At 60.9% G+C, this 56220-nt stretch carries 54 protein-coding genes, 2 pseudogenes and 1 riboswitch (2 of these 57 cut by a window edge); of the genes and pseudogenes, 33 read left to right on the top strand and 23 right to left on the bottom strand.

The features are described 5' to 3' along the window. The 11 genes from YH62_RS16495 to YH62_RS16445 form a co-directional block, all read left to right on the top strand. A protein-coding gene (locus tag YH62_RS16495) for a DNA polymerase Y family protein (protein ID WP_046795330.1) crosses the window boundary here: on the top strand, positions 1-1025 show its 3' portion. 490 nt of this gene lie to the left of the window's left edge; the window shows 1025 of its 1515 coding nt (coding positions 491-1515); its start codon lies beyond the left edge, outside the window; its stop codon occupies positions 1023-1025. Next, a complete protein-coding gene (locus YH62_RS16490) occupies positions 1022-4282 on the top strand; it encodes an error-prone DNA polymerase (RefSeq protein ID WP_046795329.1) in 3261 nt (1086 codons plus the stop codon). Before YH62_RS16495 ends, YH62_RS16490 begins: the two co-directional genes overlap by 4 nt. A gap of 365 nt (positions 4283-4647) precedes the next feature. After that, positions 4648-6420 (top strand): AIPR family protein, encoded by a 1773-nt coding sequence (locus tag YH62_RS16485; protein ID WP_046795328.1) that lies wholly within the window; start codon positions 4648-4650, stop codon positions 6418-6420. Positions 6421-6698: 278 nt separating this feature from the next. Further along, positions 6699-7736, top strand: coding sequence for a PstS family phosphate ABC transporter substrate-binding protein (locus YH62_RS16480; protein ID WP_046795327.1), 1038 nt, complete (start codon positions 6699-6701; stop codon positions 7734-7736). 60 nt (positions 7737-7796) lie between these two features. Next, complete coding sequence (pstC, locus tag YH62_RS16475; RefSeq protein WP_046795563.1) at positions 7797-9176, top strand: phosphate ABC transporter permease subunit PstC; 1380 nt, start codon at positions 7797-7799, stop codon at positions 9174-9176. Next, a complete protein-coding gene (pstA, locus tag YH62_RS16470) occupies positions 9176-10471 on the top strand; it encodes a phosphate ABC transporter permease PstA (protein WP_046795326.1) in 1296 nt (431 codons plus the stop codon). Before pstC ends, pstA begins: the two co-directional genes overlap by 1 nt. Before the next feature lie 13 nt (positions 10472-10484). Beyond that, entirely contained in the window at positions 10485-11300 is an 816-nt protein-coding gene (pstB, locus tag YH62_RS16465) for a phosphate ABC transporter ATP-binding protein PstB (RefSeq protein ID WP_046795325.1), read from the top strand. A 46-nt stretch (positions 11301-11346) separates the two neighbouring features. After that, the gene (phoU, locus tag YH62_RS16460; protein ID WP_046795324.1) at positions 11347-12060 is read left to right on the top strand and encodes a phosphate signaling complex protein PhoU; all 714 of its coding nucleotides are present in this window, start codon (positions 11347-11349) and stop codon (positions 12058-12060) included. Between the two features lie 21 nt (positions 12061-12081). Continuing rightward, the gene (phoB, locus tag YH62_RS16455; protein ID WP_046795323.1) at positions 12082-12768 is read left to right on the top strand and encodes a phosphate regulon transcriptional regulator PhoB; all 687 of its coding nucleotides are present in this window, start codon (positions 12082-12084) and stop codon (positions 12766-12768) included. A 10-nt stretch (positions 12769-12778) separates the two neighbouring features. Further along, on the top strand, positions 12779-13465 hold the full coding sequence (locus tag YH62_RS16450) for a winged helix-turn-helix domain-containing protein (protein ID WP_046795322.1): 687 nt from the start codon (positions 12779-12781) through the stop codon (positions 13463-13465). 215 nt (positions 13466-13680) lie between these two features. Next, positions 13681-14592 (top strand): DMT family transporter, encoded by a 912-nt coding sequence (locus YH62_RS16445; protein ID WP_046795321.1) that lies wholly within the window; start codon positions 13681-13683, stop codon positions 14590-14592. 38 nt (positions 14593-14630) lie between these two features. On the opposite strand, the gene arsK is transcribed toward YH62_RS16445, so the two are convergent. From arsK to YH62_RS16430, 3 genes are read right to left on the bottom strand one after another with little or no spacing between them, the layout of a single operon-like run. Continuing rightward, a complete protein-coding gene (arsK, locus tag YH62_RS16440; protein WP_046795320.1) occupies positions 14631-15869 on the bottom strand; it encodes an arsenite efflux MFS transporter ArsK in 1239 nt (412 codons plus the stop codon). Further along, positions 15866-17287, bottom strand: a complete 1422-nt coding sequence (locus YH62_RS16435; protein ID WP_046795319.1) for an FAD-dependent oxidoreductase — start codon at positions 17285-17287, stop codon at positions 15866-15868. The genes arsK and YH62_RS16435 overlap by 4 nt, the downstream gene beginning before the upstream one ends. Positions 17288-17338: 51 nt before the next feature. Continuing rightward, a complete protein-coding gene (locus YH62_RS16430; protein WP_046795318.1) occupies positions 17339-17659 on the bottom strand; it encodes a metalloregulator ArsR/SmtB family transcription factor in 321 nt (106 codons plus the stop codon). Positions 17660-17811: 152 nt separating this feature from the next. On the opposite strand from YH62_RS16430, the gene phnD (YH62_RS16425) reads away from it, so the two are divergent. The 4 genes from phnD (YH62_RS16425) to phnE (YH62_RS16410) all read left to right on the top strand — a co-directional run bounded on the left by phnD (YH62_RS16425) (position 17812) and on the right by phnE (YH62_RS16410) (position 21306). After that, positions 17812-18768 carry a phosphate/phosphite/phosphonate ABC transporter substrate-binding protein gene (gene phnD, locus YH62_RS16425; protein ID WP_046795317.1) on the top strand — a complete coding sequence of 319 codons (957 nt, stop codon included), beginning with the start codon at positions 17812-17814 and terminating at the stop codon, positions 18766-18768. Between the two features lie 65 nt (positions 18769-18833). Then, complete coding sequence (gene phnC, locus YH62_RS16420) at positions 18834-19673, top strand: phosphonate ABC transporter ATP-binding protein (RefSeq protein ID WP_046795562.1); 840 nt, start codon at positions 18834-18836, stop codon at positions 19671-19673. Beyond that, positions 19670-20488, top strand: coding sequence for a phosphonate ABC transporter, permease protein PhnE (gene phnE, locus YH62_RS16415; RefSeq protein ID WP_046795316.1), 819 nt, complete (start codon positions 19670-19672; stop codon positions 20486-20488). Before phnC (YH62_RS16420) ends, phnE (YH62_RS16415) begins: the two co-directional genes overlap by 4 nt. Then, the gene (gene phnE, locus YH62_RS16410; RefSeq protein ID WP_046795315.1) at positions 20488-21306 is read left to right on the top strand and encodes a phosphonate ABC transporter, permease protein PhnE; all 819 of its coding nucleotides are present in this window, start codon (positions 20488-20490) and stop codon (positions 21304-21306) included. The genes phnE (YH62_RS16415) and phnE (YH62_RS16410) overlap by 1 nt, the downstream gene beginning before the upstream one ends. A gap of 41 nt (positions 21307-21347) precedes the next feature. On the opposite strand, the gene glp is transcribed toward phnE (YH62_RS16410), so the two are convergent. The 8 genes from glp to YH62_RS30145 all read right to left on the bottom strand — a co-directional run bounded on the left by glp (position 21348) and on the right by YH62_RS30145 (position 30488). Next, complete coding sequence (gene glp, locus YH62_RS16405; RefSeq protein WP_245282110.1) at positions 21348-22637, bottom strand: gephyrin-like molybdotransferase Glp; 1290 nt, start codon at positions 22635-22637, stop codon at positions 21348-21350. A 50-nt stretch (positions 22638-22687) separates the two neighbouring features. Beyond that, entirely contained in the window at positions 22688-23074 is a 387-nt protein-coding gene (locus YH62_RS16400) for a cytochrome c family protein (RefSeq protein WP_046795314.1), read from the bottom strand. A 55-nt stretch (positions 23075-23129) separates the two neighbouring features. Then, positions 23130-25754: an arsenate reductase (azurin) large subunit gene (locus tag YH62_RS16395; protein WP_046795313.1), complete on the bottom strand. Its 2625-nt coding sequence runs from the start codon at positions 25752-25754 to the stop codon at positions 23130-23132. 13 nt (positions 25755-25767) lie between these two features. After that, positions 25768-26298 carry an arsenate reductase (azurin) small subunit gene (locus YH62_RS16390; protein ID WP_170986267.1) on the bottom strand — a complete coding sequence of 177 codons (531 nt, stop codon included), beginning with the start codon at positions 26296-26298 and terminating at the stop codon, positions 25768-25770. 289 nt (positions 26299-26587) lie between these two features. Beyond that, complete coding sequence (gene aioR / locus YH62_RS16385) at positions 26588-27901, bottom strand: arsenic response regulator transcription factor AioR (protein WP_046795560.1); 1314 nt, start codon at positions 27899-27901, stop codon at positions 26588-26590. Next, entirely contained in the window at positions 27891-29357 is a 1467-nt protein-coding gene (locus YH62_RS16380; RefSeq protein WP_046795311.1) for a HAMP domain-containing sensor histidine kinase, read from the bottom strand. Before YH62_RS16380 ends, aioR begins: the two co-directional genes overlap by 11 nt. After that, on the bottom strand, positions 29354-30277 hold the full coding sequence (locus tag YH62_RS16375; protein ID WP_082118402.1) for a PhnD/SsuA/transferrin family substrate-binding protein: 924 nt from the start codon (positions 30275-30277) through the stop codon (positions 29354-29356). The genes YH62_RS16380 and YH62_RS16375 overlap by 4 nt, the downstream gene beginning before the upstream one ends. A gap of 40 nt (positions 30278-30317) precedes the next feature. Beyond that, positions 30318-30488: a hypothetical protein gene (locus YH62_RS30145; RefSeq protein WP_156176964.1), complete on the bottom strand. Its 171-nt coding sequence runs from the start codon at positions 30486-30488 to the stop codon at positions 30318-30320. 74 nt (positions 30489-30562) lie between these two features. Here YH62_RS30145 and YH62_RS16370 point away from each other — a divergent pair, with 74 nt between their 5' ends. The 4 genes from YH62_RS16370 (at position 30563) to arsB (ending at position 33016) form a co-directional block, all read left to right on the top strand. Continuing rightward, positions 30563-30916 carry a metalloregulator ArsR/SmtB family transcription factor gene (locus YH62_RS16370; protein ID WP_046795310.1) on the top strand — a complete coding sequence of 118 codons (354 nt, stop codon included), beginning with the start codon at positions 30563-30565 and terminating at the stop codon, positions 30914-30916. Beyond that, a complete protein-coding gene (locus tag YH62_RS16365; RefSeq protein WP_046795309.1) occupies positions 30913-31440 on the top strand; it encodes an arsenate reductase ArsC in 528 nt (175 codons plus the stop codon). The genes YH62_RS16370 and YH62_RS16365 overlap by 4 nt, the downstream gene beginning before the upstream one ends. Next, positions 31437-31871 carry an arsenate reductase (glutaredoxin) gene (gene arsC / locus YH62_RS16360; protein ID WP_046795308.1) on the top strand — a complete coding sequence of 145 codons (435 nt, stop codon included), beginning with the start codon at positions 31437-31439 and terminating at the stop codon, positions 31869-31871. The genes YH62_RS16365 and arsC overlap by 4 nt, the downstream gene beginning before the upstream one ends. A gap of 71 nt (positions 31872-31942) precedes the next feature. Then, positions 31943-33016: an ACR3 family arsenite efflux transporter gene (gene arsB, locus YH62_RS16355; protein WP_046795307.1), complete on the top strand. Its 1074-nt coding sequence runs from the start codon at positions 31943-31945 to the stop codon at positions 33014-33016. An 80-nt stretch (positions 33017-33096) separates the two neighbouring features. Next, a riboswitch (Fluoride riboswitch) is annotated at positions 33097-33170 on the bottom strand. A 305-nt stretch (positions 33171-33475) separates the two neighbouring features. Here the strand turns inward: arsB and YH62_RS30140 are convergent. The 5 genes from YH62_RS30140 to phnC (YH62_RS16330) form a co-directional block, all read right to left on the bottom strand. Continuing rightward, positions 33476-33625 (bottom strand): hypothetical protein, encoded by a 150-nt coding sequence (locus YH62_RS30140; protein WP_156176962.1) that lies wholly within the window; start codon positions 33623-33625, stop codon positions 33476-33478. 66 nt (positions 33626-33691) lie between these two features. Next, positions 33692-35209 (bottom strand): phosphonate ABC transporter, permease protein PhnE, encoded by a 1518-nt coding sequence (gene phnE / locus YH62_RS16345; RefSeq protein ID WP_046795305.1) that lies wholly within the window; start codon positions 35207-35209, stop codon positions 33692-33694. An 11-nt stretch (positions 35210-35220) separates the two neighbouring features. After that, entirely contained in the window at positions 35221-36183 is a 963-nt protein-coding gene (gene phnE / locus YH62_RS16340) for a phosphonate ABC transporter, permease protein PhnE (protein ID WP_046795304.1), read from the bottom strand. A gap of 78 nt (positions 36184-36261) precedes the next feature. After that, positions 36262-37167, bottom strand: coding sequence for a phosphonate ABC transporter substrate-binding protein (gene phnD / locus YH62_RS16335; protein WP_046795303.1), 906 nt, complete (start codon positions 37165-37167; stop codon positions 36262-36264). An 83-nt stretch (positions 37168-37250) separates the two neighbouring features. Then, positions 37251-38102: a phosphonate ABC transporter ATP-binding protein gene (gene phnC, locus YH62_RS16330; protein ID WP_046795302.1), complete on the bottom strand. Its 852-nt coding sequence runs from the start codon at positions 38100-38102 to the stop codon at positions 37251-37253. A gap of 271 nt (positions 38103-38373) precedes the next feature. On the opposite strand from phnC (YH62_RS16330), the gene YH62_RS16325 reads away from it, so the two are divergent. Continuing rightward, positions 38374-39015 carry a winged helix-turn-helix domain-containing protein gene (locus YH62_RS16325; protein WP_046795301.1) on the top strand — a complete coding sequence of 214 codons (642 nt, stop codon included), beginning with the start codon at positions 38374-38376 and terminating at the stop codon, positions 39013-39015. 74 nt (positions 39016-39089) lie between these two features. Here YH62_RS16325 and arsH read toward each other — a convergent pair whose 3' ends face one another. The 5 genes from arsH to YH62_RS16305 all read right to left on the bottom strand — a co-directional run bounded on the left by arsH (position 39090) and on the right by YH62_RS16305 (position 46313). Continuing rightward, on the bottom strand, positions 39090-39806 hold the full coding sequence (gene arsH, locus YH62_RS16320; RefSeq protein WP_082118379.1) for an arsenical resistance protein ArsH: 717 nt from the start codon (positions 39804-39806) through the stop codon (positions 39090-39092). Between the two features lie 39 nt (positions 39807-39845). After that, complete coding sequence (locus YH62_RS16315; RefSeq protein ID WP_046795299.1) at positions 39846-40178, bottom strand: metalloregulator ArsR/SmtB family transcription factor; 333 nt, start codon at positions 40176-40178, stop codon at positions 39846-39848. Positions 40179-40555: 377 nt separating this feature from the next. Next, positions 40556-45007, bottom strand: coding sequence for a hypothetical protein (locus tag YH62_RS16310; protein ID WP_052760436.1), 4452 nt, complete (start codon positions 45005-45007; stop codon positions 40556-40558). A 216-nt stretch (positions 45008-45223) separates the two neighbouring features. Continuing rightward, positions 45224-45751, bottom strand: a complete 528-nt coding sequence (locus YH62_RS30135; RefSeq protein WP_137326508.1) for a hypothetical protein — start codon at positions 45749-45751, stop codon at positions 45224-45226. Further along, complete coding sequence (locus YH62_RS16305) at positions 45744-46313, bottom strand: hypothetical protein (protein WP_046795298.1); 570 nt, start codon at positions 46311-46313, stop codon at positions 45744-45746. The genes YH62_RS30135 and YH62_RS16305 overlap by 8 nt, the downstream gene beginning before the upstream one ends. A gap of 271 nt (positions 46314-46584) precedes the next feature. On the opposite strand from YH62_RS16305, the gene YH62_RS16300 reads away from it, so the two are divergent. The 5 genes and pseudogenes from YH62_RS16300 (at position 46585) to YH62_RS16285 (ending at position 48207) form a co-directional block, all read left to right on the top strand. Continuing rightward, positions 46585-46788, top strand: a complete 204-nt coding sequence (locus YH62_RS16300) for a hypothetical protein (protein ID WP_046795297.1) — start codon at positions 46585-46587, stop codon at positions 46786-46788. Positions 46789-46805: 17 nt separating this feature from the next. Further along, entirely contained in the window at positions 46806-47081 is a 276-nt protein-coding gene (locus tag YH62_RS16295) for a hypothetical protein (protein ID WP_046795296.1), read from the top strand. 293 nt (positions 47082-47374) lie between these two features. After that, positions 47375-47494, top strand: a pseudogene (locus YH62_RS29505) (helix-turn-helix domain-containing protein); the annotation flags it as partial. Positions 47495-47683: 189 nt separating this feature from the next. Further along, a pseudogene (locus tag YH62_RS30775) lies at positions 47684-47827 on the top strand (ATP-dependent carboligase); the annotation flags it as partial. Between the two features lie 80 nt (positions 47828-47907). Next, a complete protein-coding gene (locus tag YH62_RS16285) occupies positions 47908-48207 on the top strand; it encodes a hypothetical protein (protein WP_046795295.1) in 300 nt (99 codons plus the stop codon). A 6-nt stretch (positions 48208-48213) separates the two neighbouring features. Here YH62_RS16285 and YH62_RS31020 read toward each other — a convergent pair whose 3' ends face one another. Then, on the bottom strand, positions 48214-48345 hold the full coding sequence (locus YH62_RS31020; protein ID WP_280950059.1) for a hypothetical protein: 132 nt from the start codon (positions 48343-48345) through the stop codon (positions 48214-48216). Between the two features lie 268 nt (positions 48346-48613). On the opposite strand from YH62_RS31020, the gene YH62_RS16280 reads away from it, so the two are divergent. After that, positions 48614-49096, top strand: a complete 483-nt coding sequence (locus YH62_RS16280) for a GNAT family N-acetyltransferase (protein ID WP_046795556.1) — start codon at positions 48614-48616, stop codon at positions 49094-49096. A gap of 62 nt (positions 49097-49158) precedes the next feature. Here the strand turns inward: YH62_RS16280 and YH62_RS16275 are convergent, their stop codons facing one another. Further along, positions 49159-49464, bottom strand: a complete 306-nt coding sequence (locus YH62_RS16275; RefSeq protein ID WP_046795294.1) for a helix-turn-helix domain-containing protein — start codon at positions 49462-49464, stop codon at positions 49159-49161. A gap of 85 nt (positions 49465-49549) precedes the next feature. Between YH62_RS16275 and YH62_RS16270 the strand changes: the two genes are divergently transcribed. The 7 genes from YH62_RS16270 to YH62_RS16240 form a co-directional block, all read left to right on the top strand. Then, positions 49550-52468: a monovalent cation/H+ antiporter subunit A gene (locus YH62_RS16270; RefSeq protein WP_046795293.1), complete on the top strand. Its 2919-nt coding sequence runs from the start codon at positions 49550-49552 to the stop codon at positions 52466-52468. Continuing rightward, the gene (locus YH62_RS16265) at positions 52468-52806 is read left to right on the top strand and encodes a Na+/H+ antiporter subunit C (protein WP_046795292.1); all 339 of its coding nucleotides are present in this window, start codon (positions 52468-52470) and stop codon (positions 52804-52806) included. The genes YH62_RS16270 and YH62_RS16265 overlap by 1 nt, the downstream gene beginning before the upstream one ends. Beyond that, on the top strand, positions 52803-54431 hold the full coding sequence (locus YH62_RS16260; RefSeq protein ID WP_046795291.1) for a monovalent cation/H+ antiporter subunit D: 1629 nt from the start codon (positions 52803-52805) through the stop codon (positions 54429-54431). Before YH62_RS16265 ends, YH62_RS16260 begins: the two co-directional genes overlap by 4 nt. A 1-nt stretch (position 54432) precedes the next feature. After that, entirely contained in the window at positions 54433-54909 is a 477-nt protein-coding gene (locus YH62_RS16255) for a Na+/H+ antiporter subunit E (protein ID WP_046795290.1), read from the top strand. Further along, the gene (locus tag YH62_RS16250) at positions 54906-55187 is read left to right on the top strand and encodes a K+/H+ antiporter subunit F (protein ID WP_046795289.1); all 282 of its coding nucleotides are present in this window, start codon (positions 54906-54908) and stop codon (positions 55185-55187) included. The genes YH62_RS16255 and YH62_RS16250 overlap by 4 nt, the downstream gene beginning before the upstream one ends. After that, on the top strand, positions 55184-55582 hold the full coding sequence (gene mnhG / locus YH62_RS16245; RefSeq protein ID WP_046795288.1) for a monovalent cation/H(+) antiporter subunit G: 399 nt from the start codon (positions 55184-55186) through the stop codon (positions 55580-55582). The genes YH62_RS16250 and mnhG overlap by 4 nt, the downstream gene beginning before the upstream one ends. 155 nt (positions 55583-55737) lie before the next feature. Then, on the top strand, positions 55738-56220 hold the start of the coding sequence (locus tag YH62_RS16240) for an LTA synthase family protein (RefSeq protein ID WP_245282109.1). The gene runs 1488 nt beyond the window's last position; 483 of the gene's 1971 nt are visible here — the first part of the coding sequence; the start codon lies at positions 55738-55740; the stop codon falls past the right edge of the window.

Here is a 56220-nt window from a genome sequence, read left to right as displayed (position 1 = left end):
TGCCGCCCGGAAAGATTGCCCAGGCCGTGGAGTGCTTGCCGATTTCATCCTTGCGCCTGCCGGCGGAAACCGTCGCCAACCTTCGCATCCTGGGCTTCGCCACCGTCGGGGAATTGGCTGCTACACCGCGCGCGCCGTTGGTGCTGCGCTTTGGCCCGGAAATCACCCGCCGCCTCGATCAGATGTATGGCCGCCTGGCCGAGCCGATCGACCCGATCCGGCCTGCCGAACTCGTGGAGGTGCATCGCTCCTTCGCCGAACCGATCGGGGCTGCGGAAACCATCGAAAAATACATCACCCGCCTTGTCCGGCAGCTTTGCCTGGAGCTTCAGAAGCATGGGCTCGGCGTCCGGCGTGCCGATCTCGTCGCCCATCGCGTCGACAACACGATTCAGGCGCTTCGAGCCGGGACGGCCAAGCCGGTCCGTGATGCCGCCTGGCTGACAAAGCTGTTCAAGGACCGCATCGAGAAGATCGAACCCGGTTTCGGCATCGAGAAGCTGACGCTCGCCGCCATCATGGTCGAACCGCTGGCGGAAAAGCAGAATGCCTCCTCGCTCATCGAGGAGGAAGCCAAGGACGTCACGCCGCTGATCGACATCCTCGGCAATCGCGGCGGCCAGAGGATCTATCGTGTCGCGCCGGTGGCGAGTGACGTGCCGGAACGCAGCATCCGGCTGATTGCGCCAACGGCCGAAGAAAAGGGAGAAACGTGGCCGTCGCAATGGCAGCGGCCGCCGCGGCTACTTGCCAGGCCCGAGCTGATCGACGTGATTGCATTGCTGCCGGACCATCCGCCGGTCTCAATCACCTGGCGGAGCAGACGCTATCGGGTTGTTCGCGCCGACGGGCCGGAGCGCATCTTCGGCGAATGGTGGCTGAGGCGGTCGGAGTTTCTGGCGGTCAGGGACTATTTTATCGTCGAAAGCGAGAGCGGCGAACGCTTCTGGATCTTTCGTTCGGGCGATGGCGTCGATGCCGGAACCGGGTCGCACAAGTGGTACCTTCACGGGCTTTTTGCATGAAATACGCCGAGCTCCAGGTCACGACGCATTTTTCGTTTCTGAGGGGCGCCTCCTCGGCCGAGGAACTGTTCGCCACCGCCAAGCTGATGGGCATCCAGGCCCTAGGCATCGTCGATCGCAACAGTTTGGCCGGGGTCGTGCGCGCATTGGAAGCCTCATGGGCGACTGGCCTTCGCCTCGTCGTGGGCTGCCGGCTGGATCTGGCCGATGGCATGTCGATCCTCGTCTATCCGACCGATCGTGCCGCCTATTCGCGTTTGACGCGGTTGCTGACGCTTGGAAAGGGCAGGGGCGGCAAGGCGAACTGCATCCTGCATCTCGACGATGTCGCACATTATGCCGAAGGCCTGATCGGCATCCTTGTGCCGGACTTGGCCAACGAGACCTGCGCCATGCAGCTCAGGAAGATGGCCGAAATCTTCGGCGATCGCGCCTACATGTCGCTGTGTCTGCGGCGGCGTCCGAACGACCAGCTGCGGCTGCACACGCTTTCCAACATGGCAGCCCGCTACCGGGTCAGGACCGTCGTCACCAACGATGTATTGTTCCACGAGCCGTCGCGCCGGCAGCTTCAGGATATCGTGACCTGTGTTCGCGAGAAGACGACCATCGATTCCGTCGGCTTCGATCGCGAACGTTTCGCCGATCGACATCTGAAGCCGCCGGAGGAGATGGCCCGCCTGTTCCCCCGCTATCCCGAGGCCTTGGCCCGCACGATGGAGATCGTAAGGCGCTGCACGTTTTCGCTCGAGGAACTGGTCTACCAGTATCCCGAGGAGGCTCTCGTCCCCGGCATGACCGCCCAGCAGTCCTTGGAGCATTATACCTGGGAGGGCGGGAAGACCCGCTACCCGGAAGGCCTGCCGGCGCATGTCGAACAGACGATCCGCCATGAACTCTCCCTGATCGAGACGATGAAATACGCCCCCTATTTTCTCACGGTCTTTTCGATCGTCCGTTTTGCCCGCTCGCAAGGCATTCTCTGCCAGGGCCGCGGATCGGCGGCGAACAGTGCCGTCTGTTATGTCCTCGGCATCACCTCGATCAATCCCGAAACCAATGATCTGCTCTTCGAACGGTTTGTCAGCCAGGAACGCGACGAGCCTCCCGACATCGACGTCGATTTTGAGCACGAAAGGCGCGAAGAGGTCATCCAGTGGATCTATAAGACCTATGGCCGCGATAAGGCGGCGCTCTGCACTACGGTGACGCGCTATCGTGCAAAAGGCGCCATCCGCGATGTCGGCAAGGCCTTTGGTCTGTCGGAGGACCTGATCAAAGCGCTGTCTTCGGGCATCTGGTCCTGGTCGGAAGAGGTCGGCGAGAAGCAGGTCCGCGACCTCGGGCTCAATCCGGAGGATTACCGGCTGGCGCTGACCCTGCAGCTGGCGCAGCAGCTGATGGGCGCGCCACGGCATCTGGGGCAGCATCCGGGCGGTTTTGTCCTGACCCACGATCGACTGGATCACCTGGTGCCGATCGAACCGGCGAGCATGCCGGACAGATATGTCATTGAATGGGACAAGGATGACGTGGAGGCTCTGAAAATGATGAAGGTCGACGTGCTGGCTCTCGGCATGCTCACCTGCATGGCCAAGGCATTTGCGCTGCTGGAGCAGGAGAAGAATATCCCACTCGACCTGGCGTCCATCCCGCAGGAGGATGCCGCCACCTACGCGATGATCCGCAAGGCCGATACGCTCGGAACGTTCCAGATCGAGAGCCGGGCGCAGATGGCAATGCTGCCGCGCATGAAGCCGCAGACATTTTATGATCTCGTCATCCAGGTGGCGATCGTCCGTCCGGGGCCGATCCAAGGCGACATGGTTCATCCATACCTCCGTCGCCGCGAGGGCAAAGAGCCCATCGACTATCCGACGCCGGAACTGGAGGCGGTGCTAAGAAAGACCCTTGGTGTGCCCTTGTTCCAGGAGAGCGCCATGAAGGTGGCGATGGTCTGCGCCGGATTCTCCGCCGGCGAGGCGGATCAACTGCGCCGCGCCATGGCGACGTTCAAGTTCACCGGCGGCGTCAGCAACTTCAAGGACAAGCTCGTGTCCGGCATGATCCTGAACGGCTATTCGCCGGAATTCGCCGAGAGGACGTTTGGGCAGTTGGAGGGATTCGGGTCCTACGGGTTCCCGGAGAGCCACGCCGCCTCCTTCGCGCTGATAGCCTATGCCAGCAACTATGTGAAATGCCACTATCCCGACGTCTTCTGCGCGGCGCTATTGAATGCGCAGCCGATGGGTTTCTACATGCCGGCGCAGATCGTCGCCGATGCGAAAAAGCATGGCGTCGAGGTCCGCCCTGTCTGCATCAACAGGTCCCGATGGGACTGCACGCTGGAGCCGATCGAAGGTTCGGATCGGCATGCCGTGCGGCTGGGCATGCGGTTGGTGAAAGGTCTGCCGGTCGCCGATGCTGCCCGGATCGCCGCTGCCCGGACCGATGAGCCGTTCCCTTCCATCGACGACATGTGGCGCCGCTGCGGTGTTCCGACCGCCTCGCTCGTGAAGCTGGCCGAGGCGGATGCCTTCCGCTTTTCCCTCGGCCTTGAACGGCGCGATGCGCTCTGGGCGATCGAAGCGCTGCGCGACGAGCCGCTTCCCCTGTTTGCCGCGGCTGCCGAGCGGGAAGCGCGCGCGATCGCCGAGCAGCAGGAGCCGGAGGTGATACTTCGGCAGATGACCGAAGGGCACAATGTCGTGGAGGACTACAGCCACACCGGACTGACGCTCAGGCATCACCCGCTAAGCTTCCTGCGCCAGGATCTGGTCCGCAGGAGGATCGTGACCTGCACGGAAGCGATGACGGCCCGCGACGGCCAATGGCTGATGGCCGCCGGCTTGGTGCTGGTCCGTCAGATGCCCGGCTCCGCCAAGGGCGTCGTGTTCGTGACAATCGAGGACGAAACTGGGGTGGCGAATGTCGTCGTCTGGCCAAAACTGTTCGAGCGGTCGCGCCGGGTTCTGCTCGGATCCAGCATGCTGGCGATCAATGGCAGAATTCAGCGGGAAGGGGAGGTGGTTCACCTCATAGCCCAGCAGCTGTTCGATCTATCCAGCGATCTGGCGCGTCTCGCAGATCACGACAGCCTCTTTGCTCCGCCGACTGGACGGGGCGACGAGTTCTCGCATGGTGCCCCAGACCGGCCGGATCCAAGAGGAGCGTCAATCGCCATCAAGGCCCGAGACATGTTCGAGCCTGATCGCCATATCGACACGTTGAAGGTGAAGAGCCGGAATTTTCAGTGAGTTATAACGACTGCACCCACCACTCCGGTCATAAGGTAAGCTGTACCGACCCCACCACGAAAGCTGACATTTTGGTGGGTTGGAAAGGCTGCATGTTTACGGCAACCGCGATCATCGAGCAAGCGCACGTTGTAACCGCAAACTGGAGCGGGATTCTGACACGCATCAATTTCCTTCCGCCCTATCTGTCATGGTTAGTCGAAGGCGTTTGAAACTGCTGCGGCGCATCCTCGATAGGATATTATTGTGCTTCGCAACGCAACTTCCTGTGCGTTACGTGTGATTATACACTTCGCCGTCTTCCAGAGGCTGCGGCGTCAGCTACCTTGCTCGACTACACGCGAACTCATTTCCCAAGAGGTCAGATGTCAAAAGATACCTACAGAATCCTTGTCCAGCAGATGACCGAGGATCGGGCAAAAGACGCAGGATTGAAGGATGTCACCAAAGCTTGGGAACTGGTGGTCAACGCTCTAATCATGGCGCCCTACGATTTGAGCGTGGATGAAATTGAAGCCGGCATCACCGATGGTGGAGCGGACGGCCAGATAGATGCCATGTACGTCATCGTGAATGGCATGGTTTTGAGCGAGGAATCGCTCGAAAGCAAGACCGTGCCTGAAAAAGGTCCGCTTGAAATTGATATCGTTATTATCCAGTCCAAATACACCGAGAGCTTTGAGGAAAATCCGCTGAAATCCGTACGAGCGACGGTGCGAGACCTTTTCAGCCTGTCAAAGGACTACTCGGCGATAGAGTTCAAAGAGTACAACTCAAGCGTCCAGTCGAAGTTTGCGCTGGCTAGGTTTGCAGTCCTGTCGTCTTCAGGTCGTGCGGCGACGATCAAATGCCGTGTCTACTACGCGACCAAGGGCAGCAACGCGAGCGTTCACAGCTCCGTCCTCGCGACCGGCACGACCTTGATACAGGAGCTTGGAACATCCGCTGCTACCAAGGACGCGGAGATCATTTATCTTGGAGCAGAGCAGGTTATAGATCTGTCCAGGATGCCTCAAATCCATGTCCGACAGCTTGCCTTTCAAGAGCAGCTATCCCACGACGAGAACTCCTTTGCCTGCCTAGTACCCATCGATGGGATAATGAGCTTCCTGAGTGATAGCTCCGGCAACCTCATCAGGTCCCTCTTTGACGCAAACGTCCGCGACTTCCTCGGCACGACGACCGACGTCAATGAGGGCATATTTCAGACGCTCGAAACTCTCGGTGACGAGGACTTCTGGTGGTACAATAACGGCGTCACTCTTGTTGCCGATGCGGTCGATCCTAAAGGTAAGCACCTTGCGCTGACCGACCCCCTTTTGGTCAACGGTCTTCAGACTTGCAACGTCATCCACGCGTTCATGTCGTCGCCGGAGGTTTCCAGTGAGGCGAAGAAGCACATAGGCGAGAAGCGGATTCTCGTTCGCATCATCAAGCCGACGTCCGATGCCGTGAGAGACGGGATCATTCGAGCTACTAACAGCCAAACACACATTCCTAAGCCCTATCTTCGGGGCATGGACCGTGTTCACCGCAATATTGAGGACTTCTTCCGCAAACATGGTCTTTTCTACGAGCGCCGCAAGAACCAATATCGAAACGAAGAGAAGCCGCGCTCTTCCATCGTCACACTTACAGAGATGTCGCAGTCCCTCGTAGCTGCTCTTCTGTTCAGAGGTGGCGATGCGCGTGGTCGGCCGACAACTCTAATCAATGACGACAAGGACTACCAGACGCTCTTTTCTGAAAGCTATCCCCTCGACACGTTCCTCGCAGTCATTCGGGCGAAGCGGGAAATCATGAACATCCTCACGTCCATCGAGCCGCCGCGAGGTGCGGGCTTCCGGAACAATGTCGTGTGGCATGCCTTAGCGTTCGTGTCCGGCGTGTATTTTCATAATACCAAGCATGCTGCATCGGGTTGGGCTACTCTAAAGATCGATGCGGAATGGCTGCCGAAGGCTGTTGCTTATGTTGTCGAGCAATTTGACAACGAAGGCGGAACAGACGGGGTTGCAAAATCACCGGGATTTCAGGAAACAATCGCAGCCGCAGCGGCCAGCCTTCGCTCCCCGCCAATCCCCGAACCCCATCAACCAGATATTTCGGCGAGCGAAACGTTGTTTAAGGCACCCTAGCCCGGGCCGCACATTCAGGCTCCTACTCGGCATTAAGCAGTCAGAGAGCGCACCATCCTCCTGAGGTTCGCGTACGCGCATGACGCAATAGTAAGCCAAGTCAGAAGCATCGAGTAACGATCGACAAAGATAGTATTTGCGGGTGTGAACAGCCGTGCAAAAAGCTTGGCTCACAAGCATCTCACAAATGAAATAAAACTGTCACAAAACTGTTATGTAGTCCCTATAGAGGGGAGCCGACGCCAAAGCGTCAAACCGAATTCCAAGGGAGAAATTCCATGAAGAAGTATCTAGGAAGCTGCGCAGTCGTCGCAATCCTCCTGAGCACCGCAGGCGTCGCATCTGCCCGCGATCAGATCAAGATCGTCGGCTCCTCCACCGTATTCCCCTATACCCAGGCTGTTGCCGAAGAATTCGCGAACAAGACCGGCAAGCCTGCTCCGGTCGTTGAATCCACCGGCACGGGCGGCGGCTTCAAGGCGTTCTGCGGCGGCGTCGGCGAAGACTTTGCGGACATCACCGGTGCTTCGCGCGCGATCAAGGATTCCGAGGTGAAGCTCTGCGCCGACAACGGCGTGACCGACATCACCGAAGCCCTGATCGGCTACGACGGGCTCTCGATCGCCGTCTCCCGTAAGAACGAGACGGACTGGAATCTTACCAAGGCACAGATCTTCCAGGCTCTCGCTGCCGAGCTTCCGGACGGCAAGGGCGGACTCGTCGCGAACAAGAACAAGAAGTGGTCCGACATCGATGCGTCCCTTCCGGACGTGAACATCGTCGCCTTCGGCCCCCCGCCGACCTCCGGCACCCGCGATGCCTTTGTCGAGCTCGTCATGCATGAAGGCTGCGCCGACACAGCCGGCATGGATGCCGTGAAGGCCGCCGACGAGAAGAAGTACACGGAAGCCTGCTCGCGCATGCGCCAGGACGGCCCGTTCATCGAAGCCGGCGAGAACGACAACCTGATCGTCCAGCGTCTTGAATCCGACCCGAATGCCGTCGGCATCTTCGGCTACTCGTTCCTCTACGAGAACGAAGACAAGCTCAAGGACATCAAGGTCGAAGGCGTGGAAGCAAGCTTCGAGACCATCAAGGACGGTTCCTATCCGGTTTCGCGCCCGCTGTTCGTCTACATCAAGAACGCCCACCGCGACGTCATCCCGGGCATGAAGGAATTCCTCGAGGAATACACCTCGGAAGCCTCCATGGGCGATGACGGCTATCTCGCAGAGCGCGGCCTGACCCCGCTCGACGCTGACAAGCGCGCGGAAGTCGAGAAGGCTGTCCTGGAAGCCAAGAAGCTCGGTTCCTAATCCGAGCAGCCATCGGCCGTCCGCACTGTGTGGGCGGCCTTTTCCGTCTCCGGGGGCAACATGTCGGGATATCTAATTCTCTTTCTGGCCGCCATGGCCTTGATTGTGAGCTACTTCGGCGTGTTTCGCGCCAGTAGAGCGGCGACACCTGCGGGCGCGGTCCGCCTGAAGCAGCATTCGCGTCCGATCTACCACGGCCTGAACGCTGCGATCTGGACGGCAGTGCCTGCCTTCATCTTCCTGCTTCTCTGGCTGATGTTCCAGAACAGCGTGATGAACCAGCTCGTCATCGCTTCCTTTCCAGGCGCGGAGGCAATGGACGCCGCCGCCAAGAGCCTGCAGATGAGTGAGATAAGGCAGGTCGCGGCGGGCAATCTCTTCCGCCAGCCCACCCCGGAAGTGGCCGCAGCCGCCGAGCATCTCCGATCTCTGCAGTCGACATCGATGTATCTGATGGCCGCGCTCACCTGCTGCATTGCGGCCGTCGGTGCATTTCTCGGGTTCAAGGTCATCAGCCCCCGATACCGCGCCCGCCATAGCGTCGAAACCGCGGTCACCGTCTTCATGATGTTCTCGTCTCTGGTCGCGATCATCATCACCGTCGGCATCGTTGGCTCGCTTGTCTTCGAGGCGCTGCATTTCTTCGCGCGGGTGCCTGTCACGGAATTCCTGTTCGGCCTGCGCTGGGAACCTCAGATCGCTATCCGTGCCGACCAGGTTGCAGGGCAGGGCGCTTTCGGTGTTCTTCCGGTCCTATACGGAACTTTCCTCATCTCCGCCATCGCGATGCTGGTCGCTGTTCCGACGGGCATCCTTTCCGCCGTGTACCTGACTGAGTACGCGCATCCTGGCTTCCGGGCAGTCGTGAAGCCGATGCTCGAGATCCTCGCCGGCGTCCCGACCGTGGTCTACGGCTTCTTCGCTGTCCTGACTGTCGCTCCGGCCATTAGGGATCTCGGTAATGCCGTCGGCATCCCCTCGTCGCCGAACAGCGCGCTGGCGACGGGTTTGGTCATGGGCGTCATGATCATCCCGTTCATATCTTCGCTCTCAGACGACGCGTTCGCGGCTGTGCCACGTGCGATGCGTGACGGTTCGCTAGCCCTTGGCGCGACGAAGGGCGAGACCATCCGCAAAGTGCTCCTCCCGGCGGCGCTTCCGGGCATCATCGGCGGGGTGCTCCTCGCGCTCAGCCGCGCAGTCGGAGAGACGATGATCGTGGTGATGGCCGCCGGCCTCATCGCCAAGATCACGGCCAACCCGTTCGATGCCGTCACCACCGTGACGGTGCAGATCGTCACCCTTCTGATCGGCGACTCCGAGTTTGACAACCCGAAGACGCTCGCGGCCTTCGCACTCGGCCTGGTACTGTTCGTCATCACGCTCTGCCTGAACCTGATTGCATTGCGCACGGTCCGCAAGTACCGGGAGAAATACTGATGTCCACGATCGAAATCGAAGCAGTCGACAGCCAGCGCGTCAACTGGCACTCGGACGAGATGAAGGCGCGGCGGAAATCCCGCTACGCGGCCGAGCGCCGCCTCAAGGCCTACGGGATGACCGCGATCATCTTCGCTCTCGGGTTCCTCGCCTTCCTGATCAGTTCGCTCGTCTACACTGGCCACAAGGCTTTCACTCAGACGGTGGCGACCGTCTCCATCGATCTCAGCGCCGCCGAGATCGACCGCAGCAATCTGATGGATGCCAACTGGCGCGACATTGTCCGTGATGCGCTTCGCGCCCAGGTCCCCGATCTCACGCGCCGACAGGAGCGCGCCTATTTCGACCTCTTCACGTCGTCCGCACCATTCCTGGTCCGCGACACCGTGATCAAGGAACCGTCACGGCTCGACGGCACAAGCTCCTTCACCATCCCGATGTCCGACCGGGCGGATCAGCTCGCGAAGGGCGAGATCAGCCGCGACACGCCGGAAGATCAGCGCAGGATCAGCGACGAGCAGATCGGCATGTACGACCAGCTCGTTTCGAAGGGTCTGATCTCCAGTCCTTTCAACTGGGGCCTGTTCCTCAACGCCGACAGCCGCTTCCCGGAATTGGCTGGCCTCGCAGGCGCTATCTCGGGATCGTTCTGGTCGCTGCTGGTCTGCTTCGCGATCAGCTTCCCGATCGGGATCGCGGCCGCGATCTATCTCGAGGAATTCGCGCCGAAGAACCGTCTTACCGACCTCATCGAGATCAACATCAACAACCTAGCGGCCGTCCCCTCCGTGGTATTCGGTCTGCTCGGGCTGGCGGTGTTCCTGAACGGCTTCGGCCTTCCCCGATCGGCTCCGCTGGTTGGCGGTCTGGTGTTGTCCCTGATGACGCTGCCGACGCTTATCATCGTCACACGCGTCTCGCTCAAGGCCGTGCCGTCGTCTATTCGCGAGGCCGCGCTCGGGGTCGGGGCTTCCAAGCACGAGATGATCTTCCATCACGTGCTTGCGCTGGCCATGCCCACTATCATGACGGGGGCGATCATCTCGCTTGCGCGTGCACTCGGCGAGACGGCGCCGCTGCTGCTGATAGGCATGAACGCGTTCATCACCAGCCCGCCGGACGGAATCTTCGCGGCGTCGACGGCTCTTCCGAGCCAGATCTATATCTGGGCGGACAGCCCGGAGCGTGGCTTCGTTTCCAGGACGTCCGCCGCGATCCTCGTACTCCTGGGATTCCTGATCGTAATGAACGCAATCGCCATTTTCCTCAGGCAGCGCTTCGAGCGCCGTTGGTAAAGGAGCCGGGGTCATGAACATGATGTCAGAAGCAGCAGTTGAGAAGGCGCTGGACCAGAAGATGAACGAAACCGCTTACAAGATGGTCGGCAGGGACGTGTCGGTCTATTACGGCGAGAAGCGCGCGCTTTTCGACGTGAACCTGAACGTCCGGGAAAATACGGTGACGGCGCTGATCGGTCCTTCCGGTTGCGGCAAGTCCACCTTCCTGCGCTGCCTCAACCGCATGAACGATACGATCGAGAGCTGCCGGGTGACTGGCAAGATCACCCTCGACGAAGACGACATCTACGATCCGCAGATTGATGTCGTCGAGTTGCGCGCCCGCGTCGGCATGGTCTTCCAGAAGCCCAACCCGTTCCCGAAGTCGATCTACGACAATATCGCTTACGGCCCGAAGATCCATGGCCTTGCCAGAAACAAGGCTGATCTCGACCAGATCGTCGAAAGCAGCCTGCAGAAGGCGGGCCTCTGGTCGGAGGTGAAGGACCGCCTGCACGAATCCGGCACGGGTCTTTCGGGCGGCCAGCAGCAGCGCCTCTGCATCGCTCGCGCGGTTGCGGTTTCGCCGGAAGTCATCCTCATGGACGAGCCCTGTTCGGCGCTCGACCCGATCGCGACCGCCAAGGTCGAGGAGTTGATCCACGAGCTGAGGTCCAACTTCAGCATCGTCATTGTGACGCACTCCATGCAGCAGGCCGCCCGCGTTTCTCAGCGCACGGCCATGTTCCACCTTGGCCATCTGGTCGAGGAGAACGATACCGACAAGATGTTCACCAATCCGGACGACCAGCGTACCCAGGATTACATCATGGGCCGCTTCGGCTGATCCTTGCGCATCGACAGGACGTTTGGAAACAGGAAGGAACGATACGATGGCATCGACACACATAATGTCGGCCTATGACGAAGAGCTGAAATATCTGGGCCGCCGCATCTCCGAAATGGGCGGTCTTGCCGAGCAGATGTGCGCGGATGCCGTCCGGGCGCTCGTCAATTCCGATACCGCGCTCGCTCAGAAGGTCATCTCGGACGACGTGATCCTGGATCACGCCGAGCGGGAGATCCAGGACAAGGCGATCGTCACGATCGCCAAGCGCCAGCCGATGGCGTCCGACCTGCGCGAGATCGTTGGTACCCTGCGCATCGCCGCCGACCTGGAGCGCGTCGGCGACCTCGGCAAGAACACGGCCAAGCGGGTCATCGCAGTGCAGGGCACCGGCGTGCCGCGCAAGCTTGCCCGCGGCATCGAGCACCTTTCCGATCTCGCGCTCGTCCAGTTGAAGGAAGTGCTCGACGTCTTCTCCAACCGATCGGCTCAGAAGGCCGAGGCCATCCGCCAGCGCGACGAGGAGATCGATGCGATGTACACGTCGCTGTTCCGCGAACTCCTTACCTACATGATGGAAGACCCGCGCAACATCACCACCTGCACGCATCTGCTGTTCTGCGCCAAGAACATCGAGCGCATCGGTGACCACGCGACCAACATCGCCGAGACGATCTACTACATGACGACGGGTGCTCAGCCGGAAGGCGAACGTCCGAAGGACGACACGTCGAACACGCTCGGCGCGATCACCCAGTAGTCGTGTGATGGAGCGATCCGTATGCAGCCAAAAATAACGGTAGTGGAAGACGAAGAAGCTCTGAGCGTGCTTCTTCGCTACAATCTCGAAGCCGAGGGTTACGAGGTCGAGACCATCCTGCGCGGCGACGAGGCCGAGATAAGGCTTCAGGAGCGCACGCCGGACCTCCTGGTCCTCGATTGGATGCTGCCGGGCGTCTCCGGCATCGAGCTTTGCCGCCGGCTGCGCATGCGGCCGGAAACGGAGCGGCTTCCGATCATCATGCTGACGGCGCGCGGCGAGGAAAGCGAGCGGGTGCGCGGCCTCGCGACCGGTGCGGACGATTATGTCGTGAAGCCCTTCTCGACGCCGGAGCTGATGGCCCGCGTCAAGGCCATGCTGCGCCGCGCGCGCCCGGAAGTGCTCTCCAGCGTCCTGCGCTGCGGCGATATCGAACTCGACCGGGAGACCCATCGCGTCCACCGCAAGAGCCGCGAGGTCCGCCTCGGCCCGACGGAATTCCGCCTCCTGGAATTCCTGATGGCATCGCCCGGCCGCGTCTTTTCCCGCTCCCAGCTTCTCGACGGCGTCTGGGGGCACGATATCTACGTGGACGAGCGCACCGTCGACGTGCATGTCGGCCGTCTGCGCAAGGCGCTCAATTTCTCCAACATGCAGGATGTCATCCGCACCGTCCGTGGCGCGGGCTATTCCATGGAAACGCAGTAGGGCCGGACCGATGAGCGCGCGAGTCCTATTGGTCGATGACGATGAATCTCTTCGCGTAGTGTTGCAGAAGGCGTTCGAGACGGAGGGGTTCAGAGTCTCCCATCTGATGAATGGAGCGGCTATCGAAGAAAGGCTGAGAACTGCCGGCGCGGATGTCCTGGTCCTCAGCTCAGACCTTCCGGGATTGTCCGGGCTGGATGTTTGTCGGACCGTCAGGCTCGATCCTGTCCTGTCCAGGCTGCCGATCGTTCTCCTCGTGCCCTCGGGCGAGGGGCAGCTACGCCTCACGGGATTGGCGGCCGGAGCCGACGACTGCCTCGTGAAGCCGTTCTCTCCCATCGAGGTCGTGGTCCGGGTCAAGAACCTTCTTCGGAGGATGAACCCTGCGCTGCTCGACCACATGCTCAAGGTTGGAGATCTGACGCTTGACCGCGAGGCACACCGGGTCCACCGCCAAAAGCGCGAGGTCAAGCTCGGGCCCAAGGAGTTCAAGCTGCTCGAGTTCCTGATGAGGTCGCCTGGAAAGGTGTATTCCCGGTCGGAGCTGAAGGCATCGCTCTGGGGCGACGATGCCACAGTCGACGAGCGGGCGATCGACGTCCATATCGGACGCCTGCGCAAAGGCATCAGCCTGGGCAAGGCCGACAAGGTCATCCGCACCGTACGGGGCGCCGGGTACTCGCTCGGCGACTTCTAACATTTAGTTCATCACTATCGCGCCGTCGAGCTTCGATTCCCGCGATTGCGGCCTAGGCAACGAAGTGATAGCTTCGAGCAGTCGATAGTCACTGATCGAAGCACCCATGACGCGGCCATCCAGAAGACCTGGTTACGACCATTGCGATGCAGACTGCGCGCGCAGCTAGCGACGCCTTTCAAGTCTCTCATCGCAACTTCTTCTGGAGAATTATCATGCGCTCCTCATCGCGGCTGTTTCCTGCCGTGCTTCTGGTCACCGCCTGCGCCTTCTGGGGTGCGGCGACTGTCCTGAACAAGGCCCTGCTTCCATCCATCCCGCCGATCTCTCTCCTGGTGCTTCAGCTTGCACCGAGCACGCTGGTGTTATGGGCGATCGTAATCGCCAAGGGCACGACACCGCCTAGCCGACACGTCCTCTTTCAAGTGATCCTCCTCGGCATCCTTAACCCTGGCATCTCCTATACCCTGAGCCTCATGGGCCTGGCACGGACGACGGCGAGCGTGGCGACGCTGCTTTGGGCTGCGGAGCCGCTGATGATCGCCTGCCTGGCTGCACTGGTTCTCAGGGAGTCGATCACCAAACGTCTCCTCGCCATCATTCTGACGGGAGGCTTTGGCGTCCTCCTCGTGGCCGGTGATCTGAACGACGTCGGCCGCTCGGGGTGGGACCTGACGGGGAATGCCCTTCTTCTGGCGGCCGTGCTGTGCTGCGCGATCTATACTGTCGTGGCGAAGAGGATCAGCCCGGACGTCGATCCGCTGTTCGCGATCGCCACCCAGCAGGCCGCCGGCCTCTGCTGGGCGAGCGTGCTCCTGCTGGCGGAGACGCCCTATGGAACCCCTCACGACCTGTCATCGGTGCCGATCGGCCTGATGGCGGCCGCGGCGGTCTCTGGTCTGCTCTACTATGCGGCTGCATACTGGCTATACCTCGTGGCTCTCCGCTTCGTCACCGCAGGGATAGCGGGGAGCTACTTCAATGTGATCCCCATCTTTGGCGTCGGATTTGCGATGGTGTTCCTTGGAGAAATGCTGCAGCCGATCCAGTGGGTGGGTGCGGTCATCATTCTCCTCTCTGCGCTCGAGCTCGTGCGGGCCACGGGCCGCCGGGAGGCATCGGGATAGGCGCGTGCGGGAAACCTTCAGTTCCGCCTTCTCCGATTTCAGGCGTTGCTGCTGCTCAAGGATTCGGCGGCGGAACGCTGCTGGGTTCTTGTGCGGGAGAGGGCGATCGCCCCGAACAGAACCACGGCGGCCAGCCCACCTGCGATGCTAACAGTGACGGCCATGCTGGCTCCCCACGCCTTCAGCATGACGGCGAAGGCGAACGGCGCGAGCGCCGAGGAAAACTGCCTCGCCGCCGTCACCCAGCCGAGCCGGGCGCCATAGCCGCGCTTCCCGAACAGCTCCAGCGGGAGTGTCCCGCCGACGATGCTTGCGAGGCCGGAACCGAGGCCGAACAGGATCGCGAACGCCACCAGGCCTGGCAGCCATGGAGTCGTAGCCAAGAGGACCGCGAGCGCCGCGGCCAGCAGCCCCGCCGAGATCACCGCGAGCACCGTCTGTGAGAGCCTGCCGCCAAAGATCATGTTGAGCAGCCGGCTTGCGACCTGCGACGGACCGAACAGAGTGGAGACCATGAGACCCGCCGTGCCGAGTCCGAGAGCGGTCAGGAGAGGGACCATATGGACCAGGACCGATGCGAGGACGAATCCTTCGAGGGCGAAACCTGCCAGCATGAGGAGGAAGATGGCATTCCGTGGGGGAGGGTTTCCAGGCGGGACGGCGGGATCCCCGGAGGAATTCGCCGCTGACCTGCTGTCAGCCAGCTCGCGCGGAAATCTCCCGACCCACCAGTGGATCGGCATGCACACGGCACCGTTCAGCAGAGCAAACACCAGATAGATTTCCCGCCATCCGAGATGGTCATGAAGTGTCGCCGTGAGGGGCCAGAAGAGAGTCGACGCGAAACCTGCGATGAGGGTGAGATGGACGATGCTTCGCTGCGCCTTGCTGCCTCCCACCTGGACGATCGCGGCGAACGCCGTGCTGTAGAGGACGAAGGTGGACGCCAGTTCCATTGCGATCATGGACGCGCCGAAGACGAGCGCATTGGTGGAGAGGGCTGCACAGACGAGCGAGACGGCCGCTGCGAGAGAGCCCGGCACCATCAGTCGGCTAGCGCCGAACCTGTCGGCCCACTTGCCTGCTTTCGGCGCCAGAAGGCCGCCCATCAAGAGCGCGACCGAGAGCAGGCCGAAGAGCCTGTCCTCCGGAATGGAGAGGTCTCGCGCCATCGCCGGCGCGAGGATGCTGAACGAATAGTAGAGCGTGCCGTAGCCGATGATCTGGGTCACGCCCAGCGCCCAGATCAGGTGCGCCGGCGCTTTCATGTCGTTCATTCTGCAGGTTCCAGATCAGATTGTCTGGCAGCCGCCGTGCCACAGCCGCAGCCGCTCCTGCCTTCCGCCTTGGCTTCCATGTCGGCTACGCAGCAGGCGTCGACCTTGACCGGAGCGGGGCCGCCGCAACAGCCTTCGGACGCCGCTTCCGCGAGAGTGGGATTCGTAGCACTGCAGACACCTGTTTCGGGAAGGACGAGATGCACTTCCCGCGCAGCTTTTGCGTCCCCCGCCAGTTCAGCGACGACCGAACGGACCTGCTCGTACCCGGTCGCCATGAGGAAGGTGGGAGCACGGCCGTACGACTTGGAGCCGACGATGTAGAAGCCCGCTTCCGGCTGCGTCAGTTCCACGACGCCGTGGGGCGGCACCGTCCCACACGAGTGAAGATTCGGGTCGATCATCGGGGCGAGCAGGCGAGGAGCCTCCACTGCCGGATCCATGTCCAGCCTGAGTTCCCGCAGCATGTCGAGATCGGGCCGGAAACCTGTCGACGCAATGATGCGATCGACGACGAGACTGACCTCGGTTCCGTCCTTCGTCGCCTGCACGCCGAGGCGGTCCCCGTCTCTCCGGACCGACTGGATCGCAAAAGGAGCAAGGAGCGAAACCCGACCGTTGTCGATCGCCTCCTTTGCCGCCAGGCCTAGATCTCCGCGAGCAGGAAGCTGATCGTTCAGGCCGCCGCCGAGAAGGCGGTCGATCCTGTTGCGACGAAGCGCCCACAGGATCTTCGTCTCCGGAGCTTCCTTCTGTAGATTAAGAAGCGCGAGCACTACGTTGATCGCCGAATGGCCGCTTCCGACGACGAGGACCGTTGCTCCGGCATAGTCCGCGTGCTCCCGTCCGGCGACGTCCGGAATGCCGTATGCGATCCCGCCGACTGCCGTCTTCTCTCCGATGACGGGGAGGCCATCCACGCCGAGCGGGTTCGGCCGCGACCATGTTCCAGAGGCGTCGAGGACCGCTCTTGCCTCGACTGTTCGCTCCTCGTTATTGTCATCGGTATAGCGGATGCAGTAGGCGGCGGCGTCGCGTCCCTGGTTGGTGACTTTGTCCAATCCGGCACGGGTTACAGCGGTTACAGTCGCTCCATAGACGATGTTCGGCTCGATTTCCGGGAGAGCTGCGAGCGGCTCGAGATAACGTTCGACGATCTCCGCTCCTGTTGGAAGCTCGTCGAGATCGGGCATCCTCCAGCCGGAACGACCGAGGAGGCTGGCAGCAGCGTTCTCGACGACATACCGCCATGGAGAGAACACGCGAACATGGCCCCATGTGCGTAGCGACGACCCGGCGGATTGTCCCGCCTCGAGGACTATTGGGCGGATTCCCCACTGGACAAGCTGGGCTGCCGCGGCAAGCCCGACGGGGCCTGCACCGATGATCGCGACCGGAAGATGCGTCTTAACTTCCATGTTCCTCTCCTTCCATCCTTCTAGTTTTATCGAATTATAAGTTCAAAAAATTCACTCGGCGGCGACGTTCAGGGTCTCTTCGCACCGGCCATCCGCGCAGCATTCGTCGGCGAGGTAGCCGATTAGCGACGACATGGCTTTGTAGTTGGCCCGGCAGATCAACGTCGTGCCGATGCGCTCCTGTGTCACGAGCCCAGCGTCGATCAGCTTCTTGCAGTGATGCGATAGCGTCGACGCCGGAATGTCGAGGCGCTGCTGAAGGCCGCCGACTGGCAGGCCGTCGATGCCCGCGCGCACGAGCGTTCGGTAGATCCGAAGCCGTGTCGGGTTGCCAAGGGATTCCATCTGCGATGCTGCTAATTCGAGATTCATGGAAATAAAGTGCCGACTACCGTCATCGGAGTCAACTGAAATTTCGAAGATTGTGGAAATATGTGGATCGTGTTCCGCCTGTCACAAAACTGTAGTCGGGGTGCCGAATAACAGGATGCTCAATCAAGGGTTTTCCAACACAGGAGAGGGATATGAGGAAGTTCATGGCGTTGCTCGCATTGTCGGCGTCGATGATCGCGCATACCGCGCATGCGGAATTCAAGCTCGACAGCCGCTACGCGGACGCGGATGGTGACCTCGTCGCCGATGTTCCCACCGATCCGGCCCAGCTCGTGGATCCGGACACGCTTGTCTTCGCCTACACCCCCGTCGAAGATCCGGCGGTCTATGCGGACGTCTGGAAGGGCTTTCTCGACCATCTGGCGGAAAAAACGGGAAAGAAAGTCCAGTTCTTCCCCGTTCAGGAAAATGCCGCCCAGATCGAGGCGATGCGAGCAGGCCGTCTCCATGTGTCCGGCTTCAACACGGGATCGAATCCCATCGCCGTAGCATGTGCCGGCTTCCGCCCCTTCGCGATGATGGCTTCCAAAAAAGGCGAATTCGGCTACGAGATGGAGATCATCACTTATCCAGGATCCGGCGTGGAGAAGATCGAGGACCTGAAGGGCAAACAGCTCGCCTTCACCTCCGAGACCTCGAATTCCGGCTTCAAGGCTCCGTCCGCGCTGCTCAAATCCGAATATAAGCTGGAAGCCGGAAGGGACTTCGAGCCCGTGTTCTCCGGCAAGCACGACAACTCGATCCTCGGTGTCGCCAACAAGGATTATCCGGCTGCCGCGGTCGCCAACTCGGTGCTGAAGCGCATGGTCGCGCGCGAGGTCGTCAAGGAAGATCAGATCAGGTCGATCTTCAAGTCCCAGACGTTCCCGACCACCGGATACGGCGTCGCCTACAACCTCAAGCCCGAGCTCCAGGAGAAGATCAAGGACGCATTCTTCTCCTTCAACTGGGAAGGATCGGCACTCCTGAAGGAATTCCAGAGCTCGGAACCTCCGCAGGAAAGCTTCATCCCGATCACGTTCAAGGACAACTGGAGCGTCATCCGTCAGATCGACGAGGCGACGGGCGTATCCTACGAGTGCAAGTGAGCTAGTGCCGGGAGGTGACACCTGTCAGGGTTGGCGCCTCCCGGCTCAACTGCGGGGACATGTCGATGCTGCGGATTGTCGGACTAACCAAGACATACAGGACAGGTGACAAGGCGCTGAAGGGCGTGGATCTCGAGATACCCGCGGGACAGGTCGTCGGTCTCATCGGCCCCTCCGGTGCGGGAAAGTCCAGCCTGATCCGCTGCATCAACCGACTGATCGAACCCAGCAACGGCAAGGTCTTCCTGGGCGATCTGGAGGTGACGGGGCTGTCTCGCAGCGAACTCCGGCTTGCGCGGCGTCGGATCGGCATGATCTTCCAGGAATATGCCCTCGTCGAGCGGCTGACCGTGATGGAGAACGTGCTGTCAGGAAGGCTTGGATACGTGCCCTTCTGGCGGAGTTTCCTGCGCCGATACCCGGCGGACGCTGTCGAGAACGCATTCGCGCTGCTGGAGCGTGTCGGCCTGAGCGCGCACGCGGACAAGCGTGCGGACGCCCTGTCCGGCGGTCAGCGCCAGCGCGTCGGCATCGCACGCGCCCTGGAGCAGGGGCCTGAGCTGCTGCTGATCGACGAGCCGACGGCGTCGCTCGATCCCAAGACATCCCGCCAGATCATGCGCCTCATCGTCGAGATCTGCCGCGAACGCGGTCTCCCGGCAATCATCAACATCCACGACGTGGTGCTGGCGCAGTCGTTCGTCGAGCGCATCATCGGTCTGCGGGCGGGCGAGGTCGTGTTCGACGGGCCCCCCGAGGCCCTGGACACGGCGGCGCTTACCCGGATCTATGGCGAGGAGGACTGGGACGCAGTGCGCCGCGAGGCGGAGTCCGACTTCGAGGAAGAACATGCCGTCCCCAGCGCCTCGCAGAGGACTGAGGAACGCATGGCGGGTGCCGTATGAGCCTGCACGCGGTCTCGACGAACTATCCTCGACAGTGGCAGCGGCCGCCGCTGTTCATCAAGAGCCGCTCCATGCGCTGGCTGGTCTATGGCGGCCTGTTTATCTACCTGGCGGCGGCGGCCTCCAGCGTGGAAATCAACTGGATCCGGGCCTACGAAGGACTCGACCGCGGTTGGCGCTTCCTGCAGGGCTTCCTCGTACCCGACTTCACTTCGCGATGGCGCGACATCGTCACTGGTCTCCGCGAGAGCCTGACGATGACCGTCTGCTCGACCATCGTCGGCATTCTCGTCTCCATCCCGATCGGCATCGGCGCGGCGCGGAACCTGGCTCCGGCTCCCGTCTACTATGTCTGCCGAGGGATCATCGCGGTCTCGCGGGCGTTCCAGGAGATCATCGTCGCGATCCTCCTCGTGGCCATGTTCGGTTTCGGACCGTTTGCGGGGTTCCTCACGCTGGCCTTCGCAACCATCGGATTCATCGCCAAGCTCCTCGCCGAGGACATCGAGGAGATCGAGGCGTCGCAGGCCGAGGCGATCCGTGCGACAGGCGCGTCATGGCTGCAGCTCATCAACTACGCAGTCCAACCCCAGGTGATGCCGCGGCTGATCGGCCTCTCGCTCTACCGCTTCGATATCAATTTCCGCGAATCCGCTGTCATCGGCATCGTCGGGGCAGGGGGTATCGGCGCCACCCTGAACACCTCAATCGACCGCTACGAGTATGACAGCGCCGGCGCGGTCCTGATCCTGATCATCGTGATCGTGATGCTGGCCGAATACGGCTCCGGTCTCATTCGCAAGCGGATTAAGTGATGCCTGTTTTCACGACGCCCCAAGGCCGGAAGCGCTGGACGCACATGACGGCGAGGTCCGAATTCCTGCAGTGGCTGGGTTGGTTCCTGCTCGTTGCGGCGTTCGTGTTCTGTTGGCGGATCATGACACAGGACACCATCTGGGCCTTCGTCCACGACGCGCCGAGGCAGGGAGGCGACATCCTCGCCCGAGCGTTGCCGCCGCGTCTCGACTACCTCGGCCAGCTCTGGATTCCGCTCTGGGACACCATCAACATGGCCAGCCTCGGGACGCTTGCGGGCACCGCGATCGCCGTACCAGTGGCTTTCCTGGCGGCGCGGAACACGACGCCGAGCATCCTGGTGCTGCGCCCGATCGCGCTCTTCCTGATCGTTGCATCCCGGTCGATCAACTCGCTCATTTGGGCCCTTCTGCTGGTCTCGATCCTTGGGCCGGGAATGCTGGCCGGGATCATTGCGATCGCGCTTCGCTCGATCGGCTTCATCGGCAAGCTGCTCTACGAGGCGATCGAGGAGATCGACGAGAAGCAGGTGGAGGCCGTCGTCTCCACGGGAGCCAGCCGTCTTCAGGTGATCGATTATGCGATCGTGCCGCAGGTTCTGCCGTCATTTCTCGGGACGACGGTGTTCCGCTGGGATATCAACATCCGCGAATCCGCCATACTCGGCCTCGTCGGCGCTGGCGGGCTCGGTCTGAAGCTGCAGTCGTCGCTCAACATGCTCGCCTGGCCGCAGGTGACGGCGATCTTCCTGGTGATCCTCGGCACGGTGTTTGTTTCCGAGTGGATATCGGCGGCAGTGCGCAAGGCGATCGTCTGATCAAGGGAGCGGGACGAAGCCAGAATCCCAAGAGGACACCGTCAAGATTGGAAGGGGAGATACCGCAGCGGACATCCAGCGTGGAGTTCCGTGACGTCTTCGGACATGACCGCCAGACCAGTCGCCCTCGCCATCGGCAGCAGGCTTCCCGACGATCCCCTGCCGAGGACCGTGACGACAGGCCGCCCGAATTCGTCCCGCCCGGACACCTCGACCGGGGCGAACTCCGTGCGGCCAGCGCGCTTCGAATAGCTGGAGGAGAGAACAGCCTGGATCCACTGAGCTTCCCATTCCCTCAGCCCGCCGGTCCTCTTGATCGCGGGCAACGCTATCTGGCTCAGCACGACCGCGGCGGCCAAAGGGTTCCCAGGCAAGCCAACGAACAGGGCCCGACCGACCCGGCCGATCGTGGCAGGCTTTCCCGGCCTCATCGCGACTTGAAGCACGTCCAGCCTGGCGCCGTTTGCTTCCAGCACGGTCCGAATGTGATCGGCTCCTCCGTGCGACATTCCGCCCGACGTGATCAGCACATCGTAGGTCCCGGACGCTGATCGGACCGTCTCGCTGATGGAATTGAGATCGTCATGGACTCTTCCGAGGTCCGTGTACTCGATCCACGGTTGCGACAGCATTCCGGCAGCCATGTAGCTGTTCGAGTCGTAGATCTGGCCCGCATCGAGGAGCTCGCCAGGGCGGCGCAGCTCGGATCCGGTGGCAAGGACAGCGATCCGCACCTTGGGCCGGACCATGACTTCCGTAATGCCCAGAGCCGCAAACAATGCTGTGAGGTGTGGAGTAACGATCGCGCCGGAGGAGGCGACCTCCGCGTCCTTTTCGACGTCCTCACCTCTGCGCCGGATGTTCTCTCCCAGCCGGGGTTTTGCGGAGGTAATGATTCCGTCCGGACCGAGACTCGAACATCGCTCTCTGACAACGACTGTATCGTAGCCCGGCGGAACGGGGGCGCCCGTGAATATTTCGACCGCGGTCCCTTCATGTGATACGGAGCCTCCGGTCGCATCACCTGCGGCGACCCTGCGGACGACCTTCAGGGACCATGGCCCGCTTCCGGCAAAGTCGGCTGTTCTGACGGCGAAACCGTCCATGGCGGAATGGTCGAAGCGTGGCAGTGATGCGGGAGCCGTCGCATCGGCAGCCAGTACACGTCCGATGGCATGGCTGAGCGGAAGTCGTTCCGACGCCGTCGGCGGCAACGCGGCTGCGACCGCCGCGGATACGGCCTCGTTGAACGGCATCGGCGCCTTGCCGCCGTGAATGCGGATACTCCCACAGTCTCCCAGGACGGCATTGGCCTCGGCTGTAATGTTCATGTCTCCCCGCCCTGATGACGTGGCCGGAGATTTCCCCGGCCATGGATACGTCACTGTGTCTGGAACGTCTTGAGGTAGGCGATGACGTCCGCGATCTCCTCCGGCTTCTTCAGGCCGGGAAACGCCATCTTGGTACCCTTGATGTAGGCCTTCGGATTGGCCAGGTACTCGGTGAGATGCGTGTCGTCCCACGTCCAGCCCTCCTCGGCTTTCGCCTTGAAGGCGGGCGAGTAGTTGAAGCCGGGCGCGGCGGCCACCTTGCGACCGACGATGCCGTTCAGCTCGGGCCCGACCTTGTTCTTTGCACCGTCGCCGACGGCATGGCAGGCGGTACAGCGTTTGAATACGGCTTCCCCTTTGATCGCGTCGCCCGCCGCCAGGGTGGGGGAGGCGGCGGTGACAAGACATGCGAATGCTGCTGCTAGAATGTTCCGCATTTCGAATTCCGTGTTGCATTGAATGTGGGAGGGCGGCGGACCGCCCTCCGGCGGATCAGGCCGAACGGTATTCCTTCGGCTTGAATGTCAGGTGGGCGACGTTGCGAGGCGCGTCGGAGATCTTGCGGATATCGCCCCAGGTCTGCTTGTAGTTGGGAATAATCAGCTCGTTCGTTCCGGCGTTGACGACGTTGCCCTGCACACCGGTCGGATAGCCGAACAGCATGAAGGTCTCGCCGCGCCGGGCGGTCGGGGTCGGATAGGCCATCGCCTGCGTCGCACCCGCGTCGTTGTAGACTTCCACGAGGTCTCCCTGCTTGATCCCGGCCTCCGCCATGTCCTCCGGGTTCATCTCGATGAAGGGGTACGGCCAGCGGTCCATGACGAAGTCGTTCTCCTGGTCCAGATATGCGGACTGCCAGACAGTGTTGGCGCGGCCGTTGTTGATCAGGAACTTGTGCTTGTCCTTCTGCGCCTGCTTGCCGGGAGCCTGGAGGCCGCGCCAGACGCTGTCCTTGAAGATCGCCTTGCCGTCGGGCGTGTTGAATTTGCCGTCGGCGTAGAGCCGCTGGGTGCCGATGATCCGCTCGGTTCCCGCGTCCGACACCGAGGCCGCCGCAGCATTCGTGTCTGCCTGCTGGACCGGCTCCTTGCCGCGGGCTCCTTCGATGGCAGGACCTCCCACGACCATTCCCGGCTGTGCGCCCGTGGTGGTTCCGCCTTGCGAACTGCCCGCCGCGGCAGGCCCGCCCTCGACGCCGACCGCAGGTTCCTGGAACCCGTTGTTGCCCATCGCGCGGAGCCGGGCGTATGTGACGTACTCTCCGCCCTTTTCGTGCTGATGGTAGCCGTCCATGAAGGCGTCTTCCTCGGTCTTCCAGTCGAAGCCCTTGAACTTGTCGGCATAGGCGGCGTCGCCCATGTCGCGCAGCACACGCTCCATATTGTTCGCCAGTCTCGCCGCGATGAGGCAGTCGGGCATCGCCCGGCCGGGTGGGTCCATGTACCGCTCGGTGAGACGCATGCGACGCTCGCCGTTCATCGATGTCAGGTTCATTTCGCCGGAGGTAGCCGCCGGAAGGATCACGTGACACGCCTGACCGATCTTCGTCGGAATGATGTCGACGTTGACTGCGAACAGGCCCCCTTTGTCGATGGCTTCGACGATCGCCTTCACCATCGCGTCGCGGTCGCCGTATGGCACCGCGCTCATCGCGTCTTTCACGAGGTCGGTGCGCTGCTTGTAGACGCGCTTGAATTCATGGGCGTTCAGCGTCGTCTTGTAATGGTCGCACCCCCACACGTGATGGACAGCACCCTGGCCGCCGATCAGGAGCTGGTCGACATAGGCTGCAGGCTTGCCCACATGAGCGTCCGAGGGACGCGAGTAGCCCTCCTGGTGCCCGCCGAGACGCACGCAGCCGCCGCCCGGACGACCGATATTGCCGGTGGCGAGCGCGATGTTCACCAGAGCGGCGTTGGTGCGGTAGTTGTCGTTGCCCCAGATGAGGCCCTTCTCGTAGGGAAGCATCGTCCGTCGGCGCTTGCCGTCGGCCTTAGGCTCGGCGATCCACTGGGCGGCCTTCTCGATATCCGCTGCGGAGACGCCGCAGATTTCCGACGCCTCCTGCAGCGTCATCCTGTTCGCCTTCACGGCCTCGTCGAAGCCTTTGGTGCTGGCGTCGATGAATGCCTTGTCGACCCAGCCCTTCTCGACGATGTGCGTGAAGATCGCGTTGAAGAGGGCGAGGTCCGTGCCGGAGTTGATGGCAAGGTGGAGGACGTTTTCGGGACCGGCTTCAGCCTCGGCTGCATTGATGCTCACGGTGCGACGGGGGTCGACGAAGACGATCCTTGCAGGCGGATGCTCCTCGCCCGGCAACTGTTCCTCCTTCTTGTCCGAAGTCATTCCCCGGAGATTCGGAATCCAGTGGTTGAGGAAGTAGTTCGTCTGGGTTTCCAGAGGATTCGCGCCAACGCAGAAGATGGTGTCGGCGAGCTCGGCGTCCTCGTAGCAGTTGTTGAGTTCGCCGACACCCATGTCTCTCGTCGCATGGACTTCCGAATTGTAGGCGGGGCGATTGTGGATGCGGATGTTCTTGACCTTCATGGCCTCGAAGTAGAGCTTGCCCGTGCCCCAGGTGTTTTCGTAGCCGCCGCCGGCGCCGCCGTGGTCGTATGCGGAGACGAAGAGGGCGTCCTCGCCCTTGTCCTTGATGATGGTCGCCGTGACGCGGGCGACGAGGTCGAGGGCGTCGTCCCAGCTCGTCGGCTGCATCTGGCCGTAGCGCCAGACAAGCGGATCGGTCAGGCGCTGCTGCTGGGTGTTGCGGGCTTCAGAATAGCTCATCTCCGCCATGCGCGCGCCGCGGACGGAGCCGAGGCCGGAGTTCACCACGCAATCGTGGTCCGGCTTGATGACGATGTGGACGTCCTGCCCGTTCTGCTTGACCACGTTGTACATGGACGGCGGATACCAGGCGTCGGTCTCGGCGGGCTGCTGCGCCGCCAGGTCGACGCCGAAGACGTTCTTGTCCGGAGCGGTGCCGCCCTGCTTGTTAATCGGCCAGGTGTAGGCATGATAGCCGCAGCCGACGATGCAGTAGTGGCATGTGACGTTGTGCTGCTTTGCGTCTGCGGGGATGATCGGCAGACGGTCGATCTGACGTTTGAAAGCCATGGCAGGATCCTCCTCAGATCACGTTCGAAAGACGGCCGTAGAGCAGCTCGTCGATGCCTTCGGCGAAGACGTCGCCGTTGTCGGCCACCCGGAGCACGTATTGGGGAAGGTTCTGCGTCGACTGGCCCCAGACTTGCTGACCACCCTTCTCCGGATCGAATACCGAGTAGTGACCGGGACAGTTGAAGGTCTTCTGGTCGGGCGAGTAGCTGAGCGGATATCCCTTGTGCGGACAGATCGTTGAGAAGCCGACAATGTCGCCGTCAGGCCCCACGCCGCCTTCAACGCGTACGCCGAGCTTCAGAAGGACACCCGCCGCGTCGTCATCGGGATAGGCGACGTCGAGCGGTTCGTTGACCGTGAGATCCTTGATGTTCGCCAGCCGGTTCGAAGGATATTCGACTCCTGCGGAGGGAATGACGGCCTTCGCCTCCTGTGCCGCAGCCGGGGCTACCGCCGCCACAGTCGCGCCTGCGGCGGCTATGGCTCCGCCGCGCAGGAACTGACGCCTTCCGATATCAACCATGTTTCGACAGCGTGACATTGCTCTCTCCCTCGCAAAGATGACGATGTAGAGGTGTTTGCAACGACCGTGCCAAATCCAACTTGCCGGGATCGGCGGGTGTGGCTTCGACCTAGGTGAATGGAGGTGTTCGGAATTGCGGACGCGACTTCGATGGTGATGTTCGATTTTCCGAACGGTCATCACGAGGCGCCGCGGGCTGACGGGCCTGTTCACCGACGCTGACCGCGGAGTGGGTTAATGTCAGGCGGCACGCATGTCGGAGGCACCTTTGCGATCGTCGAAATCGGGTTGAAAGCTTCGCATGCGATCAACTTTCGCTCTCGATCCCGTATCTCGTCATCTTCTCCCAGAGGGTGGTCCGCGATATCCCGAGCTGACGCGCGGCCTGAGAAATCTGTCCATCCGTGGCGCTCAGTGCCCGCAGGATCTGACGCTTCTCCGCGGCATCGCGCGCGTCGGAGAGCGTTTCGACGGGATGGTTCTCAAATGTCTTCGTGTCCGGAAAGAGGTCGGCTGGCAGCAGCAGGGTGTTCTCGGAAAGTGCGGCCGCCCGTTCCAGACGGTTGCGGAGTTCGCGCGCGTTGCCCGGCCACTGATACTCCAGCATCGCGTCCTCCGCCAGCATGCTGATGCCGCGCACCTTCGTATCGCGCAACTGCATGATGTCTTCGAGAAAGCGCTGGGCGAGCCAGAGCACGTCTTCCGGGCGCTCCCGGAGAGGCGGAAGCAGGACCGGCAGCGCGGAGAGGCGGAAGAAGAGATCCTTCCGGAAGGTACTGGTCTCGGATCCGATCTCGTGATGGGTGGCGCAGACGATGCGCGCGTTGAACGGGACAGGCTTCTCGCTTCCCAGCCTGTGGAACCGGTTATCCTCGATCAGCCGCAGCAGCTTGGCCTGAAGGTGAGGCGGCATGTCCCCGATCTCGTCGAGGAACAGGATCCCGTCGCCTGCGCGCTCCGCATAGCCCCGGTGTAGCTGGTTTGCTCCGGTGAACGCACCCTTCTCGTGACCGAACAGCTCGCTTTCGAGCAGCTCGGTCGGAATGGCTGCGCAGTTGACCGCAACGAAGGGCGAGGCGGCTTTCGCGGAAGCCTGGTGAAGGAAGCGCGCACTCACCTCCTTGCCCGTTCCGGTCTCTCCCTGGATGAGTACGGGGAGCGGATGCGACGCGTACCTCCGAAGCATCATTTCGGCATCCCGCATGGCGCGCGAGATGCCGAGGACGCCGTCAATATTAGCTGCCGTTCGCGCGCGGAGACTGGAGGAAATTCGGTCGAGAAGGGCGGGCATCTCGAAGGGCTTGGTAATGAAGTCGACAGCGCCGCTCCTCATGAGACGAACCGCTTGGTCGATGTCGCCGTAGCCGGACATGAACAGGAAAGGGGTGGGGCATTCGCGGCTGCTTTGCCGGAAGACGTCCTCGCCGTTCATATCTGGGAGCCGGATGTCACAGATCACCAGGTCGAAGGAATCCGATCCTCGCACCAGCTTGCGCAGCGCCTCCTCGCCCTTCGTCCACCATTCCACTTGATGGCCTTCCAAGCAAAGTCGCTGGTACAGGGACTCGCCCATGATCGGGTCGTCCTCCAGTATCGCGATACGGCCGGTTTCAAGCTGCATGATCCACATCCTTTCCGCGATTAGAAAGCGGCAGGCGGAGAGTGATCATGGTCCGGCTCCCGTCTCCGCCCCTTACATTCACACGCCCGCCCACATCGTCCACCATGCGCCGCACCATCCACAGACCAAGTCCGCCGGCGGCCTGTGCGGCAGACCACGGATCCTGCGACGTCAGCACGGCGGCGGCTGCGCTGCCAAGGCCGGGGCCAGTGTCCGAAACAGCGACGACAAGGACGCTTCCTCCGTCCTCAAATCCGGTCCTGACAGCCACGCTGCCTCTGTCCCCTGCCGCGGCGCTGGCGTTAAGCACCAGGTTCAGGAGCGCCTGCCGTATCGTCGGACCTGGGAGGGAGGTGATCGTAACGTCTGTCGGTATGCTCGACCAGTCGAGCGTCTGGTTGCGGCTGGCTATGGCAGGACCGGCAAGCAGACGGACGTCCTCCAGATCCGAAAGCCGGAGGCTCTGCGTGCCTCTATCCGGACGGTAGGTGGCGAGAGCCGCCCTAACCACGTCCCGGATGCCACCGAGACCTCGTTCCAGAAGTGACAGCGACGTGTCTCTCACTGCGTCATTCGACCCGTGCCTGCGCAGGGTGTCTATCGAGTTGAGGAGTCCGCCGAGTGGGTTGTTGATCTCGTGCGCCATGCTGGAGGCCAGCCGGCCCAGGCTCGCCAGCTTCTCCTCCTCGGCGAGGCGCTGGGTCAGGGCAGTACGCTGACGCTCCGCCTCGACCAGATCGTTGAAGCCATGGAAGAGATCGGCGAACTCGCCGCTGCGGGAAGGGAACTCCTCGGGTGCGATCGTGCGTGGTGTTCCGGCGGCTCCCGAACGCATGTGGGCGGCCAGCGTGGTGATCGGTTCTACCATCCGCCTTGCGAGGATGTATCCGGCTGTCGCGAAGACGGCGGCAAGGGCTGCATTCGTGGCAAGCAGGGTGTTCAGGACCTGCCGTCTCTCGGCAATCAGGTGTGAGATGTCGAAGGAGGCATGGATCGCACCTATCGTCTTCTGCTGGTAGAGGAGGGGACGGACGCCGAAACCCGTATGGGCGTCCCAGTCGATCTGAATTCCTCCGTCTGCCCGGCTGCTTGCATATTCGGGGGGAAGTTCCGACAGCACCGGCACTTTGCGCGGATCGCTGGCTGCGAGCACGCGTCCATCACGTCCCGTCACTACGGTTTCCAGCGGGGCGACTGATCTGAAGACCGATCCTGTTCGGTCGAGCACGTCGAAAGTCTCCCAGACATCCTGCCTGAGCACTGGCGGAATAAGCGCGGTCGAGAGACCGTCGAAGTATGTGCGGACGACGTTTCCAAGCTGCTGCTCCTGCATTTCGTGCAGCCTGGTGAGAACACGCTCCGAAATGATCACGCTGATGACCACCATCAGGGCGGCCACCATGACGGGTGCACGGATGGTGAGGGGGACCCCGGCGAGGCGTTCGATCACCGTCATCCAAGTCTCCGCACGATATCCATGCTCGCCGCGATGCTCTGGTAACTGTCGTCGGAGGTCGTTGAGAATCCATCAAGTCTAAGACGGCCGAGCACCGAACGGCCTACCGCGTCCGAGTTCATCGACAGAAGCGCTGTCTGGATGTCCCGGAAAACGGACGTATCCTTCAACCGGAGAGGCGCCGCGAAGGGAGGAAACCCGTGCCAGGCGGACTTGAGAAGGACCCTTGTCCGGGAGACGAGGTCGGGCTCCGTCTCGCGCATGACCTCCCAGACGTAGCCGTCCACGCTGCCGGAGTCCGCCAGGCCGGAGGAGACAGCCCTGATGACGTTGCGGTGCCCATAGGTGAACAGGGATTTGCGGAAAAACCGCTCCTCGGAGACATGGCGCTCGGCCAGATAGGTTTTCGTGACCAGATAGCCGGAATTCGAATCCGGATCCGAGAATGCATGGACGTGTCCCCTGCAGTCGTCGAATGTGATTGCGGCGCTCCCGGATCCTACGATCAGATAGGACTGGTAGAGTGGCCGGCCCCGCCAGACCGGCGTCGCCACCAGTTCGAGTTCGTTGCGGAATTTCATGTAGGGATAGCCGCATATCCAGGCAACATGGAGATTGCCGGAGACCAGGAGGGCCGTAACTTCCTGGTATGTCCGCTGGGTGACAAGCTGGACGTCCCGTTTCATGGCCGCCGCCAGATAGGCTTGCAGCTCGTCGAGAACTTCGAGGTCGTTGGAAAGGAACACAGGCGTCAGTCCGACGCGGATGGAGCCTTCCCGTGGCGGTGCGCTCAGTTCGAAGCTGGCTGCGGGACAGGAGGCCGCGACAAATCCGCCGAGGAATCCTGTCGTGAACGATCTGCGTGTCAGGCTCCCCGCCCTGGCATGCCGACAGTGGTCCTCGGTGTCAGCAGGTATCATCGATGCCTCCCGCTCCATCCTCCCGAGACGGCCCTAGTTCTCACTTTAGCCTGATCTCCTCCGAATCCAATCGAAAAGCGTTCCAGCCGCCGGGAGGAGACGGATCGCTGTCATGCGGCTCCCTGAGGTACATCGCTGTCGCCACCGCCACGTGCGCCACGCCGATGGCGACGCAGATCCAGAACAAGATCAACTTCCATCTGGGGACCATCGTATCCTCCACACGCACACGTCCGTATAAAGCAGGCACCTTGACTCGACCCATATATCTAGTAATCTGGATATATGGAACAAGAAAAGGCAATTCTCGCCCTCGCGGCACTGGCCCAGCCCACGAGGCTCCAGGCCTTCAACCTCCTTGTGCAGCATGAACCCGACGGCATTCCCGCGGGCGATGTCGCCAGGATGCTTGCGATTCCGCAGAACACGATGTCCTCGCATTTGAGCGTTCTCGCGCGAGCAGGGCTCATTAGTGCCGAGCGCCGAAGCCGCCTGATCGTATATCGGGCCGATATCGCGGCGCTTCGCGAGGTAATGCTCTATCTCGTGAAGGACTGCTGCGGCGGACGTGCGGAACTCTGTGCCCCGCTCGTGGCGGAACTATCTCCGTGCTGCACTCCACAGAAGGTGTCGTCATGACCAAGACTACGTTCAACGTCCTGTTCCTCTGCACTGGCAATTCGGCCAGATCGATCATTGCCGAGAGCGTCCTCAACAAGGACGGCAAGGGCAAGTTCGTCGCCTATTCGGCGGGTAGCTACCCTAAAGGGCAGGTCCATCCGATGGCGATCGAAACGCTAAGCGGCCATGGATATCCGGTGGAAGGACTGCGCTCCAAGAGCTGGGACGAATTCGCTCAGCCGGGCGCTCCGGAACTCGATTTCGTCTTCACCGTCTGCGACAACGCCGCGGGCGAGGCGTGCCCGGTGTGGCCGGGACAACCGATGACGGCTCACTGGGGTCTCGAGGATCCCGCCGCCGTCGAGGGATCCGACGCCGAGAAGCGCGTCGCGTTCGGCCAGACGCTCCGTTACATGAAGCTTCGCATCGCCGCCTTCGCAGCCCTTCCTGTGGAAAGCCTCGAGCGCCTCAGCCTCACCGCAAAGCTCCACGAGATCGGCCAGATGGAAGGCTCCTCCGTGAAGAGGTCCGACGTCGCATGAGCAGCCCGATCGACATCGTCATCTATCACAACCCCGACTGCGGAACGTCCCGCAACACGCTCGCCATGATCCGAAACGCTGGAATCGAGCCGCACGTCGTGGAGTATCTGAAGACGCCTCCCACCCGTGAGCTGCTGGTGCAGTTGATCGGCCGGATGGGAATCTCCGTTCGGGAGCTGCTGCGTGAAAAGGGTACGCCCTACGCCGACCTCGGTCTTCAGGACGAGAGCCTGACGGACGAGCAACTCCTCGATGCGATGATGGAGCATCCCATCCTGATCAACCGGCCGATCGTAGTGTCGCCGCTTGGCGTCAGGCTCTGCCGCCCGTCGGAAGTTGTCCTGGACATACTTCCTTCGCCGCAGCGATCCGCCTTCACCAAGGAAGACGGCGAAGTCGTGATCGACGCAGAGGGCCAGCGCGTCGCCTGAATACCTCCAGCACCTTGAGTCTCCGCTCCGACTTCGGGGCGGAGCATCTTTTTTCAGAGGAAAACCCTTCCATGTCGTCCCCCAAGCCGTCGCTCCGCCTTTCATTTCTCGATCGCTACCTCACGGTCTGGATCTTCGCCGCGATGGCTCTGGGACTCCTCCTCGGAACGGTCTTTGAAGGCCTGCCGGCTTGGCTGAACAGCATGTCGGTCGGCACCACCAACATACCAATCGCGATTGGCCTGATCCTCATGATGTATCCGCCGCTCGCGAAGGTGCGTTACGAGGAGCTCCACCTCGTCTTTGAGGACAAGCGGGTGCTGGCAATCTCGCTCCTGCAGAACTGGATCATCGGACCGACACTCATGTTCGGACTCGCGATCATCTTCCTGCGCGGGTACCCTGAATACATGACGGGGGTTATCCTGATTGGCCTTGCCCGCTGTATCGCGATGGTGCTGGTCTGGAACCAGCTCGCCCGAGGCGACAACCAGTATGTCGCTGGTCTTGTGGCGTTCAATTCGATCTTCCAGATCCTCTTCTTCAGCGTCTACGCCTGGTTCTTCCTGACATTCCTCCCGCCGCTGTTCGGGCTCGAAGGCAGCGTCGTCGACGTCTCCTTCTGGACGATCGCCGAAGCAGTGCTCATCTACCTCGGGATTCCGTTCCTCGCGGGCTACCTGTCGCGGCGGGTACTCACGGCGACGAAGGGCAGGGACTGGTACGAAAAGACGTTCCTTCCGAGGATCAGCCCGATCACCTTGGCGGCGCTGCTCTTCACGATCGTGGCAATGTTCAGCCTCAAGGGCGGCGACGTCGTCCGCCTGCCGTTCGACGTGGTCCTGATCGCGATCCCGCTGACGATCTACTTCCTGGTCATGTTCTTCGTGAGCTTCGTGATGGCTCGGTCCGTCGGGACCGACTATCCCCGGACGACGGCGGTCGCGTTTACCGCTGCCGGAAACAACTTCGAACTGGCGATCGCGGTGGCTATCGCCGCCTTCGGCCTCGCTTCGCCCGTGGCATTCGCAGCGGTCATCGGTCCGCTCGTCGAGGTACCCGTGCTTATCATTCTGGTGCAGGCCGCGCTGTGGATGGGCAGGCGATACTACGGAACGAATATGGATCGAGTTCCGGCGGAGTGACTGGCGAGCTGTTGAATGTCACTCCGGCGGAATTGGCGGCTAAACGAAGGCATGACTCTATTCTTCTGCAGGTTGTTGCAAACCGAGTAGGAATCATCCGCCCTCTGGGCGGTTTGGCCGTGTGGCCCGGCAGAAATCCATCGCCGTGGAGCGACCTCTACTTGAGGCGTATGAAGGGTTCTCTTCAAAGCGTTCGATGAGCCTGTGCTCTTCTCGAAGGGCTGGTCGTAGTCGTCACGCCAGTGCACTGGCACAGCCCGAAGCTGCGGTCTGTGCCGAACATGTGCCGCGGCCTTGTTGATGTCACCATTACTCTGGGCGTTCGGAGCGATTTCGACAGTCTCCTGCCGGTCCACGCGTTCGGCGCTCATAGCACCCTGTTCGGCCGTTGTCGGCATAGGCATGGTGAACGTCGTCTCCATTGCAGTCAGCAGGGCTCGAACGGGCGGGGGGCCTCGCTCAATGCACGCAGCGCCTCTCGATCCACGCCCCGCCTGCGTCAAGGCAAGCATCCTGAGCCATGAACGGCGAGAACCGGATGAGCGCGACAAGTGCGATCACCGCCACGATGATCGTCGCCAAGGGCGCTCGCTTCCAAGTGATACGCATTGCAAATCCATATCAAACTGATGCGGATCCAGCGAATCCTTGCGAGCTCACGACCCTATCAGGCGGTCAGCCCCGTCCGCTCCCCATCAGTCGTGATCGCAGGGCGTTCGATATCCCGTCGAAGACGAACACTACGATCAGGATCAACAGGACCATATACGCGACGTTCTCCCAGTCGGAGTTCGTGCGCATGGCTTCCCAGAGCTTCAGGCCGATGCCGCCGGCGCCGACCGCTCCGATGATCGTCGCCGACCGCGTGTTGGACTCCCAGAAATATAGGGCCTGCGACATGAAGACGGGCATGACCTGCGGAACCACGCCGTAGCGCTGGACGACTGCCGGGGGCGCTCCGACCGAGCGGACGCCTTCGCGCTGCTTCTCGTCGATGTTCTCGAGAGCCTCGGAGTAGAGCTTGCCCAGCGTTCCGGTGTCGGTGAAGAAGATAGCCGAGATACCCGCCAGCGGTCCGGGCCCGAAGGCGCGTGTGAAGAACAGGGCCCAGATCAGCATGTCTACCGAACGCAAGAAATCGAAGAAGCGCTTCGCGACCTGGTTGGCGGCACGGTTCCGGAAGATGTTCCGGGCGGCGATGAAGGAGAGGGGAAACGCGACGAACATCGCGAAGAGAGTCCCGATGAATGCCATCACCACGGTCTGGAGGAGCTTGGTCCAAACGTCCAGATGCTGCCACTCCGCATTGTAGAGGATATTGTTCCAGGCCAGAGCCAAGTTCGACTGCTGAGGGTCGATGCGTTCGCCGGAGGCTATGAGGGATATGACGTCTCCGGCGGACTTTCCGAAAAAGGGCGAGTTCGTATCGAAGACGAAGTTGGCCCAACCGAGAAAGCGCTTCCGTACTCTGATCCGGTCAGCGCCGATCTCTGCCCAACCGGACATGCCGAAATAGGCGATGACCCGGCCGCCCGGAAGCCGCTGCTCGAGCCACGCAGGCATCTCACCGTCGATGCGGACCACTCCGCCGACCCTGTCCAGATCGATGACAGCGGTCTCGCTGCCGCGCTTCAGAATGACCTGGCCGGGTCTGATGTCGATCGTCCGGGAGGTTCCCATCTCGATGACAGCCTCGGTCACCACCTCCTCGCTCCGCGTCTCGGAACGCGCGGAGGCCGCCGCATTGGATGTGTCGGAGCCTGTCTGCTGTTGGGGGGCGGGAGCCATGAAGTTGAAGCCGGACTTCGGCGTTGTCGAGGAACTGCCCGCGGGTGCCAGTATCTCGATCGTACGGGTAACCGTTTCCCGCTTGGCGTTCAGCCAGTCCGGGTTCGGGTTGGGGCCGATCGGATCGAAGCGCGGATATGTGATCTGCATCGCACCGTCCGGGCTGATTCCGATTTCCGGCCTGATCTCGTACGAAACCCAGTCGGCAAGGTAGTTGCCGGCTATGCCCCAGTTGGCCCCGCCTACGACCTTGCCAACGGCAAAGTAGTACCAGGCGAATACAAAGTAGAGGACGCAGGCAAGCGCGATGATAGGGGTTCGGAACCGCTGCCATGGCGAGCGCTTCAGAATATCCGGATGGCGTGCGGCGACGGCTTCCATCTCGGCTGCATTGAGAATGGTCATGGACGCCTCCGTCAGATGGTCTGGAATGCCTGTTCGCCGACGAGCCTACGGCGGAGCCACGCGGAGAACTGATCGACGGCGATGATCGTCAGCAGCAGGAGCAGGACGATCGCCAGCGTCTTCGCCTCGTGTCCCTGGCCGATCGATAGGCGAAGGAGCTCCCCGATGCCGCCGCCGCCAACGGCGCCGATGATGGTCGAGGCGCGGACGTTGATCTCGAGGCGTAGCAGGAAGTAGCTCATGAAGTTCGGCAGCACCTGCGGAACGAGGCCGAACCACATCCGTTCGAACCAGTTGGCCCCGACTGCACGAAGTCCTTCCTCCGCCTTCATGTCCGCATTCTCGATGACTTCGTAGAACATCTTGCCCAGTGCGCCGATGGTGTGGATCGACACCGCAATGACAGCCGGAATGGGGCCAAGAGAAAGAATTGCCAGGAAGAAGCCTGCAATCACCACCTCCGGGAATGCACGGAGGACCTCCATCAGCCGCCGGACCGGGCTGCGGATCCAGGCGTTCGCCATGGTGTTCTTTGCCGCGAGAAAGGAAAGTGCGAAGCCGAAGACGAGGCCGATGCCCGTGGATGTGAGAGCGATGTTCAGCGTCTCGATCATCTTGTGGAAGTATTCCGGCAGGTACAGGCTTTCCGTCAGATAGGCGCGTCCCTCCGGATAGTTGTACTTGAAGCTGCCATCATCATAGGGGGAGGGCAGGTCGAAGAGCGCCCTCCAGATCTCCATTCCGTCGCGCGGCAGAAGATCGTCGACGAAGTCGAAGAAGTGGGGCAGTCTGTCAAAGAACTTTCCGGAATTCGTCTCGTTCGCAAACCAGAGCGACCCGGTCACGACGGCCAGCAGGAGACCGACGGCGAGGAGGGAATAGATCATCCGCTGGGTGGCCAACTGCTGCCAGTGGCGCTCGATCAGCGCGCCGCTCTCGCCTAGCCTCGGCGGCGAAGTCATCGATGTCGGCATTTGCGTCCCCGCTCGCCTGTTCCGGAAAAGGCCGCCGATCACGTTCTGATCGGCGGCCTTGCATAGCTCTCGGGTCGATCAACCGCCGATCGTCGCCTTGCGGGCATCGATGATCGGCTTGTAGAAGTCGACGTTGACTTCCGCAAAGCCCTTGAAGTCACCGCCCTGGATAGCGGAGAAGCAGGCCGGGTCGCTCGTCGGAAGGTTCATCATGAACTCCTTGAACTTCGTCTTCATGTCTTCATTCAGCGACGTGCGGACGACGATCGGGCCGTTCGGGATGAGCGGCGACTTCCAGAGCTCGACGAGATCGTCCATGTTGAGCACGCCCTTGTCGACCATCTTGCGCAGGTTGCCGGAAGAGTAGCCGTCCTTGAATTCACCTACGCCGGAACCCCAGGTCGTGCCCGCGTCGAAGTTGCCCTTGACCACTTCGAGAACGAGGTTCTCGTGTCCGCCGCCGAAGCCCGTCGACCCGAAGTATTCCTTGACCGGTGCACCAGCCGCTTCCGGGAGGGTGACGAGCGGGACGAGATAGCCGGAGGCAGAGTCCGGATCGGCGAAGCCGAGCTTCTTGCCCTTCATGTCCTCGAGCTTGGTCATGCCGCTGTCCTTGCGGGCGACCATGATCGAGTGATAGCCCATCGAGCCATCGGTCTGCACGGTCGTCAGGATCGGTTCGACCGCGTCAGTCTTGGCAAGGTACACCTTTGCATAAGCGGATGCGCCCAGTTCGGCATAGTCGAGGGTGCCACCCAGGAGGCCCTGGACGACGCCGTCGTAGTCGGCAGCGGGGAAGAGCGAAACCTTCTCCACGCCGATTGCAGCGGGCAGTTTCTCGCTCAGGCACTGGAAGTTCCGGAGGCGGTCGGCTTCGTTCTCGCCTCCCAGGATGCCGATGCGGAACACCTTCAGGTCTTCTGCGAGGGCGGAGCCGGACAGCACGGAAAGCGCGACCGCGGCAAACAAGGCTTTCTTCAGCATGAGATCATCTCCTGTTCGTCCGGACACGCCGGAACTTAGGTGTGGGAGCGCCCTTTACGCGGGCATACGATCGGTTGACGCGCTCAGGCCTGGGCGGAAGCCAGAATCCTGGGACCGACTGATTGCGAATTCTCGGGAGCTGCATCTGGCTGTCGGATGCTGATGCTGGTCGAGGTCATTGTCTCGTCGATGCCAGCGCCTTCTCTGTCCGAGCCGTAGATGTCCCGGATAGCGGAGGCGGTGAGTTCGGACGGCTGTCCATCGAACACCACCCGGCCACCGGCCATGCCGATGATCCGCTCGCAGTAGGAGCGGGCGGTGTCGAGGGTATGAAGATTGGTGACGACGGTGATGCCGTCGCGCTCGTTGATGTCGCGCAGCGCATCCATCACGATCTTTGCATTCAGTGGGTCGAGCGACGCGATCGGCTCGTCCGCAAGGACGATCTTCGGCGACTGCATCAGGGCACGGGCGATCGCGACACGCTGCTGCTGCCCCCCGGAGAGGGTGCCTGCGCGCTGGAGCGCCGTCTGCTCGATGCCGAGCCGCTCGAGCGCCGCGATCGCCAGGATTCTTTCCTCGCGCGTGTAGATGTTGAGAAGGCTCATCGCAGTTGAGCGATGATTGAGGCGACCGAGCAGGACATTCGTCAGAACGTCGAGCCGCGGGACGAGATTGAACTGCTGGAAGATCATCGCGCAGTCGCGCTGCCAGCGGCGCAGATCAGATCCCCTGAGCGACGAAACCTCGAGATCGCCGAAATGGATGGTGCCGGAGGAGGGCGCCGTGAGGCGGTTGATCATCCGGAGGAGCGTCGACTTGCCAGCCCCCGACTTTCCGATGACACCGACCATCTGGCCGTCCGGAATGTCGATGGTGACTGCGTCCACTGCCGTCCGGCTGCCGAACTTCCGCGTGAGCTTCTCCAAACGCATCCGAATATCCCCTCGTTCTGGTGAGGGCTCACTAGCTTCGATGCGTGAAGGAGCGATGTCAGCTTGATGTAGGTTTTGTGAAATCTACATCCGCCAGGAGTGGTTCGAGCCGACCCCAATGGGAAATCGCACTGGAAAAAGATCGAGGGTTGCATTATTAAATCCATGCATCCGGATATGTCGTGAATCCGCAGAGTTCACAATCCTCTTCCGAATGTCTTCCGCTTGGTGCGGAGGCACCGGTCAAGGCAACGAAAGTGGTCAGTGCATCATGCGAAACATCCTGCTCGTGCATTCCGATCAGAACGTGGGCGAGATCCTGAAGGAGAGCCTGCGGCGCGAAGGCTTCAGAGCCACGCTGTTCGGTTCGGTCGGAGACATTCCAAGGGACACGGTCGAAGAGCGCGCGGACCTTGTGGTGATGGACGGAGCATCAGGGCCAGGTGACATTCATCTGTGTACGGATATCAGGCTGGCGACATCAGCTCCCATCCTGGTCCTTTCCAATATGCAGGCGGAGCGGCAGTGGGCGAGGGTTGCTGACGACGTGCTTGCGAAGCCGTTCGCCGTCCAGGATCTGCTTGCGAGGAGCAGCGCACTTGTGGGCAGGAAGCCGGTAGGACAGGCAGTCTTCTCCGCGGGCGACATATCCATGAACGTGGAGACACACAGAGTGACCCGTGGAAAAAGAAACGTTCATCTCGGGCCGACGGAGTACCGTCTGCTCCACATGTTTCTTGCCGAGCCGCAGCGGCTCTGGACGCGCACCGAGATAGTGGAGCGGATCTGGTCGCCCGGCCGCGACGAGCGCATTGTCGACGTCACCATCAAGAAGCTACGGGCGGCCTTGAACCGGAGAGGGGACAAGGACGCGATCCGGACCGTGCGTGGTGCGGGCTATGGGCTGGCGTGATCAAGCGGGCGCGTTCTGATTGATGTCGACATTTCTGAGGCATAGGAGGGCGTGCCCGCTTCATAGGACGGAATTCAGGACCCGGTAGCTTCGCGGAGGTTGACCCGCTTCGCCAGCTCCTCAGCAGTCTCCTTCCGCTCGCTATAGCGGTCGGTGAGATAGGCGGAGGCGTCCCTCGTCAGGAGGGTGAACTTCACAAGTTCCTCGCAGACGTCGACCACCCGGTCGTAATAGGAGGAAGGCTTCATCCGACCTTCGCTGTCGAATTCCAGAAACGCCTTCGCCACGGAGGACTGGTTCGGGATCGTGATCATACGCATCCAGCGACCGAGTACCCGGAGCTGGTTGACGGCATTGAAGGACTGCGAACCACCGGACACCTGCATCACCGCGAGCGTCTTTCCCTGTGTCGGGCGCACGGAACCGACCGCCAGCGGGATCCAGTCGATCTGTGACTTCATGATGCCCGTCATGGATCCATGGCGTTCCGGGCTGACCCAGACCTGCCCCTCGGACCATTCGGAGAGCGACCGCAGTTCCTGGACCTTGGGATGGCTTACAGGCTCCTCGTCTGGAAGCGGCAGCCCTCGGGGATCGAAGATCTTCACCTCGCACCCGAAGTGCTCCAGAAGGCGGCGGACTTCGTATGCCAGGAGACGGCTGTACGAGGTCTCCCGAAGCGAACCGTAAAGGATCAGAATCCGGGGCTTGTGCGAGGAGATGGGTGGTCGGAGTGCATCCGGGTCCGGTATTCTCAGATGTTCGGCAACGGCGGCCGGCAGATCGATCATTTCGTTCTCCATGCTAGTATCACCTGACATTGCTGTTGCTCAGGCCTTTGCCGTCTTGTCGGAAGTTGCTGCCGAGCACACGGCCGGGTGACCCGAGCAACAATCCCGGATCAGGAATTCGACGAGAGACGCAAGCGTCTCGTATCTGGCGCTGTAGATGATGGATCGGCTTTCTCGCCGCATTCGGATGAGGCCGGCATGCTCCATCTCCTTCAGATGAAAACTGATGTTGGAAGAAGAGACGCCCGCGAGTTCCGCAATCCGGCCTGCGGCCAGTCCTTCCGGACCTGCGATAACGAGGTTGCGGAGAACGTTTAGGCGGGTGATCTGTGACAGCGCGCCGAACATCAGAATCGCCTGGCAATCATCCATATTTCAACATTCCTTTTAATCTCGAATTAGAGATATGATAATTGCGCCAGTGAGGCAAGGTGAAAGTGATGTCCGCATAAACACCGGATGACCGAGGGGCACAATTTGGTCGAAGACTACGGTCACACGGGACATCCCCGGGGGATCAACCGTGAGCTTCCTGCGCCAGGATCTCGCTCGGGCGTAACCTGCGCTGAAGCCATGGCGTCCCGGTCGGACGGATCCAAGGGGAGCGTCAACCGGAATCAAGGCCCGAGACATGTTCGAACCAGATCGCGATATCGACACGTCGATGGTGAGGAGTACGACCCTTCAGTGAGTCTTTGGTCGCTTCGCGCGCAAGAGTAGCAAATTAATCGACGAAAGCTATTTCGAGTTCACTCGTTCACCGAAGGCCACGGTCGAAACGACGAGATATCGGGGTGGCGGAGACCAGCATCAAGGCCACCTTCCGCGTCACGCTCGGCATCAATATGGTCCAGATAGTCGGCAGCGAATTTGGCCGCTTCGGGATCAGATGAGCAGGTCAGTCCAAACAGACCTTTCCGGAGTGTCGAAAGGTCGCGTGGAATGATCGTATAAGAGGACGAGTCAGTGCCGGTAGGCTGGTGGGTGTAAAGGATTTTGGAGCGGGTATTCCAGCCGAGTTGACCGATAACGAGGCGTCCTGTTTTTTCTTCCGCCAGTTTCAGGAAGATGTCGTGATCTCCTCCCGCGAGAAGGATGCTGGCAAGAAAAGATTTCTGTCGTTCATCCGTTGCCGCGTCGTACAGGGACGGCAAGCTTTCCCTTGCCTCTGGCGACAACGTTAGAAATAGTTCGTCGGGATAGTCGAAGCGTGTAATGCTCTCGATCGGCTTGTTGCCGAATTTTCGGGCCGCGATTTCTAATAGGAAGTCCAACGTTGCCTGCCCCGGATTCTTGAGCGCAAGGAACAACTCGTAGTGGTCGGTCAACTGCGGGTATCGGGCAGCAAGACCGCGTAAGAGTTCAACACGAAGAGCCTCCTCCAGATGATGCACGCTATTCAAGATGTCCCGGACACGCCATTTCTCGAAATCGAACTTTGCGGCGATCGCATCCAGGCCGTCGAAAAGCGCAAACGGCTGATCCGAAACCGGAAACAACTCCAGCCAGTCGAACACCGTGTACAGGTCATTGTCCTGTATCCATTTGCGATCACCATGTTCAGCCATCGCGTCTGACAGACCCTTCATGATGATGCCAGCCGGGACAATAAGCCCGCCGACAGTCATGCGTTGCGCTAGTTCGAGCCGCAGCCGATGCGGTAGATCCTCTTGCAATATCTCGATCAGGAGCGCGCTGCGTTCGCCATGCGGCAGCAGCACGGCGCAACCGGCAAATCGCGCCGCACGCGCGAGTTCCTTCGGCGATCGTGCCATACGCAGGTTCTCCGCAGCCTCAAACAGTAAGTCAGCGGTGTCGCAGCTCTGGGTACGGTCCCTAGACCGATTTGCGACTGCGCGGGCGAAATCGGGCCATTTGCTGAACTTGCGATTATTGTCGTCAATCACAGGTTCGTTTCGCTGTTGCCAAATGACTTGGAGGCCGACAGCCGCTTCCGGGCCAAAGTCATCGTCGAAAAGATGCCGTTTCAGAACAGCTTCCGCCTCATCGTTGCCGATGGCTGTCAGTGCGGTGCGATACTCTTGGACATGAGACCACCGCATCTCGTTCAAGGCCCTACCGTTCGACCTTTTGACAGCAAAAGCCGCTCTGGCCGCACGAAGTCCCGCGAGATCCGCTTCAATCATTTTATCCAGGATCGGCACTTGACCGACATCAGGGAGGCGGCGCATGGCCCAAGTGAGTTGCGCCATATCATGCCGCGATGCCGACTTTTCGATGAGCTGCCACCCCCACTGTTCTAGGAGCTTTAGGGCCGTTGGCCTACTCGCGAAAGGTATTTGCAAGTGCTCACTGTCGCTTCCGCGACCGTGTCGGCTGACAATATCGGCAAGGTCGTGGATCTCCTCAGGAGATAGCCCTTCAGCAAACTCTTGCAAGGCATCGATTAGCACGCTTGCGCGAGTGCTTTCCAATTTGTTTGCAAGCATGCGCGATGGCTTGTAAGCGGCTTCTGTCCACTCGCCGTCCGCCCGAAACTTGCGTCTGGTATCAAGATAACGAACGATCAGTTCCCGCACGGTACGGTGCCCGGCTAGAAAGCACACCGTACTTGGTAGATCGCCATTGTCACCTTCGAGCGCCAGCGTTGCTACCGGTTCGTCATCGGTAGGCGCGACCCCCTCCAAATACTGCCGCGGTTGGTGGGGAAGGTTGAGAGCGTTCTCCACTCGCCACTTAAGTGCGACGGCGACTTGACCTGGAAAGCGAGTCCAGGCGTCATGCGTAATGTGATGCCCGCGGTCCTTGAACGAGAATGCGGGATCTTTCAGTTCGCGCTCGACCGCTGCCGCTGCCTCGTCGTCCGGAAGGGAGTCTAAGGCCCTCGCCAAACGTGTCTCAGGCGATCCATCAGCCACAACTAAGGCTCGCCGCCTTCCCGTCAGGTCGGCCAATAGCGCTGGATCGCGAACCCCATCGAAGTGAGCCTTTCGCGCAACTGCCAGCATCAACTCCTCACCAGAGGCTCGCAGAAGTTCCTCCAGTTGCCGCGTGGCCGCACGGAAAGAGAGGCCTTCAAAGACACGAAGTCGGATCTCCAGACTTGGTTCATTCAGCGCCAATGCGAGTACCGCATCAAGGGCGTCCCGATCACCATGAAACGCCAACTCGGCGGCCAATGTCTCGCGGGCCTTATCTGGCAATCCGGCGAATTCCCGTGCGAGATGATCTCCGAGGACGGACGGGCTGAACCGGGGTACGAGCCTCATCACGCTCATTTGGCTCTGATCGCTGTCTCCGGAAACGAGAGGCCAAACGATCTCGGCAAACTCTGGCCTCTTGCTCTGGATCATGAAACCCACTGCGCGATCCAGTTTGCCTTGAGCATGCCAAGCGTGTGCGAACTGGATGACCGTGTTTCCAATGATGTCCCAGACAATTGGTCCCGATCGCGCCACAACCTGCGCCGCAAAGATTGGATCGATGCCGAGCAGCAGGTCAACCACCTTGGCGACAATCTTAGAACCGGCCTCGTCTTTTCGTGACATTCGCTCGCATGCGAACAAGACCACTTCAGTCCAACTGCGGTCGTTGAGCGCGTACGTCGTAACTGGATGCTCGAAGCTGAGGTCATCACCTGCCGAAACAAGCCCCGCCTCAAACTCAAACGACGCAAACCATTCCTGTAATTGCTGATGTTGAAGGGCGTAAAGCTGTCTATCCTGTCGGACCAGCAAGTGACTGGCCACTAGGATGTCGAGGACGTGAGACGGGTTCGGTGCAGAGGAAATCTGCCCATCAAATACGAGCTTTTCGCCTGCTCTCGATATGGCCGAACGCGCATCCCAGTCGGAGATAGTCGGCCTACCCGACCGTTGGGCAGAAGCCGCTATGACCGTCAGGTAGGCGTGTTGGACGTCATGTAACTCCCGGTGAAAAAGCTCCTTGTTGGCGGGAATGGCCTCGTGGGCTTCGACCATGCGGCGAAGCACTTCTTCCTTCGTCTCTGGCAACATTCCGGAGGGGGTCGCCTCCATCAAAGCACGCAGGTAGAGAGGTATCGTGACGAGATCCCGTAAACCCGGGGTTCGCCAAGCGGCGTCGAGAGCACGTACTCCGTCCTGGCCCCTCATACCCTCCGCGATTTCCCGCTGCTGCTTGTCCGAGAGGGGCAGGATCGAGACACGACGTCCGGAGAGCGGAACGTCCAGCGCGATCCTGCGACTGCTCATCACCATGTTCAACAGCGGAAACTGTGTTTCAAGCTCCTCCATCTCGTTGATGAGGCGACGACGCGCCGACTCTGGAACCTCGTTCCAGCCGTCCAGGAACAGAGCCAGTTCGCCATGGTCGGCTAAGAACTTGAGGTGCGCACTGGAAAGCGCGTCATAGCCTTTACGTCGGGATATCCAGTCAAACAGTTCCCTGCCGGACTCAGCCCATGCGCCAAGAGGCACGAATACCGGCGCGGGACCGGCCTCGATCATTTTACGGACGATCTGAATGAGGGTAGTCGTCTTGCCGGTCCCGGGCGCTGACAAGAGGACGATATGCTGGGCATTTGCGAGAACTTGAGCGAATTGGGCATGGTCCAGATTGCGAACATCGTCAGCGCCGTCGACCGTGAGTTCTAGCGTCACGGAATGGCTGGGCCAGCTGCGCCGCCGCTCATAGCTTTCTATATCCGCCAGCGACGCCGCGCGTACCTGCGTTTGCACCGTCCCAAGGTTGGCATCCTGCGGTAGTCCGAGCCGTGAAATGTAAGGCGCCAGCTCCTGGATAAGTTCATCCGACAGCTGGGCGATCGTCGCTGGACCCCTGCCGCTGGCAAGTTGCTGGAACGCGCGCTCTTCCGCCTCTTGCTTCCACTTCTTCAGCTTCTCGACCGTGAATTCTTCCGGATTGTGGTCGATGAGGTGGGCATGGTCGGCGCATAGCCAAATCCCGTTTTCCGCACCCGCCCGTTCCGCCGGCGTCTGACTGGCATCATACCGAGGACCGCCGGGTGACGCGGCTTTGATGTGGGCGGCCACGCCAATACTGTTCGCGCCCTCTTCGCCTTTCCGCGGTCCAACGGTCAGTCGCTGGCACTGTGGGTGAGAGCACAGATAGCCGACGCGCTGAGCGAGTTGGATCCTGACGGGTGTCTTGAAATCGTCGCGCCGTCGTCCCCCTGCGGCAGTAGTAGTGGGGCCGTCAATCGGCGCGGCGGCTTCGGTGGGAGCGGGCGTGGCGAACATATGATGACGTTAATGCAAAAGCAGTCGTCACGAAATCCCCGGCACAGTCATACCACTGCTAACGCGCCGGCTTCACCTTCGACCTAACCTACAAAGCCGGTGCTCAGATTCATCAGATATTCCAAGGCTTGGAGAAATTCGAGCGCTCGCAAGTCAATTCTGGCGGATTATATCGGTTGACGACCCGCCATATCATCTGCTGACCTGACATACAGGTCAGGAAGAGAAACCAAAGCGGCGTAATAGTTCATCTGAACATGGGGTGATTCGGTCCAATGAATCACCCACGGCATTGTTTCCCAGGGCAAGCCGTGCATTCGGACCGTCACAAACAAAACGCTTGCCGCCAGGTAGTGCACAAACAGCGTCACTCTTTCGGACAAGAACCAGCCCGCGGGTCTCCCAACCCCTCCAATTCAGACAGCCGGGTATTCTGGTCGCTAATGCGCTCGGCAGCTCCGAGCGAACGGCATTGAGAGGTTGATTGTCGCAGATCGTCAAAGAATCCGCGCCGTTCGTGAGCCCTACACCGTCCATTTGACGTTTGGCGATGTCGGAGAGTTTTCCTTGCAAACAGCCCTGAACATCATTGAAGTCGATGGTCAGCCTTTGAGGAGCGGAGAGCTGGCTTAGGAACCAAGAGGCGATTGCGCTACCGATGTCCCCCAGAGGGCCACCTGCAACACCCGTGAGGATAAGTAAGACCACACCTGAAATAGTCAGCTTGCCCCACCCGTTACGCATTTGGTGCGACCATAAACACGAAGCTCACGTTGCCGACCCGGAATGACATCCGCAGCCACCCCGTGACGTTCCCGACTTGGCAGGAAAAGCCAACTTCGTCGACACCTGTGAAGAGTTCCTTCCTTTCCTGATATCGAATGAAACCTTGGACGCATGCCGAGGTTCGCATATCGAAGGTCTTCATCAGGGCAGGGAGATCGGCCCGTGCCTGATTTAGAATTTCAATATTTGGTGGAACCGCACTGCTTAGAATTGATTCCTCGGCCTGACGCTGCAGAAATGCAGTCATGCTCTCGGGGTCGTTCTGAAGCTGCACAAGTTCATTGATAATTGTCTGGTGTCGGTTGTCGCCCTCGATCGCTTGAACGGTGATATCGCACCATTGCCGATCAGGATCCTCGGTAGACCAGCATGCCGTCGCATTCCTTACGGATGCGCCGTTGTTAAGTGCGCTCTCTCGGCTGAGATCGCAGGTGCACTTTTCATGTGTGGGGTCGGCAGCCGGGACCGACCCCGATGAAACAGCGATGGCGAACATCGCGGCGGCAACAAATCTCAGCATGAGCCCCACCCTCAAAACCCCAGGGCACCATAGCACGAGGATGAGCGAGGCGAAATCCAGGGCTGCTGGCCGAGGAAGACGCGCGACGGGCAAGCACGGATACGATACTGCAGGTGGTCCGCAGCGGCTCCTACACAAAAACACAGCCTCAAATGCGTGGATTTCCTCCAGCTTGTTGATGCGTTGCAGGCAAGCCCTCTTGCACGTCTGGTTCAGCGAAGCTTAGCATCTCTTCATCCAGCTGAAGGGGGATATTTCATTGGGAACGACCATGTACCTGGAGAAGCCGATCGCCGATGCATTGGATAGGAAGAAGTCCGTCCTGGTAGAGATAGGAACGACTAGCGTCGGCGGAGAAGGGCCACAAATGTACATCAATTTCGGCGACCATTCCCTATTACTGTCGCACGATGACGCCAAGGAGTTCTCGGATGCGGTGGACCGCATCGCTTCCTACTTGGGCTACAACCGCTAACATCGAGGAGAGAAGCTATGAACGTGACCGTGCGCATCTACTTTCGAGGCCCGGACGGCAAGGTCGAAGACGGAAGGCAGGATTATGGGCTCGAAGATTTTGCTGGTTTTCTCCCGTCGATAGGCGACACGATCCTAAATCCAGGAGTGCTGCAGGGATTAGATCGTTCGGAGCCTCAGAGCCGAGATATCTGGAAGGTCGTTGATCGAATTTTCAATCCGAGAGACTTGGTAAACTATGTCGTTCTCGTCGTGGAAGAACGTCGCGGGACAGAAGCTGACACGTGGCTTTGAGCACGTTATCGAACCGTTTTCTGCGTTAGCTGCGGAGGGGTTCTAATCCAGAAGCTGACTCAATCTGTTCAGAAGCCGATGACGAACCACACCCTATCGAAACTATCCACAAGTTCGCGATGACAGATAGCTGCTTCCTATATGCTTCCTGTACCGATTTTCAGCTTTAGTTTTCAGAGCGTAACTGACTGATGTCCTTCCCGAGAGAAGGGTGACATTTGATACCGGAGAGATGGGTTACACTTTTTGCCTTTGCGAGGAGATCGAAGGTGCCTTGGCAGGAGTGCAACCGCATGGACGAGCGTCTTAAATTCGTTGCGCGGGTTCTGGATGGCGAGACGATCGCGGCGCTGTGCCGCGAGTTCGGCATCTCCCGCAAGACGGGCCACAAGATCATCAGCCGCTATAACGACAGCGGCTGACGGACCGCTAGCGGCTCCAACGGTACGCTGACGGGCGCGGGCTCGACCTGGGAAAGCAATAGCAGCATATATGTGGGCCTTTCGGGCTTTGGCACGCCGAATATCGAAGCCGGCGGTGAAAGTGGGCACCGTCATTCCAGCTTCCGCTTCAGCGCCTTCACCAAAGCGTCAAGTTAGGCGCCGACCCTGATCGCCGTTATCGACTATCGCGGCTGGACCCATGACGGGGAGCTGAGGCATCCGTCATTCAAAGGGCTGCGCGACGAGGCTGATGCCTGGGACGTCTTATCGACTGAGAGAATAGCTCTGTCGCAGCCCACCTAGGCTGGATGAGGACGCCAGAACGCTTTAGATAGAATCTCTTAATTCACGGGCAGGCGTTTTCTCGCGACAACGGAGACCAGATGGGGACTAAGTCTTCTGCGGCAGATGCCGGCGCTTATGAAGCACTGGACCGTTTGCTTTTCAGAGAATGGGATCCGATAGGAATATATCCAATGGATGGTCCGGAAGATGAATATCGCGCCTACCTTCCGGAATTTTGGCGACTGGTGGCGGGGGAAGCCGATGAACTAGCAATAGCTGAGTACCTCGGCAGCATTGAGCGCGAACGCCTTTGTGTTGAGACGAGCTTTGAGCATCGTCTTGATATATCGAAGAAGGCGCGCGCCCTCCTTGCCGCTTGGCGAATGCCCGTGCGTTGATGGGCGTCATTCCAGCTTCCGCCTTAGCGCCTTTTCCAGGGCATCCAATCCAGCATTGGAGCCGACCGCCAGCATGAGGTTATCCGCGACCTCGATGATGGCAGTGATGACCTCCGTCTCCTTCCATCCCGCCTTCATTGCATCCTCGATGAGATCCTGCAGCGGTATCCCGATCGCTATCTGGCACCAGTAATGCCGGGTCTCCGAAGGGAACGGTCGGTGGAGGGATGTCGCTCATCCGGAAGAGGATAGGGCGGCAGGATCGGTTAGCCAGATATATGGGAACATACGTGAACGTAATGACCTAACCGGATCGGTTAACCTATTGATAGAGCAGGCGGTGTATCATGCCCTCCGGGCCCACCAAATTTTTATTTCGATTTGTCTTCTCAGGCACAGCGCGAACATGACTGGAGATAGAGACACCATCGTTCGGGCAGCGCGGCCGGAAGACTTCGCCAACCTATGCGCCATTCTTTACGATACGTTCGAGAGCACTTGGCGGCCCAATATCAAAGAGGCCGCTGCGCAAGCCTTCATTCAGGAGGATAGGCCGACTTCCTATGTGAACAAGCGTGGGCTTCAGTTATGGGTGGCCGATGTTGCCGGCGAAGTCGTCGGCTTGGTCGATTGGGAAGGGGACTTCATAAACGCCCTTCACGTGCGTTCGTCGCATGCGCGACAGGGTATCGGACGACGGTTATTGGACCATGTGGAGATGCAGATTGCCGGTGCCGGGTTTGCCTCGGCACGGCTGGAAACCGATACATTCAATTATCCCAGCCAAGCCTTTTACCAATCCAGAGGTTACCTTGAGGCCGGCCGTTATCCCGACGAGGAGTGGAATAGCGGCCTGACGACTCTATTGCTCGTTAAATCACTGCGCTGAGAGTAGCCCTCGAAGAGGGGGCTCATTCCGGTGAGGGTGGGAGAGGCCTTCCCCCACCAGTCCTATTCCGGACGTTCCTTCTGGCAGAGGCCGGTCTGTCCTTCCTCGGAACACGTGAACATCACGCCGCCGTTTTCGAAGGCGAGGCGCAGTTGCGCTTCGGTTGAGCGATGGACGTCGTGCCGGCTGCCTTCATAGTCGCGAATGGTGCTGCGTGAGACGCCTGAACGGTCCGCGAGGTCGGCCTGCGTCCAGTTCAGGAAGCCGCGGGCTGCCCGACATAGAGCGGGTGTCAAAATCTTCGGCTTATCCGCTTGACCCATCGTCCAAAGCTGCCCATATTGGTCACTATCTTTCATATATGGCATTTTTGCTGATATTGCTAGATGGGCGGTCGATGCTCTTCGACAAGGCGATATTGCAGGCGGAACAGGGAAGGAACGGAACATTGGGATAACTTCGGGACCTTATCTTCTTCTGCTGCTGGTCCTGCCGTTTGTTGGAAGCCTGGTATCCGTTTTTCTGTTGCAGACGCGCTCGCGCGTCCTGCCCGCATGGCTCGCGGGCGCTGTCGCACTACTCTCGCTGCTGATCGTCGCAGCCTGCTATCCTGCTGTATCGGCGGGCGAAATCATTCGCTTTGAAGGGCAGTGGCTGCCGCAGCTCGGCCTCAACTTCACGCTGCGGCTGGACGGCTTCGCCTGGATGTTTGCCATGCTGATCACGGGCATCGGCTTCCTCGTGGTCGTCTATGCCCGCTATTACATGTCCGAGGACGATCCGGTCCCGCGTTTCTTCTCCTTCCTGCTTGCCTTCATGGGCGCGATGCTCGGCATCGTCATTTCCGGCAACGTGATTCTGCTGTCGGTCTTCTGGGAACTGACGAGCATCTTCTCCTTCCTGCTGATCAGCTATTGGCACAACAGTCCCGCGGCCCGCGACGGCGCGCGCATGGCCTTGACGATCACGGGTATCGGCGGCTTCTGCCTGCTGATCGGCCTCCTGCTTCTCGGCAACATCGTGGGCAGCTACGATCTCGACAAGATCCTCCAGTCGGGCGACATCATCCGCGGCCATTCGCTCTATCTGCCGGCGCTGGTCTTCGTGCTCCTCGGCGCGCTGACGAAAAGCGCGCAGTTCCCGTTCCATTTCTGGCTTCCGAACGCCATGGCGGCGCCGACGCCGGTTTCGGCCTATCTGCATTCGGCCACCATGGTGAAGGCCGGGGTCTTCCTGCTGGTCCGGCTCTGGCCGGCGCTTTCGGGAACCTATGAATGGTTCTGGCTGGTGGGTTTCGCGGGCATCGTCACGCTGCTGCTCGGTGCCTATTTCGCGATGTTCCAGCAGGACCTGAAAGGGCTGCTCGCCTATTCCACCATCAGCCATCTCGGCCTGATCACCACGCTTCTCAGCCTCGGAAGCCCGCTTGCGACGGTCGCGGCGATCTTCCACATGGCGAACCATGCGACCTTCAAGGCATCGCTGTTCATGGCGGCGGGCATTATCGACCACGAGACGGGCACGCGCGACATGCGGCGGTTGAGCGGACTTTTCCGCTTCCTGCCATATACGGCAACGCTCGCCATGGTCGCCAGCGCAGCCATGGCGGGCGTGCCGCTTCTCAATGGCTTCCTGTCGAAGGAGATGTTCTTCGCCGAGGCGGTGGAGACGCACGCCGATTCCATTCTCGACCGCATCCTGCCCTATGTGGCCACACTAGCGGGTGCCTTCAGCGTCACCTATTCGCTGCGCTTCATCCATACCGTGTTCTTCGGACCGCCGCCGGTGGACCTGCCCACGGAAAAACCGCACGAGCCGCCGCGCTGGATGCGATTCCCGATAGAGTTTCTCGTCGTCGCCTGCCTCATCGTCGGGATCATGCCCGCCATTTCGGTCGGGCCATTCCTGCATACGGCGGTCGTCAGCGTGCTGGGCCAGGATACGCCGGAATACAGCCTTTCGGTGTGGCACGGCGTGAACCTGCCGCTCATCATGAGCGCGATTGCGCTGGTCGGCGGCGCGGTCCTCTATTTCCTTCTCAAGGATTACCTTTCGAGTTGCGAGGACGGCCCACCGTTCCTGCGCAACATCAAGGGGCAGCGCATCTTCGAACGCGTCCTCGTGGAGGTCTCGTGGCGGTGGGCGCGTCTGCTCGAGCAGCGGCTGGGCACGCGCAGCCTGCAGCCGCAGTTGCGCTGGGTGGTCGCCGTCGGGTTTCTTGCCGGGCTGCTGCCGCTTTACCTCTCGGGCTTCGAGCCGCGCGCCTTCGCGTTCTCAGGCATCGATCCCACTTTCGCGGCGATCTGGCTTATCGGCATATGCCTTGCCGTCGGAACCGCCTACCTCGCCAAGTACCACAGGCTTGCGGCGCTGGTGATGCTTGGCGGGGTAGGGTTGATCGTCTGCATCACCTTCGTCTGGCTGTCGGCTCCCGATCTGGCGATCACCCAGCTTCTGGTGGAGATCGTTACCACGGTCCTCATCCTGCTTGGGCTGCGCTGGCTGCCGAAGCGGACCGAGGACAGCGACGAGAAGATCACGTTGCAGGCGCGCTTCCGGCGCTTCAGGGATCTGGCGCTCGCCATCGGCTGCGGCATCGGCATGACCTTCATCGCCTATGCGGTCATGACCATGCCGGTGCCGGATGCGATTGCCAACTACTTCCTGGAGAACGCCTATACCAAGGGCGGCGGCCGCAATGTCGTCAACGTCATACTGGTGGACTTCCGTGGCTTCGACACCCTTGGGGAAATCGCCGTTCTCGGCGTGGTGGCGCTCACCGTATTCGCCCTGCTGCGCCGCTTCCGCCCCGCTGCGGACAGCATGGACGTGCCCGAGCAGCAGCAGATACAGGATCGGTTCGACGAGGAGAGCCCCAACCGTTCCTCCGGCGATACCGTGCGCGACTACCTGCTGGTGCCGTCGGTCATCATGCAGTGGTTCTTCCCGATCGTCATCACCTTTGCCGTCTACATCTTCATGCGCGGGCATGATCTGCCGGGCGGAGGCTTCTCGGCGGGGCTGACGCTGTCCATCGCTTTCCTGCTGCAATATCTTGCGGGCGGCACGCGCTGGGCGGAGGACCGCATCCGCATCCTTCCGCTGCGGTGGATGGGAGCCGGCCTGCTGACGGCGGTGGCGACCGGCGTCGGCGCCTGGTTCCTCGGCTATCCGTTCCTCACATCGCATTCCCGGTATCTGGAGGTTCCGCTGATCGGCAAGGTGCCGGCCGCAACCGCGCTGCTCTTCGATCTCGGGGTCTTCCTGCTCGTGGTGGGCTCCACCGTGCTCATCCTCGTGGCGCTCGCGCACCAGTCGATCCGTGTCAATCGCCAACGGACACTCGACGCCGAAAAGGCGAAGGAGGCCTGATGGAGATCATTCTTTCGATCGCGATCGGCGTCATGACGGCCTGCGGCGTATGGCTCATCCTGCGCCCGCGCACCTATCAGGTCATCATCGGGCTTTCGCTGCTCTCCTATGCCGTCAACCTGTTCATCTTCGGCGTGGGGGGCGTGAAAACGAACGTTCCGCCGATCTTGAGCGATGACGTCGCCATTTCCACGCTGACCGATCCCGTGCCGCAAGCGCTGGTGCTCACGGCGATCGTCATCGGCTTTGCCACCACGGCACTGTTCCTCGTCGTTCTTCTGGCCTCGCGCGGCCTCACCGGAACGGACCATGTCGACGGGAGGGACGACCGGAAATGAACGGCTGGATGCATCACCTCATCATAGCGCCTGTCCTCATCCCGCTGGTTGCCGGAGCGATCCTGCTGTTCTTCGACGAGCGCCAGCGTTTCGTGAAGGGTATGATAAGCCTCACCTCGGCATTGCTTGTGCTTGCCGTGGCACTGACGCTCTTCCGGATCGAAATCGATCCGCAGGGCTTCGACGGCGTCTATCTCCTCGGAAACTGGAAGGCGCCATTCGGAATCGTGTTGGTCGTAGACGGGCTTTCCGCCCTGATGCTGCTGCTGACGGCGTTGCTCGCGGTGGCGGTGCTGATCTACTCCCTGGCGCGCTGGCATGCGGCGGGCGCGCATTTCCATACGATGTTCCAGCTTCTGCTGGTCGGGCTGAACGGCGCCTTCCTGACGGGGGACCTGTTCAACCTCTTCGTCTTCTTCGAGGTGATGCTTGCCGCCTCCTATGGTCTGCTGCTGCACGGCTCCGGGCCGCTGCGTGTCAAGGCCGGCATGCATTACATCGCCGTCAATCTCGCCGCCGCACTTCTCTTCCTGATCGGCGTCAGCCTGATCTACGGCACGGCCGGAACACTCAACATGGCCGATCTGGCGGCGCGGATTCCGGAGATCGAGCCCGACCGCCGGATGCTGATGGAAGCGGGTGCCGGCGTGCTCGGCATCGCCTTCCTCATCAAGGCCGGCATGTGGCCGCTCTGCTTCTGGCTGCCCACGGCATACAGCGCCGCCTCGGCCCCGGTCGCGAGCATCTTCGCCATCATGAGCAAGCTCGGGATCTACATCATCCTGCGCCTTACCATGCTGCTGTTCGGCGAGGGCCCGTCCGCCGGTTTCGGAGCCGATGTGCTGCTCTATGGCGGCCTTGCCACGCTCGTCTTCGGCACGATCGGCGTGTTCGCCTCGCAGGCTCTCGGCAGGCTCGCGGGTTTTTCGGTGCTCGTTTCCTCGGGAACGCTGCTGATGGTACTCGGTATCAACGACGGGGCTATCTCGTCCGGGGCGCTCCTCTATATGGTAAGCTCCACTCTGACGATCAGCGCCTTCTTCATGCTGATCGAGCTTGTCGAACGCGGCCAGGATGCCGGCGCGAACGTGCTTGCCGTGACCATGGAAGCCTATGGCGATGATGAGGACGAGCCGGAGGAGGGCGGAGGCGTCACCATGCCCGGCACCATGGCCATTCTCGGCACCTGCTTTGCCGCCTGCGGTATTCTGCTCTCGGGCTTGCCGCCGCTTTCCGGTTTCGTCGCCAAGTTCGCCATGCTTTCCGCCATGATGGGCACTGGAGCGATCGGCGTGCCCCCGACCGCGGCCGTGTGGACGCTCGTCATCCTGGTGATTTTTTCCGGTGTCGCCGCGCTCATTTCCATGACCCGCGTGGGGATAAGAACGTTCTGGGGCTCGATCGAGGGGGTGGTTCCCCGCGTTCTCGTGATCGAGATCATGCCGGTGATGTTCCTGCTGGCATTGACGCTCGTGCTGACGGTGCGGGCCGGACCGGCCATGCATTACATGGACACGACGATCCGCACGCTCAGCAATCCGACGGTCTATATCGACGCGGTGCGCAATGCCGTGGTGGCAGGAGAGGACCGACCCGCTTCGGCCGGAATAGGGGAGGGGGACTGAGATGCTGCCCTATCCCATACTGACCGTCTTCCTCATCCTCATGTGGCTACTGCTCAACGGCTTCACGCTGGGCCATTTCGTGCTCGGCACGCTGGTCGCCGTCTTCGCCTCCTGGGGCATGGCGTCCCTTCGTCCGGACAAGCCGAAAATCAGGAAGTGGCACCTGCTCTTCAAACTGTTCGGCATCGCCTTCTATGATATCATCCGCTCCAATCTGGCGGTGGCCGCTGTCATCCTGCGGGGACGGCCGAAAGGGCACGTGTCGAGCTTTCTGCTCCTGCCTTTGGAGATCGAGGATCGGACGGCGCTCGCCCTGCTTGCCGTGATCCTCACCAGCACGCCGGGTTCGGCTTGGCTGGAATATGATTCCCACGACCGGACTGTATTGCTGCACGTGCTCGATCTCGTCGACGAGGAGCAGTGGATCGACACGATCAAGAACCGGTACGAGAAGCTCCTGGTGGAGATATTCGCATGAGCGCCATCATTCTCTTCACTGCGGTCTCGATCGCTCAATTGATGCTCGCCGCTGCGATGGCGATCGCTTTCGTCCGCATGTTCCGGGGGCCTCGCGCCCAGGATCGGATCATCGGGCTCGACGCGCTCTATGTAAACGCCATGCTGCTGCTGGTGACCTTCGGCATAGGCACGGGCCGCGTCATTTATTTCGAGGCAGCGCTGGTGATCGGCATGCTCGGCTTCGTGGCGACGGTGGCGCTCGCCAAATTCCTGATGCGCGGGGAGGTGATCGAATGATATTGGCCCCGGCCGACCTGCCGCTCTGGGCGGCTATCGCAGTTGCTTTCTTCCTGCTGTTCGGCGCATCGCTGACGCTGATCGGCGCTATCGGCTTCCTTAAACTGCCGACCTTCTACGAGCGTATCCATGCGCCCACCCTCGGCACGAGCTGGGGTGTCGGCGGCGTCATGCTGGCCTCGATGATCTTCTTTTCCGTGACCTCGTCGCGCCTGGTCGTCCACGAGGTGCTGATCGGGCTTTTCATAACCGTCACGACGCCTGTGACCTTCATGCTGCTTGCGCGCGCCGCGCTTCACCGCGACCGCGCCGAGAACACCGGCTATGCGCCGGAAAAGAAGAAGGCGAGCCTTCCCGTTCAAGAAGAGGGACAAATCCGCCCCGCCGATAATTGAGGCCCATCTTCGGAAGGCTTTGGCGGTGTCCCGCCGTTCCGCCAAATCGTGATGATATTCGCGGGAGATGTGAACCCGGAAGCGGCGCTTCGGGTAGCGCTCATGACAGTTTTATGACAGTTCACTGGCTGTGAAATACAGCAGGAGCCGGTGATTTGCGCGATGTAATGCCAGAGGAGACGCCCCGAGCAAAATCTTCGGCGCGGGCGGCCATCGCCGCTGCCGGATTGCGCGGCAGGCTAGTCGAAAACCTGCTGGTTCCGTTCAATTGCTGCCTGCTGGCCATGCTGCTGGTCGTGGCAGTGGAATGGATCGCGAGGGGATACTTCCAGGGCATTCCGGAATTCGTGGTTTCGACCTCTCGCGCCGGGCCTGCGACGGTTGCGCTCGTGGCGCTCATGCTGTTTGCCGGGGATGCGATCCTGGGCGCGGCCTATCGTTCGCTGCTGCTGATCGCACCCGTGGTTCTGCTGCTCGCCTTCTTTTCCGCTCAAAAGCAGCTTTTCCTGTCGGACCCGCTCTATCCTTCGGATCTGTTGTTCGCGCGCCAGATACTGGAACTCCTCCCGGTGATCGTCGATGCGCGCCCGTTCGCAGCCCTCGGAACAGGCGTGGTTTTCCTTCTGGCGATCGGCATC

The organism is Rhizobium sp. LC145 (assembly GCF_001005825.1).
In the GTDB taxonomy this organism is placed as follows: Bacteria; Pseudomonadota; Alphaproteobacteria; order Rhizobiales; family Rhizobiaceae; genus Neorhizobium.
Note: the sequence above shows the minus strand (reverse complement) of the source record. Positions and strands in the feature narration are given on the sequence as shown.

Bases quoted from the DNA above. Each gene is read 5' to 3' on its own strand.
- YH62_RS16310 (WP_052760436.1), bottom strand. From the start codon at position 45,007: ATGTTCGCCACGCCCGCTCCCACCGAAGCCGCCGCGCCGATTGACGGC.
- phoU (WP_046795324.1), top strand. From the start codon at position 11,347: ATGGCATCGACACACATAATGTCGGCCTATGACGAAGAGCTGAAATAT.
- phnE (WP_046795304.1), bottom strand. From the start codon at position 36,183: ATGCCGACATCGATGACTTCGCCGCCGAGGCTAGGCGAGAGCGGCGCG.
- YH62_RS16370 (WP_046795310.1), top strand. From the start codon at position 30,563: ATGGAACAAGAAAAGGCAATTCTCGCCCTCGCGGCACTGGCCCAGCCC.
- YH62_RS30140 (WP_156176962.1), bottom strand. From the start codon at position 33,625: ATGCGTATCACTTGGAAGCGAGCGCCCTTGGCGACGATCATCGTGGCG.
- pstA (WP_046795326.1), top strand. From the start codon at position 9,176: ATGTCCACGATCGAAATCGAAGCAGTCGACAGCCAGCGCGTCAACTGG.
- YH62_RS16250 (WP_046795289.1), top strand. From the start codon at position 54,906: ATGAGCGCCATCATTCTCTTCACTGCGGTCTCGATCGCTCAATTGATG.
- arsH (WP_082118379.1), bottom strand. From the start codon at position 39,806: ATGATCGATCTGCCGGCCGCCGTTGCCGAACATCTGAGAATACCGGAC.
- phoB (WP_046795323.1), top strand. From the start codon at position 12,082: ATGCAGCCAAAAATAACGGTAGTGGAAGACGAAGAAGCTCTGAGCGTG.
- YH62_RS16445 (WP_046795321.1), top strand. From the start codon at position 13,681: ATGCGCTCCTCATCGCGGCTGTTTCCTGCCGTGCTTCTGGTCACCGCC.
- aioR (WP_046795560.1), bottom strand. From the start codon at position 27,901: ATGCAGCTTGAAACCGGCCGTATCGCGATACTGGAGGACGACCCGATC.
- YH62_RS16365 (WP_046795309.1), top strand. From the start codon at position 30,913: ATGACCAAGACTACGTTCAACGTCCTGTTCCTCTGCACTGGCAATTCG.
- phnE (WP_046795316.1), top strand. From the start codon at position 19,670: ATGAGCCTGCACGCGGTCTCGACGAACTATCCTCGACAGTGGCAGCGG.
- YH62_RS16260 (WP_046795291.1), top strand. From the start codon at position 52,803: ATGAACGGCTGGATGCATCACCTCATCATAGCGCCTGTCCTCATCCCG.
- glp (WP_245282110.1), bottom strand. From the start codon at position 22,637: ATGAACATTACAGCCGAGGCCAATGCCGTCCTGGGAGACTGTGGGAGT.
- YH62_RS16295 (WP_046795296.1), top strand. From the start codon at position 46,806: ATGAACGTGACCGTGCGCATCTACTTTCGAGGCCCGGACGGCAAGGTC.
- YH62_RS16300 (WP_046795297.1), top strand. From the start codon at position 46,585: ATGTACCTGGAGAAGCCGATCGCCGATGCATTGGATAGGAAGAAGTCC.
- YH62_RS16450 (WP_046795322.1), top strand. From the start codon at position 12,779: ATGAGCGCGCGAGTCCTATTGGTCGATGACGATGAATCTCTTCGCGTA.
- YH62_RS16485 (WP_046795328.1), top strand. From the start codon at position 4,648: ATGTCAAAAGATACCTACAGAATCCTTGTCCAGCAGATGACCGAGGAT.
- mnhG (WP_046795288.1), top strand. From the start codon at position 55,184: ATGATATTGGCCCCGGCCGACCTGCCGCTCTGGGCGGCTATCGCAGTT.
- pstB (WP_046795325.1), top strand. From the start codon at position 10,485: ATGAACATGATGTCAGAAGCAGCAGTTGAGAAGGCGCTGGACCAGAAG.
- YH62_RS16400 (WP_046795314.1), bottom strand. From the start codon at position 23,074: ATGCGGAACATTCTAGCAGCAGCATTCGCATGTCTTGTCACCGCCGCC.
- YH62_RS16395 (WP_046795313.1), bottom strand. From the start codon at position 25,754: ATGGCTTTCAAACGTCAGATCGACCGTCTGCCGATCATCCCCGCAGAC.
- YH62_RS16435 (WP_046795319.1), bottom strand. From the start codon at position 17,287: ATGGAAGTTAAGACGCATCTTCCGGTCGCGATCATCGGTGCAGGCCCC.
- YH62_RS16265 (WP_046795292.1), top strand. From the start codon at position 52,468: ATGGAGATCATTCTTTCGATCGCGATCGGCGTCATGACGGCCTGCGGC.
- YH62_RS16480 (WP_046795327.1), top strand. From the start codon at position 6,699: ATGAAGAAGTATCTAGGAAGCTGCGCAGTCGTCGCAATCCTCCTGAGC.
- YH62_RS16305 (WP_046795298.1), bottom strand. From the start codon at position 46,313: ATGCTGAGATTTGTTGCCGCCGCGATGTTCGCCATCGCTGTTTCATCG.
- YH62_RS16325 (WP_046795301.1), top strand. From the start codon at position 38,374: ATGCGAAACATCCTGCTCGTGCATTCCGATCAGAACGTGGGCGAGATC.
- YH62_RS30135 (WP_137326508.1), bottom strand. From the start codon at position 45,751: ATGCGTAACGGGTGGGGCAAGCTGACTATTTCAGGTGTGGTCTTACTT.
- pstC (WP_046795563.1), top strand. From the start codon at position 7,797: ATGTCGGGATATCTAATTCTCTTTCTGGCCGCCATGGCCTTGATTGTG.
- YH62_RS16315 (WP_046795299.1), bottom strand. From the start codon at position 40,178: ATGGATGATTGCCAGGCGATTCTGATGTTCGGCGCGCTGTCACAGATC.
- arsC (WP_046795308.1), top strand. From the start codon at position 31,437: ATGAGCAGCCCGATCGACATCGTCATCTATCACAACCCCGACTGCGGA.
- YH62_RS31020 (WP_280950059.1), bottom strand. From the start codon at position 48,345: ATGAAGGCGGGATGGAAGGAGACGGAGGTCATCACTGCCATCATCGAG.
- YH62_RS16280 (WP_046795556.1), top strand. From the start codon at position 48,614: ATGACTGGAGATAGAGACACCATCGTTCGGGCAGCGCGGCCGGAAGAC.
- YH62_RS16430 (WP_046795318.1), bottom strand. From the start codon at position 17,659: ATGAATCTCGAATTAGCAGCATCGCAGATGGAATCCCTTGGCAACCCG.
- arsK (WP_046795320.1), bottom strand. From the start codon at position 15,869: ATGAACGACATGAAAGCGCCGGCGCACCTGATCTGGGCGCTGGGCGTG.
- phnD (WP_046795303.1), bottom strand. From the start codon at position 37,167: ATGCTGAAGAAAGCCTTGTTTGCCGCGGTCGCGCTTTCCGTGCTGTCC.
- YH62_RS30145 (WP_156176964.1), bottom strand. From the start codon at position 30,488: ATGGTCCCCAGATGGAAGTTGATCTTGTTCTGGATCTGCGTCGCCATC.
- phnC (WP_046795562.1), top strand. From the start codon at position 18,834: ATGCTGCGGATTGTCGGACTAACCAAGACATACAGGACAGGTGACAAG.
- phnC (WP_046795302.1), bottom strand. From the start codon at position 38,102: ATGCGTTTGGAGAAGCTCACGCGGAAGTTCGGCAGCCGGACGGCAGTG.
- YH62_RS16255 (WP_046795290.1), top strand. From the start codon at position 54,433: ATGCTGCCCTATCCCATACTGACCGTCTTCCTCATCCTCATGTGGCTA.
- phnD (WP_046795317.1), top strand. From the start codon at position 17,812: ATGAGGAAGTTCATGGCGTTGCTCGCATTGTCGGCGTCGATGATCGCG.
- YH62_RS16490 (WP_046795329.1), top strand. From the start codon at position 1,022: ATGAAATACGCCGAGCTCCAGGTCACGACGCATTTTTCGTTTCTGAGG.
- arsB (WP_046795307.1), top strand. From the start codon at position 31,943: ATGTCGTCCCCCAAGCCGTCGCTCCGCCTTTCATTTCTCGATCGCTAC.
- YH62_RS16375 (WP_082118402.1), bottom strand. From the start codon at position 30,277: ATGATACCTGCTGACACCGAGGACCACTGTCGGCATGCCAGGGCGGGG.
- YH62_RS16285 (WP_046795295.1), top strand. From the start codon at position 47,908: ATGGGGACTAAGTCTTCTGCGGCAGATGCCGGCGCTTATGAAGCACTG.
- YH62_RS16380 (WP_046795311.1), bottom strand. From the start codon at position 29,357: ATGACGGTGATCGAACGCCTCGCCGGGGTCCCCCTCACCATCCGTGCA.
- phnE (WP_046795315.1), top strand. From the start codon at position 20,488: ATGCCTGTTTTCACGACGCCCCAAGGCCGGAAGCGCTGGACGCACATG.
- YH62_RS16275 (WP_046795294.1), bottom strand. From the start codon at position 49,464: ATGCCATATATGAAAGATAGTGACCAATATGGGCAGCTTTGGACGATG.
- YH62_RS16390 (WP_170986267.1), bottom strand. From the start codon at position 26,298: ATGTCACGCTGTCGAAACATGGTTGATATCGGAAGGCGTCAGTTCCTG.
- phnE (WP_046795305.1), bottom strand. From the start codon at position 35,209: ATGACCATTCTCAATGCAGCCGAGATGGAAGCCGTCGCCGCACGCCAT.